A 40,455-nucleotide genomic window follows, 5' to 3' on the forward strand; every position below is an offset into this window, starting at 1 on the left:
GCGTCGCGGTCGTGCCGCGCTTCGTCTCCGGGCGCGCCGCGCGCGCCCGCGCCCACCCCCCCCGCGCCCCCGCGCCCCCGCCCCCCCGCGCGGGGCCCCCCCCCCCCCCCGCGTCAGGGTGTGCAGGACCGCGTTGCCGTGGCGGAGGGTCGCGATGAGCCCGGCCTCGCGCAGCACGCCCGCGTGCTGGCTGGCCGAGGCCAGGGACACCCCGGCCCTGCGGGCCAGTTCGCTGGTCGTCCCGCCGTCCCCGATGGCGTGCAGGACGGCCGAGCGGGTCTGGCCGACGAGCTTGGCCAGCGAGGAGCCGCCCGGCGCGCGGACGGTCGGCGTCTCGCCGTGCGTGACGGGGTAGACGAGGACCGGCGGCAGCGCGGGGTCGCGCAGCACCACCGGGGTCCCCCGGCAGAAGAACGAGGGCTGGAGCAGCAGCCCCCGCCCGTCGAGGTGGACGTCCCGGTCGACCGGGTAGTCGGCCTCCAGGACGGGCGCGCGCCAGCGCAGCATCGGCGGCAGTGAGGCGAGCAGCTCCTCGGCCCCGCCGTCCAGGAGGGCCCGGCCGCGGCGGGCCCGGTCGGCCTCGACGCGGGCCCGGATGTGCGGCCAGTAGGGCTCGACCGCGGCCCGGTGGTAGCTGCGCAGGGCGCCCGTGAGCCGGTCGAAGGGCTCCGCGCCGCCGTCCGCGAGGGCGCGCAGCGAGTGGGGCACGGTCCGGCCGCCGGAGCGGTCGGCGGCGAGCAGCGAGAGCTCGCCGCGCAGCCGTCCCCGCTCGGTGGCGCGGATGGCCTGGAGGCCCTCGTCGAGCCCGTGGACGCCTTCCGCGGGCGTCAGGAAGTCGGGAAAATAGCCACGGCTGGGAACGAGCGCGGCGAGCAGCCGGGTCTCACCGCCGAGCCGCATCCGGGCGTCGGCACGCCATTCTCCGTAGACGACGGGTCCGCGCCGGTCCCTTAAACGGTGAAAGCTCAGAATCGTTTCCCACAGAACGTCCGGCCGGGCGGCCGTCCGCACCCCCGCCAAGTCGGTTCCGGTGAAATGAATCCGCAGCATGAAGGTCCCCACCTGTGCACTCGCAACCACCCCCGACGTCGAGTATGCACAGCATCACAGCACGTTACCAGGGTGTTTCAGCCACAGTTGAAAGGCATCGCGGCAATCGGGGCGGAACCGAAAAGCTGTACGGGTCGGGCAGGAAACCTTCAGGACCGAGGTGACGTGGTGAAGACCGTGGGGGGCTTTGCCCGTCCGGCGGCGGTCGGCGAGGTTGCGGCTCACCTGCCCGGCATCGGTAAAGGGCGCGGCCTCCGGGTGGGGATCCGGGGGTCGCGCCCGCTCCGTTCTTTGCGGCGATGAATCCAACAAGTTCAATGCCCAATAATTCAATCGGCCGCAATTGAACATTGACTCACATCAGCTCGACCAACAAACGAACAAAGAACGGGACGGACACCTCCGCACAAAGGTGTCCGTCCCGTCTCTTTTTGTGAATCCGGAGCCGCCGCCCGCCGGTGAGGGTGAGAGGTGACCGACGGCGGCCCCGGTGGCCGTGCATCCGCTGCTGAACCGGGGTTCAGGAGGGCCCGACCGCCGCTCCTGACCCCCGGTTCAGCAGGCCCGGAGGCTGCTCCTGACCCGCCGTTCAGCAGGCCCGGAGGCCGCTGCCGAACCGGGGTCCAGCAGGCTCAGCGGCTGTCGCTGCCCTTGGCCTCGGCCGCCGCGCGGCCCGCCTCCAGGCGCGCCACCGGGATCCGGAAGGGCGAGCAGGAGACGTAGTCGAGGCCGACCTCGTGGAAGAAGTGCACCGACTCCGGGTCACCGCCGTGCTCGCCGCAGACACCCAGCTTGATGTCGGGGCGGGTGGCGCGGCCGGCCTGGACGGCGCTGCGCACGAGCGCGCCGACACCGTCCTTGTCGATGGTCTCGAAGGGGCTGACGCCGAAGATGCCCTTCTCCAGGTACGCGGTGAAGAACGAGGCCTCCACGTCGTCGCGGGAGAAGCCCCACACCGTCTGCGTCAGGTCGTTGGTGCCGAAGGAGAAGAACTCCGCGGCCTCGGCGATCTGACCGGCGGTCACGGCGGCGCGCGGCAGCTCGATCATGGTGCCGAGGGCCAGCTTGAGATCGACGCCGGTCTGCGCCCGGACCTCGGCGATGACCTGCTCGGCCTCCTCGCGGACGATCTCCAGCTCCTGGACGGTGCCGACGAGCGGGATCATGATCTCGGCGCGCGGGTCGCCCTTGGCGTCGATGCGGTGGGCCGCGGCCTCCGCGATCGCCCGGACCTGCATGGTGAACAGGCCGGGGATGACCAGGCCGAGACGGACACCGCGCAGACCCAGCATCGGGTTCTGCTCGTGCAGCCGGTGCACGGCCTGGAGCAGGCGCAGGTCGTTCTCGTGCGGCTCCTTGCGGGACTCGGCGAGGGCGACGCGGACCGACAGCTCGGTGATGTCGGGCAGGAACTCGTGCAGCGGCGGGTCGAGCAGGCGGACCGTGACGGGCAGCCCGTCCATGGCCTCGAAGAGCTCGATGAAGTCCTGCTTCTGGAGCGGGAGCAGCGCCTTCAGCGACTCCTCGCGCTCGGCGTCCGTGTCGGCCAGGATGAGCCGCTCGACGTACTGGCGGCGCTCGCCGAGGAACATGTGCTCGGTGCGGCACAGGCCGATGCCCTGGGCGCCGAAGCGGCGGGCGCGGGAGGCGTCCTCGGCGTTGTCGGCGTTGGCGCGGACCCGGAGGCGGCGGACGCGGTCGGCGTAGGCCATGATCCGGTGCACGGCGCCGACGAGCTCGTCGGCGTCGTCGGCGCCGGCGTGCATGCGGCCCTCGAAGTACTCGACGACCGGGGACGGTACGACGGGTACCTCACCGAGGTAGACCTTGCCGGTGGAGCCGTCGATGGAGACGACGTCGCCCTCCTCGACGACCTGGCCGCCGGCCGTGGTCATCCGGCGGCGCTTGGTGTCGACCTCCAGCTCCTCGGCGCCGCAGACACAGGTCTTGCCCATGCCGCGGGCGACGACGGCGGCGTGCGAGGTCTTGCCGCCCCGGGAGGTGAGGATGCCCTCGGCGGCGATCATGCCGTCCAGGTCGTCCGGGTTGGTCTCGCGGCGGATCAGGATGACCTTCTCGCCGGAGCGGGACCACTTGACGGCCGTGTACGAGTCGAAGACGGCCTTGCCGACGGCCGCGCCCGGGGAGGCGGCGATGCCGCGTCCGATCTGCTCGACCTTGGCGTCCTCGTCGAACTTGGGGAACATCAGCTGGGCGAGCTGGGCGCCGGTGACGCGCTGGAGCGCCTCGGCCTCGTCGATCAGGCCCTGGTCCACGAGCTGCGTGGCGATGCGGAAGGCGGCACCGGCGGTGCGCTTGCCGACCCGGGTCTGGAGCATCCAGAGCTGGCCGCGCTCGATGGTGAACTCGATGTCGCAGAGATCCTTGTAGTGGGTCTCCAGCGTGTTCATGATGTGCATGAGCTGGTCGTACGACGTCTTGTCGATCGACTCGAGGTCGGCCAGCGGCACGGTGTTGCGGATGCCGGCGACGACGTCCTCGCCCTGCGCGTTCTGCAGGTAGTCGCCGTAGACGCCGGCGTGACCGGAGGCGGGGTCGCGGGTGAAGGCGACGCCGGTGCCGGAGTCCGGGCCGAGGTTGCCGAAGACCATCGAGCAGACGTTGACGGCGGTGCCGAGGTCGCCCGGGATGCGCTCCTGGCGGCGGTACAGCTTGGCGCGGTCGGTGTTCCAGGAGTTGAAGACGGCCTCGATGGCGAGGTCCATCTGCTCGCGCGGGTCCTGCGGGAAGTCGCGGCCGGTCGCGGCCTTCACGATCTTCTTGAAGTGCTTGACGACCTTCTTGAGGTCGGCGGCGTCCAGGTCGGTGTCGCTGGCGACCTTCTTCGCGTCCTTGGCCTCGTCGAGGGCCTCCTCGAAGAGCTCGCCGTCGACGCCGAGGACGGTCTTGCCGAACATCTGGATGAGCCGGCGGTACGAGTCCCACGCGAAGCGCTCGTTGTCGGCCTGGCGGGCGAGGCCGGCCACCGACTCGTCGGAGAGGCCGATGTTGAGGACGGTGTCCATCATGCCCGGCATGGAGAACTTGGCGCCCGAGCGGACCGAGACGAGAAGCGGGTCGTCGGCCTGGCCGAGCTTCTTGCCCATCTGCTGCTCGAGGGCGTCGAGGTGCGCGCTGACCTCGTCGCGGAGCGCGACGGGCTCCGAGCCGCTCTCGAGGTAGACCTTGCACGCCTCGGTGGTGATCGTGAAGCCCGGAGGCACCGGGAGGCCGAGGTTGGTCATCTCGGCGAGGTTGGCGCCCTTGCCACCGAGCAGGTCCTTCAGGTCCCTGTTGCCCTCGGTGAAGTCGTAGACGAACTTCTGATCATTGTTTTCCGACACGGGTCCCGACTCCTCGATGACTCGGTTGGCTGCCCTGACGGCGAGGAACATACCCAGATCGAAGGCTTCTGGGGAGGTACGCCTACCGGTCACACGGTCTTAACCACCCGTCCGCCAGCACTTCGAAAGTTACCGAGCCGAAGATTCCGATTTCACGGCCCGAAGGCCGCTTGACCCAATCCAGCGCCAATCCGCTCACATGAGCGCCCAATCGAGCACTTGCGTTCAACTCTTGAACACAAAAGGGGTGGCACTCAGTGCCACCCCTTCAGGCTGTGCAGCCACCCGTAACATGCTCATCTGAGCACCACCCCCCTCAAGGGTGGCGAGGATCACTCCCCCGGAAGGGCTGAATCTCAGCCGCCGGACGTGTCCAGCTCGGCGTCCTCACTGACCCCGGAGCAGTCGTAGGGGTCCTTCAACCAGCCGTCCGGCAGGACAACTCGGTTGTTTCCGGACGTACGACCCCGGGGGCCGTCCGCGCCCACCGGCCACGGCTGGTCCAGGTCGAGCTCGCTCAACTGAGCGCGCAGCTCGTCCAGGGAGGAGGTGATGGCGAGCTTCTTGCGCATCTCCGAGCCCACCGCGAAGCCCTTCAGGTACCAGGCGACGTGCTTGCGGAAGTCGATGACACCGCGTGCCTCGTCGCCGAGCCACTCGCCGAGCAGCCGCGCGTGCCGCACCATCGCGTCCGCGACCACGCGCAGACCCGGCTGGGCGTACTCCCCGGTGCCCTCGAAGCCCGCCACGAGGTCCCCGAAGAGCCAGGGGCGGCCGAGGCAGCCACGGCCCACGACGACGCCGTCGCAGCCCGTCTCGCGCATCATCCGCAGCGCGTCGTCGGCCGACCAGATGTCGCCGTTGCCGAGCACCGGGATCTCCGGCACGTGCTCCTTGAGCCGCGCGATCGCGTCCCAGTCGGCCGTGCCGCCGTAGTGCTGGGCGGCGGTCCTGCCGTGCAGGGCGATGGCGGTGACACCCTCCTCCACGGCGATCCGGCCCGCGTCGAGGAAGGTGATGTGGTCGTCGTCGATGCCCTTGCGCATCTTCATCGTGACCGGCAGGTCGCCGGCGTTGCCCACGGCCTCGTTCAGGATCGCCCGCAGCAGCGGCCGCTTGTACGGCAGGGCGGAGCCGCCGCCCTTCCGGGTGACCTTGGGGACCGGGCAGCCGAAGTTCAGGTCGATGTGGTCGGCGAGGTCCTCGTCCACGATCATCCGCACGGCCTTGCCGACCGTCACGGGGTCCACGCCGTACAGCTGGATCGAGCGCGGCTGCTCCGTCGCGTCGAAGCGGATGAGCTGCATCGTCTTCTCGTTGCGCTCGACCAGGGCGCGCGTCGTGATCATCTCGCTCACGAACAGCCCCTTGCCGCCGCTGAACTCACGGCAGAGGGTACGGAAGGGGGCGTTGGTGATGCCGGCCATGGGGGCGAGCACCACCGGCGGCTGCACGATGTGCGGCCCGATGGCGAGTGGGGTGAACGCGGTCATTCGGCCATTGTCCCGCACTGCGGAGTTTCTTAGACAGCCATACGATCCGCACATGCCAGAGCTCACACGCGGCCGCCGCCTCGTCGTCCTCGCGATCTGCTGCATGAGCCTGCTGATCGTCAGTCTGGACAACACGGCGCTGAACGTCGCCCTGCCCGCCATGCGCGAGGACCTCGGCGCCACCGTCGCCGGCATGCAGTGGACGATCGACGCCTACACCCTGGTCCTCGCCTCCCTGCTGATGCTCGCGGGCTCCACCGCCGACCGGATCGGCCGCCGCAAGGTCTTCGTCACCGGCCTGGCCGTCTTCGCGCTGGGTTCGCTGCTCTGCTCCCTCGCGCCGAACCTGGAGACCCTGATCGCCTTCCGGGCGGTCCAGGCCGTGGGCGGGTCGATGCTGAACCCGGTCGCCATGTCGATCATCACCAACACCTTCACGGAGCCGGCCGCACGCGCGCGTGCCATCGGGGTCTGGGGCGGGGTCGTCGGCGTCTCCATGGCCGCGGGGCCGCTGGTGGGCGGTGTGCTGGTGCAGTCGGTCGGCTGGCGGTCGATCTTCTGGGTGAACCTCCCGGTCGCCCTCGTCGCCCTGCTCCTCACCCTGCGGTACGTCCCCGAGTCGCGGGCGCCCCGGCCCCGGCGCCCCGACCCGGTCGGGCAGCTCCTGGTGACGGCGCTCCTCGCCTCGCTCACGTACGCGATCATCGAGACCGACCCGCTCTTCGCCGGGTTCGCCGCCGTCGCGCTCGCCGGCCTCCTCTTCTACGAGCCCCGGCGCCGCGAGCCCCTCATCGACCTGCGGTTCTTCCGCAGCGCGCCGTTCAGCGGGGCCACCGTCATCGCGGTCTGCGCGTTCGCCTCGCTCGGCGGCTTCCTCTTCCTGAACACGCTCTACCTCCAGGACGTGCGCGGGCTCTCCCCGCTCGACGCCGGGCTCTGGATGCTGCCGATGGCCGGCATGACCTTCGTCTTCGCGCCGCTGTCGGGGCGCCTCACGGCGGCGCGCGGGCCGCGTCCCTCGCTGCTGCTCGCGGGGGCGGCGATGACGGCGGGGCCGCTGCTCTTCGCGGCCTTCTCGGCCGAGACGAGCGACGCCCTGCTCCTCACCGGGTACGTGGTCTTCGGCATCGGCTTCGGCCTGGTGAACGCCCCGATCACGAACACCGCCGTCTCCGGGATGCCCCGGGCGCAGGCCGGGGTGGCGGCGGCGGTGGCCTCGACGAGCCGCCAGGTGGGGCAGACGCTGGGCGTCGCGGTGATCGGCACGGTCCTGGCGGCGGGGGTCGGCGCCGTGCCGGACGCGGACGCGTTCGTGGCGGCGGCCCGGCCCGGCTACTGGATCATCACGGGCTGCGGGTTCGCCGTGCTGGTGGTCGGGGCGCTGACGAGCGGGGCGTGGGCGCGGCGCACGGCGGAGCGCACGGCGCGGTGCCTGACGCCGGAGGAGGACCGGGAGGGGCCTCAGGCCACGGCGAGGGCCGCCGCCTCCTGAGCCTCGCGCTCCCGGACCACCAGGTCGAGGAGGCGGGCGACGCCGGCCTGGGTGGCGTCGTCCACGGGGACGTACGTGACGAGGTGGGTCCCGGCGTTCGGGCCGAGCCAGAGGTTGGTGTGCTCGAAGCTCAGCAGCCCCACGCGCGCGTTGCGGATGACCTTCACGCGGCCGCCGGGGGCGACCACCTCGTGCCGGGCCCAGATCTCCCGGAACTCGGGCGAGGCCTCTTCGAGGCGCCGTACGAGCTCCTTCCAGGCGGGCTCGGCGAGGTGCTCGGCCATGGCGGCGCGGAGCTTCCCGGCGAGCGCGCGCGTGACCTCGGGCAGGTCGGTGACCGCGGCCCGGAAGTCCTCGTTCGTGAAGGCCAGCCAGAGGGAGTTGCGGTCCTCGCGGGGCAGCGCGTCGAGGTCGCAGAAGAGCTTCCCGAAGGTGCGGTTGTGGGCGAGGAAGTCGTACCGGCTGTTCTGGATCGCGGCGGGCACGGGCTCCAGCTGGTCGAGCAGCCGGCGCAGGGTGGGCGTGACGGCGGCGCAGGGCGCCTCGGGGTGCGGGTCGGCGGCCCCGGCGAGGGCGAAGAGGTGACTGCGCTCGGTCGGATCGAGCAGCAGGGCTGCGGCGAGGGCGTCGAGGACCTGCGGGGAGACCTGGATGTCGCGGGCCTGTTCGAGCCAGGTGTACCAGGTGACGCCCACGGCGGAGAGGTGCGCGACCTCCTCGCGGCGCAGTCCGGGGGTGCGGCGGCGCCTGCCCCTCGGCAGTCCGACCTGCTCGGGGGTGATGCGCTCGCGGCGGCTGCGCAGGAAGGCGGCGAGCTCGTGCCGCCGCACGTCCTGCTCGGTCCGCGCCTCGGTTCCGCTGATCGCCATGACGGTCATGCCTCCAGGGTGCCGGGGTGGTCAGCCCGTTTCCAGGTAGTGGTTGTACCAGGATAAGGACACTCTGGTACCAGGCTGAGCGGAGGCGGAGGCTCGGTCCCGTGACTACGACCTCCCCTTCCGTCCGTACGGCGGCCCCGGCCGGCCGCCGGGCCCCCGCGCTCGGCGCCCTCGGCCTGTTCACCGTCCTGCTCGGGGCCGCGCTGCCCCTCATCGACTTCTTCATCGTCAACGTCGCCCTGCCGTCCATCGACCACGACCTGGCCGCGGGCCCGGCGCTCCTGGAGCTGGTGGTCGCCGGGTACGGCCTGTCGTACTCGGTGCTGCTCGTCCTCGGCGGGCGGCTCGGCGACCTCTTCGGCCGCCGGCGGCTCTTCCTCGCGGGCATGGCCGCCTTCGGCGTGACCTCGCTCGCCTGCGGCCTCGCCCCGGACGCCTGGACCCTGGTGGCGGCCCGGGTGGCGCAGGGCGCCGCGGCGGCGCTGATGCTGCCGCAGGTCCTCGCGACCATCCACGCCTCGACCGAGGGGCCGCGCCGGGCGCGGGCACTCAGCCTGTACGGGGCGACCGCCGGTCTCGCGATGGCGGGCGGCCAGATCCTCGGCGGGGTCCTCGTGACCGCCGACATCGCGGGCACCGGCTGGCGCGCGGTGTTCCTGGTGAACGTGCCGGTGGCGGTGGCCGGTCTGGTCCTCGCCCGGCGGACCGTGCCGGAGACCCGTTCGGACCGGCCGGCGCCGGTGGACGTGCCGGGCACGGTGCTCCTCGGCCTGGCGCTGCTCACCCTGCTCGCCCCGCTGACGGAGGGCCGGGCGGCGGGCTGGCCGCTGTGGACCTGGGTGTCGCTCGCGGTGTTCCCGTTCGCGGCCGGGGCCTTCTGGTGGGTGGAGCGGCGGGCGGACCGCCGGGGCGCGACCCCGCTGGTCCCGCCGAGCCTGCTGGCCCTGGTGCCGCTGCGGCGCGGGCTCGTGGTGGTGCTGCCGCTGTCGCTGGGCTTCAGCGGCTTCATGTTCGTGATCGCGGTGGCGCTCCAGCAGGGCCTGTCGATGGGCGCGGTGGCCTCGGGCCTGGCGCTGGTGCCGATGGCGCTGGCGTTCTTCGGGGCCTCGCTGGCGGGGCCGCGTCTGGTGCGGCGCTGGGGCACCCGGGTGGTGCCGGTGGGGGCGCTGCTCCAGGGGCTCGGGATCGCCGCGATCGCCTGGTCGGTGGGGCACGACTGGCAGGGGCTCTCCGTCTGGGACCTGGTGCCGGGCATGGCGGTGGCGGGTCTCGGTCAGGGGCTCCAGCTGCCGGTGCTGTTCCGGGTGGTGCTCTCCGAGGTGCCGTCGGAGCGGGCGGGCGTGGGCAGCGGCGTCATGGTGACCACGCAGCAGTCGGCGCTGACGCTGGGCGTGGCGACGCTGGGCTCGCTGTTCCTGTCGCTGGCCGCCACCCCGGCCGACATGGGTGCGGCGCTGCGGACGACGCTGCTGGTCCAGCTGGGCGTGGTGGCGGTGACGCTGCTGCTGAGTCTGCGGCTCCCCCGCACGGTGAAGTGAACCCCGACCCCGAAAGCCCGAAACGAAAGATGGAGTGACAGATATTGAAATCTGTCATCGCACATGCCATGGTTGTTCCATGACCACCACAGCGAACACCCCCTTCCCCACCCGTCGCCTCGGCACCACCGGCCCCGCCGTCTCCGCGCTCGGCCTCGGCTGCATGGGCATGTCCGCGCTGTACGGCGAGAGCGACCGCGCCGAGTCGGTCGCGACGATCCACGCCGCCCTGGACGCCGGCGTCACCCTGCTCGACACCGGCGACTTCTACGGCATGGGCCACAACGAGCTGCTCATCAACGAGGCGCTGCGGACCGCCCCCGCCGCCGCCCGCGAGCGGGCGCTGACCAGCGTGAAGTTCGGCGCCCTGCGGACGGTGGAGGGCGGCTTCACCGGCTACGACGGCCGCCCGGCCGCCGTGAAGAACTTCGCGGCGTACTCGCTCCAGCGCCTGGGCACGGACCACATCGACATCTACCGGATCGCCCGCGTCGACCCGGACGTGCCGATCGAGGAGACCGTCGGCGCCATCGCCGAGCTGGTCGAGGCCGGGCATGTGCGGCACATCGGCCTGTCCGAGGTCGGCGCGGACACCCTGCGCCGGGCCGCCGCCGTCGCCCCGATCGCTGACCTCCAGATCGAGTACAGCCTCATCTCCCGGTCCATCGAGGAGAAGATCCTGCCGGCCGCACGCGAGCTGGGCATCGGCGTCACGGCGTACGGCGTGCTCTCCCGCGGCCTGATCAGCGGCCACTTCACCCGGGACCGGCAGCTCGGCCCCGGCGACTTCCGCGGGATGTCCCCGCGCTTCCAGGGCGAGAACCTCGGCCGGAACCTGGACCTGGTCGACCGGCTGCGCGAGGTCGCCGAGGCCAAGGGCGTGACGGTCGCCCAGACCGCGATCGCCTGGGTCCTCGGCCAGGGGGACGACATCGTCCCGCTGATCGGCGCCCGGCGCCGGGACCGCCTGACGGAGGCGCTCGGCGCCCTGGACGTCACGCTCGACGCCGCCGACCTGGCCGCGATCGAGGAGGCCGTCCCGGCGGGCGCGGCCTCCGGCGAGCGCTACCCGGCGGCACAGATGGCCCACCTGGACAGCGAGCACTGACCACGTCACGCTGCGTTGTCAGTGGCGTGCCCTAGGTTGATGGCACCAGCGGGAGAGGGTGTTTCATGCTGACGGGTCGTAGGTACCGGCTTGAGCTGACAGTCGAGCAGACCGCGCAATGCGAGGAGTTCGCAAACGTGTGCCGAGCGGTGTGGAACACCGGCCTGGAGCAGCGCCGTGAGTACCGGCGTCGCGGCGCGTGGATGAATTACGCCCCGCAGTGCAAGGAGCTGGCCGAGGCCAAACGCGAGCACGTGTGGCTCAGGGTGGCGCCGTCGCACATTCTCCAGCAGACGCTGAAAGATCTGGACCGGGCGTGCCGGGAGCATGGCACGTTCAAGGTGCGGTGGCGGTCGCGGGTCCGATGGTCGCCGTCATTCCGGTTCCCCGACGCCCAGCAGATCCAGGTGGAGCGGCAACGACATGCCATGCCGGGCAGCGCCGTGGGGATCGACCGTGGCGTGAAGTTCGCGGCCGTCACCAGCGACGGTGATTTCCACGACCGCGCGTTCATCCGGCCCGGCGAGGCCGAGCGGTACCGGCGCCTGCAGCAGCAGCTCTCACGCACTCACCGAGGGAGCGCCAACCGGGCCAAGACCCGCGCCCGCATGAACAAGATCATGGGCCGGGTCACCGATCGGCGCGGGGACTTCTGTGCACAGACCGCCGGCCGCATCGTGCGGAAGAACGCGCTCGTCGTCCTCGAAGACCTGCGGATCAAGAACATGTCCGCCTCCGCGTCAGGCACCCTCGCCGAGCCCGGCCGCCAGGTCCGACAGAAAGCCGGGCTGAACCGGGCCATTCTCGACAAGGGATGGCACCGCCTCGAACGCGCCCTCACCAGCGCCGCCCGGTACACCGGCACGTCGGTGGTGAAGGTCGATCCCGCCTACACGTCGCAGAGGTGCTCCGCCTGTGGCTTCGTCACCGAAGGCAACCGCGAGAGCCAGGCGGTCTTCGCGTGCAAGGCCCCGGGCTGCGGCCACCGCGAGCACGCCGACGTGAACGCGGGGAAGAACATCAAGGCCGCAGGACTTGCGGCCTCAGCCTGTGGAGACCTCGGCACTGGCCGGTCCGTGAAGCAGGAACCTGTAAGCCGGGCGACCGGCCGAACCCCCCAGAGGGGAATCCACGCCCTTCAGGGCATGGAGGACGTCAAAGGTACTGTCATTCCATGGCCGCCACCGAGACCCTGACCGCAGAGCGCATCCTCGAAGCCACCGAGGAGGTGCTGCGGCGCTACGGCCCGGCGAAGGCGACCGTGGTCGACGTGGCCCGGGTGCTCGGCGTCAGCCACGGCAGCGTGTACCGCCACTTCCGCACGAAGGCGGCGCTGCGCGAGGCGGTCACCGAGCGGTGGCTGGAGCGGACGATCGTCGCCCTCGTGCCGTACGTCGAGGCCGGGGGCCCGGCGGACGAGCGGCTGACCGGCTGGCTCACGGCCCTCTTCGGCCTGAAGCGGAAGAAGGCGGGCGGCGACCCGGAGCTGATGGCCACCTTCCAGGTGCTGATCGGCGAGAACAGCGCGGTGGTCGACCGGCACGAGGAGCATCTGGTCGAGCAGATCGAGAGCATCCTCGCGGACGGTCACCGCGAGGGCCTGTTCGCGGCGCCGGAGCGGGACTTCGCGACCACGGCCCGCGCGGTCTTCCACGCCACGGACCGCTTCCACAACCCGGCGCACGCCGCCGAGTGGGCGGCCCCGGACGCCGAGGAGGCGTTCACGGCGGTGGTCTCCCTGGTGCAGCGGGGGCTGCGGGCCTGAGCCGTCCGCCACTTGAAGATCATTTGGCTTGGAATTTCCCCTTCCCTGTCCGGTGCATGACTAGCGTGCTCCCGCACCGCGACCGTAAGCACCTCCAGGGGGAACCATGTCCACACCCGCCAGGCCCGCCCGTTCAGGCGGTTCCTCCGCCATCGGCTGGGTCCTCACCATCGGCCTCAACGTCGTCGCGCCGATCCTCACCTACAACACGCTGACGGACGACCACGGCTGGTCCGAGTTCTCCGCACTGCTCCTGAGCAGCGCGTGGCCGGTCCTCGACACCGCGATCATGGTCGCCTGGCGCCGCAAGATCGACGAGTTCGCGATGGTCACCCTGGTCTTCCTGGTGATCACGGCCGTGGTCTCGCTGGTCGGTCCGCACACCGCCCGCGCGCTCCTCGTCAAGGACTCGTCGGTGACGGGGCTCTTCGGCCTGCTCTGCCTGGGGACGCTGCTCGCGCCGCGCCCGCTGATGTTCTACTTCGGCCGGAAGTTCGCGACCGACGGCACCCCGGCCTCCACGGCCTGGTGGAACGGCATGTGGGAGTTCGAGGGCTTCCGCTCCACCATGCGCACGATGACGCTGGTGTGGGGCGTGGCGTACGTGACCGAGGCGCTGGTCCGCATCGCGCTCACGTACGCCCTCGACACCAGGACCATGGTCACGCTCAGCCCGGTCATGATCTACGGCGTCCTCGGCGCCCTCGGCGTGTGGACGGCCTGGTTCGGCAAGCGACGCGCGGCGGAGGGGGCCCGCCGCCAGGCCGAGGCGGAGGCCGCGGCCGCCGCGGGCGCCGCGACGGCCTGACGGCACGGGAAAGCCCCCGGCCCCTTCCGCACGGGAGGGACCGGGGGCTTTCGCGTGTCCGCGATCAGACGGTTCAGGCGCCGATGAGGCGGCTGGCCAGGTAGCCCTGGATCTGGTCGAGGGAGACGCGCTCCTGCTTCATGGTGTCGCGCTCGCGCACGGTCACGGCGTTGTCCTCGAGGGTGTCGAAGTCGACGGTGACGCAGTAAGGCGTGCCGATCTCGTCCTGACGGCGGTAGCGGCGGCCGATGGCGCCGGCGTCGTCGAACTCGATGTTCCAGTTCTGGCGCAGGTCCGCGGCGAGGCCCTTGGCCTTCGGGGAGAGCTGCGCGTTGCGGGAGAGCGGGAGGACCGCGACCTTGACCGGGGCCAGGCGGTGGTCGAGGCGCAGCACCGTGCGCTTCTCCATGACGCCCTTGGCGTTCGGGGCCTCGTCCTCGATGTACGCGTCGAGCAGGAAGGCCAGCATCGTACGGCCGACACCGGCGGCGGGCTCGATGACGTACGGCGTGTAGCGCTCGTTGGACTCCTGGTCCAGGAACGTGAGGCTGGCGCCGGAGGCCTTGGAGTGGGCCGTCAGGTCGTAGTCCGTGCGGTTGGCGACGCCCTCCAGCTCGCCCCACTCGCTGCCGCCGAAGGAGAAGCGGTACTCGATGTCGGCGGTGCGCTTCGAGTAGTGGGAGAGCTTCTCCTGCGGGTGCTCGAACCAGCGCATGTTCTCCTCACGGAGACCCAGGCCGGTGTACCAGTTCCAGCGCTGCTGCATCCAGTACTCCTGCCACTGCTCGTCCTCGCCCGGCTTGACGAAGAACTCCATCTCCATCTGCTCGAACTCGCGCGTGCGGAAGATGAAGTTGCCCGGAGTGATCTCGTTCCGGAAGGACTTGCCCATCTGCGCGATGCCGAACGGGGGCTTCTTGCGCGAGGTGGTCTGCACCTGGGCGAAGTTGGTGAAGATGCCCTGGGCGGTCTCGGGGCGCAGGTACGCGACGGAGCCGCTGTCCTGGGTCGGGCCGAGGTGGGTGGAGAGCAGGCCGGAGAAGTTCTTCGGCTCGGTGAAGGTGCCCTTGTTGCCACAGTTGGGGCAGTTGAGGTCGGCGAGGCCGTTCTCGGGGAGACGGCCGTGCTTCTCCTCGTACGCCTCCTCCAGGTGGTCGGCGCGGAAGCGCTTGTGGCAGGAGGTGCACTCGGTCAGCGGGTCGGTGAAGGTGGCGACGTGGCCGGAGGCCTCCCAGACCTCGGTGGCCAGGATGACCGACGAGTCGATGCCGACGACGTCCTCGCGCGAGGTGACCATGTAACGCCACCACTGGCGCTTGATGTTCTCCTTGAGCTCGACGCCCAGGTGCCCGTAGTCCCAGGCGGCGCGCTGGCCGCCGTAGATCTCACTGCAGGGGAAAACGAAGCCACGGCGCTTGCTCAGGCTGACGATGGTGTCGATCTTGTCGGCGGCCACGGTGCTCTCTTCATTACGACGACGAAGTGCGAATGCCTCAGGTTACCGGCGTGCCCGCCCCCGGTATCAAATCGGTTCCGCGGCAGGGGCCCGCGAGGGCCGCGTGGGGCGGGCCACACGGAGGGCAATTGACAACCGTTTCCAGTTTTGTTGAAAATGAGTGTCATGAACGTACGTCGCCTCATACCCAGCACCGCCCTCGCCGGAGCCGTCGCGCTCGGCATCGTCTCCCTCTCCGCCTGCTCCGGAACCTCCGACGCCGCGGACAAGGGCAGCGACGGCAAGCTGGACGTCGTGGCGTCGTTCTACCCCATGCAGTTCCTGGCCGAGCAGATAGGCGGCGGCCACGTCTCGGTCGACACGCTCACCAAGCCCGGCGTCGAACCCCACGACCTGGAGCTCAAGCCGAAGCAGATCGGCGAGCTCGGCGAGGCCGACGTCATCCTCTACCTCAAGGGGATCCAGCCCGCCGTCGACGAGGCCATCGCCCAGGCCGGAGTGAAGCACACGGTCGACGCCGGAACGCTCACGAAGCTGGAAGAGCACGGCGCCGAGGTCGGCCACGACCACGCGGGCGAGGAGGCCGGGCACGACCACGCGTCCGAGGCCGGCGCCGACCCGCACGTCTGGCTCGACCCCGTGAAGTACGCCGAGGTCGCCCAGGGCGTCGGCAGCGCCCTGCAGAAGGCGGACCCGGACCACGCCGCCGACTACCGGAAGAACACCGACGCCCTGGTGAAGAAGCTCGGCGACCTGAACACCGAGTTCGAGACGGGCCTGAAGAACACCGCCACGAAGACGTTCATCACCACCCACTCCGCCTTCGGCTACCTCGCCGAGCGCTACGGCCTGGAGCAGGAGGGCATCACCGGCATCGACCCCGAGTCCGAGCCGAGCCCCGCCCGCATCAAGGAGCTCCAGGACATCGCGGAGAAGGACAAGGTGTCCACCGTCTTCTTCGAGACCCTCGCGAGCGACAAGACCGCGAAGACCCTCGCGAAGGACACCGGCCTCAAGACCGACGTCCTGGACCCGCTGGAGGGAATCACGGACCAGTCCAAGGGCGATGACTACCTCGCGGTCATGCGGTCGAACCTCGCCGCCCTGAAGACCGCGCTCGGCGCCAAGTAGGAGGTACCCGTCGTGAGCGACGACCAGCCCGTCATCTCCGTCCGCGGAGCCACCGCGGCCCTCGGCGCGCGCCCCGTCCTCCGGGGCGTCGACCTCACCGTCCACCGCGGTGAGGTCGTCGCCCTGCTCGGTGCCAACGGCTCCGGCAAGTCCACCGCCGTCCGCGCGGTCATCGGCCAGGTGCCGCTGACCGGCGGCGCCATCGAGCTGTTCGGCACCGAGCGGAAGCGGTTCCGCGACTGGGCCCGCGTCGGCTACGTGCCGCAGCGCACCACCGCCGCCGCCGGCGTCCCCGCCACCATCCGCGAGGTCGTCTCCTCCGGCCGCCTCTCCCGCCGGAAATTCGGCTGGACGACGAAGGCCGACCGGGCCGCCGTCGAGCGGGCCATCGACCTCGTCGGCCTCGCCGACCGCGCCAGGGACTCCGTCTCGGCGCTCTCCGGCGGCCAGCACCAGCGGGTGCTGATCGCCCGCGCGCTCGCCTCCGAGCCCGAACTCCTGATCATGGACGAGCCGATGGCCGGCGTGGACCTCGCGAGCCAGGAGATCCTCGCCGCGACCCTCCGGGAGCAGGTCGCCGGCGGCACCTCCGTCCTCCTCGTCCTGCACGAGCTGGGCCCGCTGGAGCCCCTCATCGACCGCGCGGTCGTCCTGCGCGACGGCTGCGTCGTCCACGACGGGCCGCCGCCGGAGGCCGTCGGCCAGCACGCGCTGCCCGGCCACGACCACGTACATCCGCACGCGGCCGGCGAGCCGCTCCGCACGGGACTGCTGACCTGATCATGGACTTCCTCGAACCTGCCTTCATGCAGCGGGCGCTCCTCGCGGCCGTCCTCGTCGGCATCACCGCCCCCGCCGTCGGCATCTACCTCGTCCAGCGCCGCCAGGCCCTCATGGGCGACGGCATCGGCCACGTCGCCATGACCGGTGTCGGCCTCGGCTTCCTGCTGAACTCCAGCCCGGTCTGGATGGCGACCCTCGTCGCCGTCGCCGGCTCGGTCGCCATGGAGCTGATCCGCGCGTACGGGAAGACCCGCGGCGACCTCGCGCTCGCGCTGCTCTTCTACGGCGGCATGGCGGGCGGCGTCCTGCTGATCAACCTCTCGCCGACCGGCTCCAACGCCAACCTCAGCTCGTACCTCTTCGGCTCGCTGTCGACGGTCTCCACCGAGGACGTGACGGCGATCAGCGTCCTCGCCGCCTTCGTCGTCCTGGTCACGGTCGGCCTGCGCAAGCAGCTCTTCGCCGTCAGCCAGGACGAGGAGTTCGCCCGGGTCACCGGCCTGCCGGTGCGCGCCCTGAACCTGCTGATCGCGGTCACCGCCGCCGTGACCGTCACGGTCGCCATGCGCGTCGTCGGCCTGCTCCTGGTCAGCGCGCTCATGGTGGTCCCGGTCGCGGCGGCCCAGCAGCTGTCGAAGTCCTTCCGCGCGACCTTCGTCCTCGCGGTGGCGACCGGCGTCACCGTCACCCTGGCGGGCACGGTCACCTCGTACTACCAGGACGTGCCGCCCGGCGCGACGATCGTCCTGTACGCGATCGGGATCTTCATCGTCCTGACCCTGCTCGCCACTCCGCTCGCCAAGCGGCGCGCCAGGGCGGCCGAAGCCGCCACGCGGGACTGCGACGCACAGGTTCCGGCCACCCGGCGTCCGGCGGACGACGTGAAGGTCTGATCCGCGCCTGATCCCGGGGGCACGGGGGGCTGGCAGAATGGCGGGGGCAGACAAGCATCCAAGGAGGCCCCCGTGGTGACGGCAGGACCCCCCGTACGCGGCCGCTCGACCAAGCAGCGGGCCGCGGTGTCGGCGGCGCTGAGCGAGGTGGACGAGTTCCGCAGCGCCCAGGAGCTGCACGACATGCTCAAGCACCGCGGCGACTCCGTCGGCCTGACCACCGTCTACCGCACGCTCCAGTCCCTCGCGGACGCGGGCGAGGTCGACGCACTGCGCACCAGCGACGGCGAGACGGTCTACCGCCGCTGCTCGACCGGCGACCACCACCACCATCTGGTCTGCCGCGTCTGTGGCAAGGCCGTGGAGGTGGAGGGCCCCATGGTGGAGCAGTGGGCCGAGACCATCGCGTCGGAGCACGGCTTCGTGAACGTGGCGCACACGGTCGAGATCTTCGGCACGTGCGCGGAGTGCGCCGGGAAGTGACCTGACATACGAGGGGCCCGCACCGATGCGATTCGGTGCGGGCCCCTCGTGCGTCTCAGGCCCGGGTGGCGTTCCGGTCCAGGATGGCCCGCAGCCGGTCCTCGTCCGCCGGACCGGACAGCCCCCGCTTGGGCAGGTACGCGAAGCCGGTGCCGGAGCTGCGGTCCGTGAAGAGCACGAAGAGCCGGGGCGTCTCCGCGTACCGGGTCAGCAGCGCCCAGCGGATCGCCGTGTCGGTGTCCCGGGAGACCCACCGCCCGCCGTCCTCGTCCACCAGCGCCCGGGCCTCGCCCTGGGAGCCGATCAGCCGGAAGAGGCTCCGGGCGGTGGCCCACGGCACCAGCTCGGCGCAGGCCACGGCCACCGCGCCGAGGAACACGAGCTTGACGGTCACCAGGACGTCGCCCTGCCACAGGGCCGCGGCGGCGACCAGGACGGCCAGCGCGCAGACTCCGCGGGTGGTCCACCGGAACAGGGGCCACCAGCGGGTCGACCGCAGCCGGATCCGTACCGCTTCCCTCACCTCGGCGAGCTCGGCCGAGTAGACGAGCTCGAGCCGCTCCCCCACGGCCGGCTCAGGCCTTGTCGAGGACGGCGAGGTCGGCCGGGTCGACGCCGCCGAAGCGGCGGTCGCGCTGGGCGAACTCGACGCAGGCCCGCCAGAGGTCGCGGCGGTCGAAGTCGGGCCACAGCACGTCCTGGAAGACCAGCTCGGCGTAGGCGCTCTGCCAGATCAGGTAGTTGGAGGTGCGCTGCTCGCCGCTGGGCCGCAGGAACATGTCCACGTCCGGCATGTCCGGGTAGTACAGGTACTTCTGGATGGTCTTCTCGGTGATCTTCGCCGGGTCGAGCCGGCCCGCCTTCACGTCCTCGGCCATCGCCTGCGCCGCGTCCGTGAGCTCGGCGCGACCGCCGTAGTTCATGCAGAAGTAGAGCGTGAGCTTCGTGTTGTCCTTGGTCTGCTCCTGCGCGACCTGGAGCTCCTTGGCCACGGACTTCCACAGCTTGGGCATCCGGCCGACCCAGCGCACCCGGACGCCCAGCGAGTCGAGCTGGTCGCGGGACTTGCGGATGAAGTCGCGGTTGAAGTTCATGAGGAAGCGCACCTCCTCGGGCGAGCGCTTCCAGTTCTCGGTGGAGAAGGCGTACAGCGAGATCGACCCCACGCCCATCTCGATCGCGCCCTGGAGCACGTCGAGCACCTGCTCGGCGCCGACCTTGTGGCCCTCGGTGCGCGGCAGCCCGCGCTCCTTGGCCCAGCGGCCGTTGCCGTCCATGACGATCGCGACGTGCTCCGGCACCAGCTCGGACTGGAGCTTCGGCGGGCGGGCGCCGGACGGGTGCGGCTCGGGGGCGGTGTACTCCCGACGCTGGCGCCCGAGGAGTCGTGCGATGGCCATGGGTGGTCTCTCCTAGCTTTTCTCTACGTACCGCAGGGAGCGCAGGCCGCGCTCCAGGTGCCAGTGCAGATAGGCGGACACGAGCCCGCTGCCCTCCCGGACGTGACGCGGCTCGCACGCGTCCGCCGTCGCCCAGTCGCCGGTGAGCAGCGCGCTGAGCAGGCCGATGGCCTCCGCAGAGGGTACGACGCTTCCGGGCACGCGGCAGTCGCCGCATATGACCCCGCCCGCCGCGACCGAGAAGAACCGGTTGGGCCCGGGGAGGCCGCACTTCGCGCAGTCCTCGAAGCTCGGCGCGTAGCCGTTCACCGCGAGGGACCGGAGCAGGAAGGCGTCCAGGATGAGGTGCGGCGCGTGCTCGCCCCGGGCGAGCGTCCGCAGGCCCCCCACGAGCAGCAGGTACTGCTGCACGGCGGGCTCGCCCTCGTGGTCGGTGAACCGCTCGGCCGTCTCCAGCATGGCCGTGCCGGCGGTGTACCGGGCGTAGTCGGTGACGATCCCCCCGCCGTACGCGGCGATGGTCTCGCTCTGCGTGCAGAGCGGCAGGCCGCGTCCGACCAGCTCACTCCCCCGGGCGAAGAACTGCACGTCCACGTGCGAGAAGGGTTCGAGGCGCGCCCCGAACTTCGACTTCGTCCGGCGCACGCCGCGCGCGACGGCGCGCACGCGGCCGTGACCGCGCGTGAGGATCGTGATGATGCGGTCCGCTTCACCCAGCTTCTGGGTGCGCAGCACGATGCCGTCGTCGCGGAACAGACTCATGCGCCCATTCTCGCGTACGGCGACGGCGGACAGGACGCACGGCCCCAGAGAGACGCAGGTCACATCCACCCGTGTCACAGGGGCCCGGGCTGCCTCGTCCCAGGGGGTGTAGCCAGCGAGCGACACCCCGAAGGAGCACCCCATGGACGCGCGACTGAACCTCTTCGCCGGCCCCACCGCCGGCAAGGCCTTCAAGCACCTGATGGCGGCGGGCAGGGCGGTCAAGGAGTCGACGGTGCCGGCCGCGACCCAGGAACTGGTCGCGCTGCGCGTGAGCCAGATCAACGGCTGCGCCGTCTGCATCGACATGCACACCAAGGAGGCCGCCCACGCCGGCGAGACCCCCGTGCGGCTGAACCTGGTGGCAGCCTGGCGCGAGGCGACGGTCTACACCGAGGCCGAGCGCGCCGCCCTGGAGCTCGCCGAGGAGGGCACCCGGGTCGCCGACGGTGCGGGCGGCGTCAGCGACGAGGTGTGGGAGCGCGCCGCCCTCCACTACGGCGAGGAGGAGCTCACCGCCCTCGTCCTCCACATCGGCTTCATGAACCTGGCGAACCGGCTGAACGCCATCACCCGGCAGCCGGCGGGCTCCTACGAGGTCGGGCAGTTCCACTGAGGGACGCCCTCCTGGACGATCATGAAGCGTCCGCGCCGCGCGGACGTACGGGAACGGGGAGAGGACGTCGTCATGAGCAAGGTCGAGGAGTTCGAGGAGCTGCGCCCGCTGCTCTTCTCGATCGCCTACCGGATCCTCGGCAGCGTCGGCGAGGCCGAGGACGCCGTCCAGGAGACCTGGCTGCGCTTCGACGGCTCCTCGACCCGTCCCGACTCGACCAAGGCCTTCCTGTCGGCCACGGTCACCCGCCTGTCCATCGACGTCCTCCGCTCCGCGCGGGTCCGGCGCGAGGAGTACGTCGGCCCCTGGTTCCCCGAGCCGCTCCTCAGCGATCCCTACGAGGACCCGGCGCGTGCGGCAGAGCTGGCCGACTCGGTCTCCATGGCCTCGCTGCTCCTCCTCGAACGCCTCAGTCCCCTGGAGCGCGCGGTCTTCCTCCTCCGGGAGGTCTTCGCCTTCGGCTTCCCGGACATCGCCGAGGCCGTGGGCCGCTCGGAGGCCGCCTGCCGGCAGCTGCTCGTACGGGCCCGCCGCCACATGCACGACGGACGCCCCCGGTTCACGGCCGACCGCGGGGAACGGCGGGAACTCGCCACCCGATTCTTCGACGCCCTCCAGAACGGCGACATCGGCGGACTCCAGGACCTCCTGGCCGCCGACGTCCAGCTCGTCGGCGACGGCGGCGGCAAGGCCCCGAACTTCGCCCGGATCATCGCGGGCGCGGACAAGGTGGCCCGACTCCTCGGCACCGCCTTCCCCGTACTGACCGAACTCGACGTCACCTGCGAGCCGCGCGAGGTCAACGGCCAGCCCGGCGCGCTCTACCGCGACCGCGACGGCCGGATCCTCCAGGCCATCGTCCTCGACGTCCTCGACGGGCGGGTCCAGACCATCCGCGCGGTCCTCAACCCCGACAAGCTCGGCCACCTCGGGCCGGTCGCCGACGCGTGGGCCATCGACCGCGAGGTGCGGCAGGCCCGCCGCCGCGCCCACTGACCCGGCCCGCGCCCGCGCCCGCCGTCACGGCACCTCGCCGCGACTGCGGGCGTTCGCGTGCGCCGTGGCCGCGCTCAGCCGCTCCGCCGAGGTCGCCTCCCGCACCCCGTCCGGCTCCACGTCCCACTCGCGCCCGCCGCCGAGCGGACGCACCTGCACGTAGGGCCCCTCGTGCCCCATGACCCTCCCGACCCGTCCGGTCAGGATCTCGACGACGTACGACCCGATGGGCAGCGTCACGAACGACTCTCCTCCCTCGGCAGTACGGCGGCGGCGAGGAGCCGGGCCGTTTCCACCGTGCAGCATCCCAATTCCACGAGCGGGCGCGGGGGCTCCGCGGCGAGCGTGACGACGTCGAGTCCGAGCGAGGGGAGCGTGATTCCCGCCCTCGCGAGGGCCTCGCGCAATTCCGCCACTGCCTCTTGAGCGGTTCCGAGTGCGCTCGTGGTCGTCTTCATGATGTCTTCCTTCACCAACGTATGCCTTTCTGAATCCATTTCCCGCTTCGCCTCTCCAGGGTGGGGGCGTATCCGTAGAATCGGCAGATGTGCAGGTCGTACAACTGGTGGGTAGGGTGGGAGAGTTAGCCCATGGCCAAGGGCAGGCAGGACGAGAGGTGGCAGTTCTTCGGAGAGCTCCTCAAGGAGCGCCGGGAGACGGCGAAACTCTCGCAGACCGAGCTGGGCGGACTGGTGTTCGTGTCCGGTGCGTACATCGGACTGTTCGAGCAGGGAATCCGAAAACCTCAGCTGGATGTCGCAGAGCGAATCGACCGCGTCCTACAAACCGGCGGTATTTTCGAACGGACGGTACGCGATCTCATCAACAAGTCACCGTACGCCTCCTATTTCCACGAAGTGGCGGAGCTGGAGGTGGTGGCGACGAAGATCTGCGAGTTCGCGCCGCTGGTGGTGCCGGGGTTGTTGCAGACGAGGGCGTACGCGCAAGCGGTGACCTTGGCCGTGCACCCGTTCGCCACGGAGGAGTACGTCGAGGAGAAGGTCAGCTCTCGGCTGGACCGCGCCCGCATCCTCAAGGACACAACAAGGCCGGAGTATTGGGTGATCCTGCACGAGCACGTGCTCCTCACCCCTGTGGGCGGCCCCGCCGTGATGGCCGAGGCCCTGGAGCACATGGCAGCGCTCGTGCGAGCGCGCGTGGCGCTGGCGACAGTGCTACCGCGCGCGGTCGGCGGACACGCCCACATGACCGGAACACTCACGCTCATGGAGTTCGCGGACCAGCCCCCAACCGCCTATACGGAGACGGAGTTCACGGGAACACTCCTCGATGATCCGGCTGTGGTGAAGGATGCCCAGCGGGCCTACGATCTGCTCAGGGTCGCCACGCTGTCGCCGGCGGCGTCCCTGGCCCTGATCGAGTCGGCGGCGGAGGACTTCAGACGATGCGCGCATACGACCTGAACAACGCCCACTGGTTCAAGAGCTCCTACAGCAACGGGTCGGGCGGGGACTGCGTCGAGGTCTCCTACGACTTCACGGGTGCCGCCTGGCGCAAGAGCAGCTACAGCAACGGTGAAGGCGGCGACTGCGTCGAGGTCCTCGACGACGTCACCGGCGTCGTCCCCGTCCGCGACAGCAAGGTCGCCGACGGGCCCGTGCTCGTCGTGCCCGCCGCCGCCTGGTCCGTGTTCGTCGCCGGCATCGCGAGATGACCACCGCACCCTCCCTCGTCCTGCGCGGCAGCGGCGACGCCGTCCTCCGCTTCGAGGAAGGGGCCGTCACGCTCGGCCGCCCCGACGTGGGGCACCACATCCCCCTGGCAGCGATCGCGCGGGCCCGCGCCGAGGGGCGGACGGTCGAGATGGAGCTGAGAGCCCCGGAGGGGGCCGAACCCACCACGTACCGCGTCGAGGACGTGAGCGAGGCCGCCGCGACCGCCTTCGCCGAGGCCGTCAACGGCGCCCTGCCGGAGGCGGACGGCGACGGGGCCGCCCTCGTCACGACGTGGATCCCGTCGGCCCCGGCGCGACGGCTCGCCCCCTGGCAGGTGCGCGCGCTCGTCGCGGCCGTGCCGGTCGTCGCGCTGGACGTGTTCCTCGGGGTGGCGGGCCCGTTGCCGTACCTGTTCCTCTTCTGGCCCGCGGCCCTGGTCGTCGCCGTCGGCGTGTTCCTCGTGCACGTCACGGCACGGGGCCTGTACCGGATGTGGCACCTGCCGAGGCACGGCATCACCGTCGTCGCGGAGTTCTCCCACCACACGAACAGGACGAGGGTCTACCGGTACACGGACACGACCGGCACCGCCCACACCTACGACAACAGCGTGGGCGGGGAGCGGTTCGAGGTGGCCTACGACCCGCGTAACCCGAAGGTGGCCGTCCACCGCGAGGGGCTGTACGTGCGCGGCATGATGGCGCTCATGACGCTCGTCGGCTGCGGCCTCACGGGCGGCGGTCTCTCCGGGATGGGGTGGCTGGTCGTCGGCGCCGTCCGGTACTGAGCGGAGGACCAGGGGTTCAACCGGACGTGATCGACCCCTACGATCACGGCCATGCCGATCACTCCGTCCACACCCGTCGTCCAGGGCGCCAAGAAGTCCTCGCTCCAACTGGACGGCGACGCGCTGCTCCTGAGGCGCCCTCACGAGGAGGCGCTCATCCCGCTTGCGGCGGTCGAGCGGATCCGGGCGGAGGGGCGGTCGGTGAGCGTCGAGCTGACGGCCCCGGCGGGGAGCACGCGGTACGTGCACCGGATCGACGGGGCGAGCGAGGCGGGGGCGGCGATGTTCGCCGAGAGGGTGAACGCCGTCCTGCCCGGGACGCCCGGACGGGACACGGCGGCGGACGGGACCGCGCTCGTCGAGACGCGCGCCCTCCCCCTGACCCGGCGGGCGCGGAAGCTGCGCCGCATCGGGTGGCTGTCGGGCGGCGCCCTCGGCCTGATCGTCCTGGCGTGCGTGGCCGTCGCCGTCTCCGGGGACCCGGCCACACTGATCGCCCTCATACCGGGAGGCCTCGTCATGACGGCGGCCCTCGCCGTCGGGACGAACGCGCTGGCCAACTGGTACCGCGAGTGGCGCCTGACCCGGCACGGCATCACGGCCTTCGCCGCCGAGGTCCCGGAGCGGCCGGGGATGTACCTCTACACGGACCCGGCGGGCCGGATCCGCCATGTGTTCACCTGGGCGGGCGGCATCGCCGTCAAGGTGAGCTACGACCCCGCCGACCCGGGGAACGTCGTCCTCCCCCGGGCCGCCCTGTTCCGGCGCGGGGAGCTCGCGCTCGGAGCGTTCCTGGCGTTCGTCGCGCTGCTCGGCTTCGCCGGCCTGATCGCGCTGACCGTCCTCGCGTTCGTCGACCCCGGGGCGATCTCCGGCACCACCTAGGCCCACTTATGGAAGTCATAAGTTCGCCTTATGAGCTCATAGACCGGGGGCGGGTACCACTCCGCGCGAGGGGTTATTTAGGGTGGCCTAAGTGTCGGCGGCTTTCGCCGCCACGTCGCTTGCGAAGGGAACCCCGTCATGCCCCGCCCCCTCCGGGTCGCGATCGTCGGCGCCGGCCCCGCCGGAATCTACGCCGCCGATGCGCTGCTGAAGTCCGACGCCGCCGCCGAGCCGGGCGTGTCGATCGACCTCTTCGAGCGGATGCCCGCGCCCTTCGGCCTCATCCGCTACGGCGTCGCCCCCGACCACCCGCGGATCAAGGGCATCGTCAACGCCCTCCACCAGGTCCTCGACAAGCCGCAGGTCCGCCTCTTCGGCAACGTCGACTACGGCACCGACGTGCACCTCGACGACCTGCGCGCCTTCTACGACGCGGTGATCTTCTCGACCGGCGCCATGGCCGACCGCGAGCTGAGGATCCCCGGCGTGGAGCTGGACGGCTCGCTCGGCGCGGCCGACTTCGCGTCCTGGTACGACGGGCACCCGGACGTCCCGCGCGACTGGGAGCTCTCCGCCGAGAAGGTCGCCGTCCTCGGCGTCGGCAACGTGGCCCTCGACATCGCGCGCATCCTGGCCAAGACGGCGGACGAGCTGCTGCCGACCGAGATCCCGGCCAACGTGTACGACGGCCTCAAGGCGAACCGGGCCAAGGAGATCCACGTCTTCGGCCGCCGCGGCCCCGCGCAGGCGAAGTTCAGCCCGATGGAGCTGCGCGAGCTCGACCACTCGCCGAACATCGAGGTCATCGTCAACCCCGAGGACATCGACTACGACGAGGGCTCGATCGCCGAGCGCCGCAAGAACAAGCAGACCGACATGGTCGCGAAGACCCTGGAGAACTGGGCGATCCGCGACGTCGGCGACCGCCCGCACAAGCTCTTCCTGCACTTCTTCGAGTCGCCCGTCGAGATCCTCGGCGAGGACGGCAAGGTCGTCGGCCTGCGCACCGAGCGCACCGAGCTCGACGGCACGGGCAACGTGAAGGGCACCGGCGCCACCACCGACTGGGACGTCCAGGCCGTGTACCGGGCCGTCGGCTACCTCTCCGACGAGCTGCCCAAGCTGCCCTGGGACGCCGTCTCCGGCACCGTCCCGGACGAGGGCGGCCGTGTCCTCCAGGAGACCGGCGAGCACCTGGCCTCCACGTACTGCACCGGCTGGATCCGGCGCGGCCCGGTCGGCCTCATCGGCCACACCAAGGGCGACGCCAACGAGACCGTCGCGAACCTCCTGGACGACTTCGCGAACGGGCGCCTGCTCACGCCGTCCACCCCGGAGGCGGACGCGGTCGTGTCCTTCCTGGAGGGCAAGGGCCTCACGTACACGACGTGGGAGGGCTGGTACGCCCTCGACGCCGCCGAGAAGGCGCTCGGCGAGCCGCAAGGCCGCGAGCGCGTGAAGATCGTCGAGCGCGAGGACATGCTGCGCGCGAGCGGCGCGATCAAGTAGCGCCCGAGGGCCCTCTCCTCTTCCCGGTCCTACATTGGAAGGACCCGGAAGAGGTGGGGGCCCATGTCCGCACCCACGATCGACGCGCTCCCGCGCGCGCGGGACGCGGCGGCCCGTGACGCCTGGGCCGAGGCGTACGCGCTGCTGCGCGCCCAGGACGCGCGTCCCCGGCGCGCCCTGACCGCCGACGACCTCACGATCCTGGCCGAGGCGGCCTGGTGGTCGGGCCGCGTGGACGAGTCCGTCACGGCCCGGCTGCGGGCCCACGCGGCCTTCGTGGCGCGCGGTGACCACCGGGGCGCGGGACTCGCCTCCTGGTGGCTGGCGCACGCGTACGAGGCCCTCGGCCGGCCCGCGGCGGCCTCCGGCTGGCTGCACCGGGCCCACCACCATCTGGACGACGAGCCGCCCTGCCCCGAGCAGTGCTTCCCCGCGTGGACCGACGCCGAGACGGCTGCGGCCCGCGGCGACCGCGCGGCGGCCCTCGCCGCAGCCCGCCGCATGACCGCGCTCGCCGTCCGCTCGGGCAGCCCGGACCTGCTGGCCCTGAGCCGGCAGGCCGGGGCCTCGGTCCTCCTCGCCGACGGCCGCCGCACGGAGGCGATGGCCCTTCTCGACGAGGTGATGCGCGCGGTCCTCGCGGGCGAACTCGGCGGGATGGTCACGGGCCGGCTGTACGGCCTGGTCCTGACGCGGTGCCTGGAGGCGGCGGACCTCGGCCGTGCGGTGGAGTGGACGAACGCGGCGATGGAGTGGTGCGCGCCGCCGTGGACGGGCCGTCCCCCGGCCCCCGGGGCGCCCCTGACCGCGCCCTCCGGCGAGAACCCCTTCCGCGGGGTGTGCCGGGCGCACCGGGTCCAGGTGCTCGACCTCCTCGGGGCCTGGGCGCTCGCGGAGGCCGAGGCGCGCCAGGCGTGCCGGGAGGTGCCGGTGGACTGCCGGGAGTCGGCCGCCGCCGCGTACTGCACCGCGGGGGACGTCCAGCGCCGCCAGGGCCGCCTTCAGGAGGCCGCCGCCTCGTACGCGCGCGCCCACGAGCTGGGCAGGATCCCGCAGCCGGGCCTCGCGCTGCTGCGGCTCGCGCAGGGCCGGGCCGACGCGGCGGCGGCGGGCGTCGGCCTGGCGCTCGCCTGCCTCGGCGACCCCCGCCGCGACGCCTTCGGCAGGGCCCGGCTGCTCGCCGCCCGGACCGAGGTGGCCCTCGCCGTCGGTGACGTGCCCGGGGCGGCGGGCGCGGCGGCCGAGCTGGAGGTGCGGGCCGGGGACGTGCCGCTGCTGCGGGCGACGGCCGACACGGCGCGGGGCGCGGTGGCGCTGGCGGAGGCCCGGCCGGAGCCCGCGCTGCGGCTGCTGCGCCGGGCGCTCGCCGGGTGGCTGGGGCTGCGGGTGCCGTACGAGGCGGCCCGGGTCCGGGTGCTGCTCGCGGCGGCCCACCGGGCGGTGGGCGACGAGGGCGCGGCCCGGGGTGAGCTGGGGGCGGCGCGGGCGGTGTTCGAGCGGCTCGGGGCCGTGCCGGACGCCCGGCGGGCGGCGGCCCTGGCGGCGGGCGGGAGGCGGCGCACCCCGGCCGGGCGTTCCGGCTGAGGAGGACGGGCGCCGGGGTTACGGGACGGTGCGGGCCGAGGCGAGGAGGCGGACGGTGTCCTCGGGGGCGAGTGCGAGCGCGTTCCCGACGGTCCCGAGGACCTCGGTCTCGGCCGGGGTGTAGGCGCCGTCGGCGAGGGCGATCCGGGCGGCCTGGAGCAGGATCGACTCCCGCCCGGAGGGCGCCAGGTGCGGGGTGAGCGGCTCCAGCGCCTCGTGGAGCTCGATCGAGAGGAGCGTGCCCTCGGGGTTCACCTCGGGCATGAAGCGCCCGGTGTCGGCCTCCAGGGCCTCGACGAGGTCGACGAGCTGGACGGCCGTGCACTCGGCGAAGCCGGCGGACCGGACCGCGGTGACGGCCCGGTCCAGGACCTCGCGGGACTCGGTGCCGCCGGCGGCGAGGACGGCCAGGGCGACGGTGTGCACGGCGTCCCGCAGCATTCCGGAGAAGCGGCTGGTCGTCGGGTGGTCGAGCACCTCCGTGCCGAAGTGCGTGTGACAGGCCGCGCACTCGACGACGGGGCCGGTACAGCCCCGGGGGAGGACGGGGACGCCCAGGACGGCGAACCTGCGGCGGCCGGTGCGGCGCCGGTAGTTCCGGTCGCCCCCGCACTCCTCGCAGAAGAACTCGCCGTCCCCGACCGTGTTCCAGGAGGTGCGGATTCCGCAGACGCCCACTTTCCCACCACGTGAATTCCGGGCAGACCGCACACGCACCTCCTCAACGGCCCGGCTGCACTGCCGGCGTTGGCGTGATGTTAGCCACATCCTTGATGTGGCGTCAGCACCCCGTCGTCAGATCACCACCGACTTGGCCGAGACACGACATCCCTCGCGCGGGGTCAGGAAGCGCGGCGGCGGCGCTTCGCAAAGGCCAGGAAGCCTCCGCCGACGACGACGGCGGCCGCGGCGGCACCGATGACACCGGGGCCGATGGCCGAACCGGTCGTCGCGAGATCACCCTCCGGGGTGGCGGACGGAGCCGGGGTCGGGGCGGTGGCGGGCGCGGTGGTCGCCTCACCCGGGGTGGACGGGGTGGCGGGGGCGGACGGGGACGCGGAGCCCGAGGGGGTCTCGGAGGCGCCCGGGGTCGCGCCGCCCTCGCTCGGGGTGGGCGCGGGCGTGGTGGCCGGCGGGGTGGGGACGGGGGTGTCCGTCGGCTTCGGCGGCTGGGGGGTGACGACGGGTCCGGGCGTCGTCTCCTTCGGGAGGCAGCCGGTGAAGTTCATCTGGTGGGTCTCGGCACCGGGGACGGTGACGAGCTCCTCGGCTATGACGGAGCCGTTGACGTGGCCGGGGCCGACGTTCTTGCCGCCCATCTCGACCTTGGCGTTCGGGGCGAGGATGGTGCCGGGCCAGGAGGTGTAGTTCTTCTTCACGCTCGTGGCCTGCGGGAAGTTCCAGAGCAGCTGGGAGCGGATCTGCCGGTACGCGTCGGCGGGCACGTTGTAGTCGTCGATGACGGGCGCGCCGCCTGCGAGGTTCTTGTAGTAGACGCCGTAGGTGGCCGAGGTGCTCATGTCGTACGAGGCGCCGAGCACGTTCACGAGGGTCGAGGAGCCGACCGGGACGTCCAGGGTGATCGCGCGGAACTTCTCCAGGTCGGCGGCGTTCACGGCGAAGACGTTGAGGGTCTTGTCGGTGCCGGTGAGGAAGATGCCGTCGCCGGACGTGGAGACCGTGCCGTTGGCCGCGGTGGCGGCCCAGCCGGTGGACAGCGCCCGCAGGTTCGTGAACTCCTTGCCGAAGTCGACCGGCGAGGCGCCCTTGGTGCTCGGGCCGTCGACGCCGAAGCCGCCGCCCTTCTGGGAGCGGTCGTCGAGCTCGCCGTACACGCCGGTGCCCTTGGTGATCACGACCTGGTTGGCGTGGAGCGTGCCGGCGACGACGAGGCTGTGGCCGCCGGGCAGCTTCGCGAGGTCGGCGGGGGTCAGCTGGTAGCCCACGGAGAAGCCCTGGCCGAGCTTCGCGTCGCCGAAGTGGGCGTCGCCGCCGACGGCGACCGCACCCTCGGAGTCGGAATAGCGGACCGAGTCCTTCTCGACGAACTCGGCGTAGAGACCGGCCGTGCCCAGCGGAGAGGCGGCGCACTCGGTGGTGGCGGCGGAGGCGACGGGGGCCCAGCCGAGGGCGGCACCGGTAACGGCGAGGACGGCAGCCACGGCAGCGGTCGTGCGCATGCGAAACTCCAGGTCAGGGAGGTACGGGGAGGGCGCGTGGGGGGTGTGTCCGAGGGGACGTGCCGACCTTCCGCCATTCCCAGATGTGCCGTCAACTCACCTGATATGTCACTGAATCCGACATGCGGGGATGATCTTCCTTAAGTGAATCTGAAGCCCCACACAAGCGTGATGCGGCTCACATGCGCCGCTGCCCCGCACCCTCCGGGAGGAAGGGTGCGGGGCAGCGGACAGCGGGGTGACGGGGGTCAGCGGGCGGAGCGGTTCACCGCCGAGATGACCGCCTTCAGGGAGGCGCGGGTGGTGTTGGCGTCGATGCCGATGCCCCACAGGACCTTGCCGTCGATGGCGCACTCGATGTACGAGGCGGCCTGCGCGGAGGCGCCCTCGCTCATCGTGTGCTCCTGGTAGTCCAGCAGGCGGGCGTCGACGCCGATGGACTGCAGCGCGGCGAAGAACGCGGAGATCGGACCGTTGCCGGCGCCGGTCAGGACGGTGTCGACGCCGTCCACGACCGCCTCGACGGTCAGGGTGTCGGTGCCGTCGGTGTCGGAGGTCGACTGGCCGGAGCGCAGCTGGATGCGTCCCCAGGCGTTCTGCGGGTTGGGCAGGTACTCGTCCTGGAAGACGGCCCAGATCGCGGCCGGCGTGACCTCGCCGCCCTCGGTGTCGGTCTTCTGCTGGATGATCTTCGAGAACTCGATCTGCATCCGGCGCGGCAGGTCCAGCTTGTGGTCGTTCTTCAGGACGTACGCGATGCCGCCCTTGCCGGACTGCGAGTTGACCCGGATGACGGCCTCGTAGGAGCGGCCGACGTCCTTCGGGTCGATCGGCAGGTACGGGACGGCCCACTCGATCTCGTCGACGGTCCTGCCCTGGGCGGCCGCGTCGGCCTCCATGGCGTCGAAGCCCTTCTTGATGGCGTCCTGGTGGGAGCCGGAGAAGGCGGTGTAGACCAGGTCGCCCGCGTAGGGGTGGCGCGGGTGGACCTCCATCTGGTTGCAGTACTCGGAGGTACGGCGGATCTCGTCGATCTGGGAGAAGTCGATCTGCGGGTCGACGCCCTGCGAGAACAGGTTCATGCCCAGCGTCACCAGGTCGACGTTGCCGGTCCGCTCGCCCTGGCCGAACAGGCAGCCCTCGATGCGGTCGGCGCCGGCCATGACCGCCAGTTCGGCGGCGGCCACGGCCGTGCCGCGGTCGTTGTGCGGGTGGACGGAGATGCAGATGTGCTCGCGGCGGGTCAGGTTCCGGGCCATCCACTCGAAGCGGTCCGCGTGCGTGGACGGCGTCGAACGCTCCACGGTGGCGGGCAGGTTCAGGATGATCTCGCGGCCCGGGCCGGGCTGCCAGACGTCACAGACCGCCTCGCAGACCTCCAGGGCGAAGTCCAGCTCGGTGTCGGTGAAGATCTCGGGGCTGTACTGGTAGCCGAAGGCGGTCTCCGGGCCCAGCAGCTTCTCCGCGTACTCCATCACCAGACGGGTGCCGTCCACGGCGATCTGCTTGATCTGCTCCTTCGAGCCGCGGAAGACGACCCGGCGGAAGGTGGGTGCGGTGGCGTTGTACAGGTGGACGGTGGCGCGCTTGGCGCCGACCAGGGACTCCACGGTCCGCTCGATCAGGTCCTCGCGGGCCTGGGTCAGGACGGAGATGGTGACGTCGTCCGGGATCGCGCCCTCTTCGATGATGGAGCGCACGAACGCGAAGTCGGTCTCGCCGGAGGACGGGAAGCCGACCTCGATCTCCTTGTAGCCCATGCGTACGAGCAGGTCGAACATCTCGCGCTTGCGGGCCGGGGACATCGGGTCGATCAGCGCCTGGTTGCCGTCGCGCAGATCGGTGGACAGCCAGCGGGGCGCCTTGGTGATGCGCTGCTCGGGCCAGGTCCGGTCGGGGATGACGACGGCCTCGTACCGGCCGTACTTGTGGATCGGCATCCCGGACGGCTGCTGCGTGTGGGTCGCGTTGGTGACGGGCGTCGGGCGGCTGACGAAGGGCGACTGGGACATTGCGTAGGGCTCCTCGGGGTCCTGCGGGAAGGACGGCCGACTGTCGAACGCAACACCAGGTCCCGCGGGGAGGGGGTCGGCCTACGACTACAGGCCCTCGCCGCGGCAGCTAAGGAGAAGCAGCCCGAAACGCATGATGTGCGTCACCTTAGCCCAGGTCCGTGAAAGCCGGACGCCGTGTTTCAGTATGCGGGACGGCGGCGGCGTCAAGCCCGAAAGGTGACCCATCACTCCATTTCGCCAATCATCGTCGCAACCCGTGACACCGGCGGTACGCAGTGCCACATTGCTGACATGACCTCCCACACGCCTGTCTTCTGCTCGATCGTCCCGCCGCACGTCCTGGAGCGGCTGGCCGAGCACGCCGACCCGGCCGTCGCCGAGGCCGCCCGCCGCACCCTCGCGGGGGACCTGGCCCAGCGCACCGCCCGGACCGAGCGGGCCGTGCCCGCCCCGGCGGAGGCCGCCGACGGCAAGCCCCGGCGCACCATCCACGACGCCAAGAACGGCACCCGGCTGCCCGGCCACCAGGTGCGCGCCGAGGGCGAGCCGCCGACCACCGACGACACGGCCAACCGCGCCTACGCCGGCCTCGGGGCGACCTTCGACCTCTTCCTGAACGCCTTCGGCCACGACTCGATCGACGGCGCCGGGCTGCCGCTCACGGCGACCGTCCACTACGACGAGAAGTACGACAACGCCTTCTGGAACGGCGAGCAGATGGTGTTCGGCGACGGCGACGGCGAGCTGTTCCTCGACTTCACGCTCCCGGTCGACGTCATCGGCCACGAGCTGGCCCACGGCTTCACGCAGTACTCGGCGAACCTCGCGTACTACGGCCAGTCCGGGGCGCTCAACGAGCACGTGTCGGACGTCTTCGGCACGCTCGTGAAGCAGTACGCGCTCGGCCAGAGCGTCGAGCAGGCCGACTGGCTCATCGGGGCCGGGCTGCTCGGCCCCGCCGTCGACAAGGGCACGGCGCTGCGGTCCATGAAGGATCCCGGCACCGCGTACGACGACGACGTCCTCGGCAAGGACCCGCAGCCCGGCCACATGGACCACTACGTCCGCACCGGCTCCGACAACGGCGGGGTGCACATCAACTCCGGCATCCCCAACCGCGCCTTCTACCTGCTGGCCACCGAACTCGGCGGCAGCGCCTGGGAGAAGCCCGGCCGGATCTGGTACGCGACGATGACCGGCGGGACGCTGACCGAGGAGGCCCGGTTCACCGAGTTCGCGCGGGCGACGGTGGCGACGGCGCGGGACCTCTACGGCGAGGTGACGGCCGAGGCCGTGGCGCGCGCCTGGTCCGGCGTCGGAGTACCGACGGCCTGAGCCGGCTGGTAGACAGGGCCCATGCGGATTCGAGTGCGGCGCACGGGCGGTTTCGCGGGCATCGAGCGGTCGGCGGAGGTGGAGGTCTCGGGACCCGAGTGGGAGTCCCTGTCCTCCGCCGTCCTCGCGCAGGACGACGGCGGCGCCCGGGGCGTGCCGGACGGCTTCTCGTACGAGATCACCGTCGACGGCCGCACGGTCCGCTGCCGCGACCCGCACCTCACGGACGCCCAGAGGACCCTCGTGACGAGGGTCCTCAAGGAAGGCGCCTAGGCGGTTCTCAGACCGGCGGCGGGTCGCACTTGAGGATGCACTCGCCGTGCCACCACCCGCAGCACGTGCCGCTGCGGGTGCGGGTGGCGGCGTCCCGGTCGACGTACTCCGTGACGAGGCGGCCGTCCTCGACGCGGGACACGCCCACCTGCCTGCGGAAGTCGATCTTCAGGACGTCGAGTTGCATCGTCATGCACGTGATCGCGTACTTGTCGGCGGCCTCGGGATACCGGGCGAACAGATCGTCGAGTGCGGCGAAGAACTCGGGGTCGCTCTGCGGCCCGCAGCCGGCCTTGGCGTCCATGGCGGTGCTCCCCAGCGTCGCGTGCTCCGAACCCCCGGGCGAGTCCCCGACCCCCTCGGCTCTCATCGTCTCGCGGGCTTCGGACCGGTGCCACTCGGCTCGGCGCGGCCCCGACCCGGCCCGCTAGGAGGCGTCCCGGCGCCAGAACCTGCTCTGGCGGGGCGGGCGGACCTCCAGGGACCAGTCGCCGTCGGCACTCTCGACCTGCACGAGCAGGGGCCCCTCGGGCAGCGGGCTGCCGTCCCGGGGGAGCCTGCTCGCCACATTGGCGAGCAGGTGCTCGCGGCCGTCCGGCTCGTGGCCCTGGACGAGGAAGTACGCGTGGTCGAACCCCGTGCGGAGCCGGGAGGAGAGGTGGCCGGCCGGACCCGTGTACAGCAGCACGTCGCCGCCCCTCCCCCGGGCACGGCGGCCGAGCTGCTCCACGGTGGCGACCGGACGGACGGCGAGCGTCCACGCTCGGGCGCCGGTGCTCACGCGCAGCCGCAGCGGGCTCCGGCCGTCGTGGCGCAGCAGCGCCCGGCCCTCGTAGTCCTCCAGGAGCGTGTTCGCCAGCAGACCGTTGGACCTGTCCTTCTCGTCGAGGCTCTCCACGGAGAAGTGGCCCGTGCCGGCGCGGGTGGAGTCGACCACGACGTAACCGGCCGGGATCGGCACGTCGACGGTGAGGGTCGTCCTTCCCTTGCCGCTGCGGACGAACTCCGGGAAGTCCCCTCCGAAGAGCTCGATGTCCGACCGCGGGCCGACGCGGGCGGGCCGCTGGACGGGGACCTGCGCCGGCGCCTGGACGGCGGCCTCGGCTGCCCGGACCTTGGCCAGGAGCTCCTCGGGGATGGTCTCGGGCGGGGCGGGTTCCCCGGCGGGGGCGGGCTCGTCCCCGGGCTCCGGCTCCGGGTCCCTGCCCTCGATGCCGAAGTCCTCGGCGAGGCCGACGAGACCGGAGTCGTACCCCTGGCCCACGGCACGGAACTTCCACGCCCCGTCGCGCCGGTAGAACTCGCCGAGGACGAAGGCCGTCTCGGTGGTCGCGTCGTCGACCTCGTACAGCGCCAGCTGCTCGCCGGTGGCGGCGCTCATCGTCCGGATGTGCAGGTCGGGCACCCGGCCGAAGGTCCCGTCCTCGCTGGAGGCGGTGATCACGATGCGCCGGACGCCCGGCTCCACGCGCGCGGTGTCGATCTCCAGCCAGTCGGCGACGCGCTGCTCCTCGTCCCGTACCTGCCCGAGCAGGCGCACCGCGCCGGACGCGTGCGCGGGCTGGTTGTAGAAGACCAGGTCGCCGTCGCCCCTGACCCGGCCCTCGGCGTCGAGCAGCAGCGCCGAGGCGTCGACCTCCGGCACTCCGTCGCCGGCGGCCCGCCGGACGACCGCGATCCGCCACACCTGCCCGGGGACCGGCAGGTTTCCCCCCTTGACGATCTCTGTCACGGCGCCATGCTGACACGCGCCCCCGGGGTCCGCCCAGAAGACGGCCCGGAAGACCGCCGAGAAGCGGGCTTCCGCGGCGGGAAGCCCGGCTTCCAGCCCCTGGAAGCCCAGCTTCCGCAGCTGCTTCGGGACCCCTCCCCATCGCCGTCCTCCGACCGGACGGGGGCGGGTCGCCACCGGACGGGGGCGGGTCGCCCTAGAAGCCCAGCTTCCGCAGCTGCTTCGGGTCCCGCTGCCAGTCCTTCGCGACCTTCACGTGCAGGTCGAGGAAGACCGGCGTGCCGAGGAGCGCCTCGATGTGCTTGCGGGACTTCATGCCGACCTCCTTCAGGCGGCTGCCCTTGGGGCCGATGATGATGCCCTTCTGGCTGGGGCGCTCGATGTACACGTTCGCGTGGATGTCGAGCAGCGGCCGGTCCGCCGGGCGGTTCTCGCGCGGGATCATCTCCTCGACGACGACCGCGATGGAGTGCGGCAGCTCATCCCGTACGCCTTCGAGCGCGGCCTCGCGGATCAGCTCCGCGACCATGACCTGCTCCGGCTCGTCCGTGAGGTCGCCCTCCGGGTAGAGCGGCGGGGACTCCGGCAGGAGCGGGATGAGCAGGTCGGCGACGAGCTGGACCTGCTTGTTGCCGACGGCCGAGACGGGGACGATCTGCGCCCACTCGAAGCCGAGCTCCTTGCCGAGCTGGTCGATCGCGATCAGCTGCTCGGCGAGGGTCTTGGAGTCGACCAGGTCGGTCTTGGTGATGATCGCGACCTTGGGGGTCTTCTTGATCCCGGCGAGTTCCTTGGCGATGAACTTGTCGCCGGGGCCGAGCTTCTGGTCGGCGGGCAGGCAGAAGCCGATCACGTCGACCTCGGCCCAGGTGGTGCGCACGACGTCGTTGAGCCGCTCGCCCAGGAGGGTGCGCGGCTTGTGGAGGCCGGGGGTGTCCACCAGGATCAGCTGCGCCTCGGGGCGGTGCACGATGCCGCGGACGGTGTGCCGGGTGGTCTGCGGCCGGTTCGAGGTGATGGCCACCTTCTGGCCGACCAGAGCGTTCGTGAGGGTGGACTTGCCCGCGTTGGGGCGGCCGACGAAGCAGGCGAAGCCGGCCCGGTGGACGGCTTCGGTTTCTTGGTTGCGAGCGCTCATGGGGGCCATTGTCCCCGATGAGCGCCCGCCTCACGCACTCAGTGCCCGGCGGCGCCGTATCCGCAGGCCGAAGAGCCCGGCCGCGCCGCCCACGACGAGGACCGCGGCGGCGAGCCATGGCAGGGCCAGGAAGGACACGGTGCCGCTCTCCTTCACGTCCTTCGCGGTCGCGGTGAGGGTGATGTCGCCCCAGTCGAGCTGTGGGGAACCGGTCCAGCGCTCGGTGAGCCGGATCTTCTGCCGGGGCAGCAGCTCGGCGGGGACCGTGGCCAGGTCGCGGTCGAGGAGGGTGCGGCCGAAGAGCCCCCGGGCCTTCAGGACGACCTTGGGGTTGAGGGTGACGTTGCCGCGGTTGTACAGGGTGTACGAGACGAGGGCGCTGCTCGTGCGCGTGCCGGGGACCATCGGCCGGTCCTGGTCGAGGGTGACGTCCTCGACGGCGAGGGCGGGGACCGTCGGCCCGTTGACGCGCAGGTACACGCGGGCGCCGACCGCGCGCTGGACGCCCATGGCGACGGCCCCCCTGCCGCCCGGGGCGATCCGCTCGTCGAGGGCGACGAGAGCCCCGGGGTGGTCGCCGGGGTCGGCGTCGGCGGGGACGGTCAGGGTGTACGGGACGGTGACGGCCGACCGGGCGGGGACGGTGATCCGGGTCCGCTCGGGCTTGATCCAGGCACCGGCGCCGGTCTGCTTCTCCTTCTGGGTGCGGACGGCGAAGCCGCCGTCCCGGTCGGTGTTGTAGGCGTCGGCGCCGTACAGCCGGAAGGTCAGCGGTGCGGCGGTCTTGTTGGCGACGGTGACCCGGTCGGTGAGCGTCGTGCCGGGGTCGGCCGAGAGGTAGAAGTACGGGCGGCCGCCGAGCCGCGAGGCGGCCGGGTAGACGGCCCACTCGCCGTTCTCGGCGGCCCGGGCGCCCGGCGCGAGGCCGAGCAGCACGGCGAGGGCGCTCAGGGTGCTCAGCATGCTCAGGAGGAGGACGTACGGCTTCGTGCGCACGGGTGCGGACCCCCGGGGTGCGGATCGGGGCGGGCCGGCCGGGTGCGCGCCCGGCCCGCGGGGCGGTCAGGACAGGGTCAGCGTGAGCACGCCCGCGTACGAGCCGGGCGCGGTGAACGCCGGGACGTCGAGGGAGAGCTGCGCGTCGACGGTGAACTCGCCGCCCGTGAGGGTGCCGTTCGGCGTGGAGGCGAGGGTCGCGCCGCCGCTGCCGACCGGGCCGGCCGAGCCGGCGGCGCAGGTGCTGGGGCTGCCGGCCTTGGCGGTGCAGGCGGGGGTCCAGGAGAGGCTCCCGGCCCCGATGGCGCCGCCGGGGCCGGTGAAGTCGGTGACCTTGCCGGTCAGGGACCAGCCGGCGGGGCCGCCGCGGAAGTCCTTGACGGTCACCGTCTGGAGCGCGCCGGTGGCCGCGCCGCCCGCGCCGAAGTCGACGGAGGACAGCTGGACGGCGTCCCCGGCCTGGGTCATGGACAGCTCGCCCGGCGTGACGGCCGCGGTGATCGTCTGGCTGTTCGGCGGAGCCGGGACGATGACCTTGTAGGCGGCGGGTCCCGCGCCCTTCTCGGGATCCCAGGCCGCGCCCTCGTACGCCACGATCCCGGTGGTCGCCACGTCGTTGACCTTCAGGCGCGCGGCGAAACCGCCCTCGCTGTCGGTCGTGACGATCATCCGGTCGGCGGTCTCCGCGGCCCCGGCGCGGCCGACGACGGTGACCTCGGTCAGCGGGGTGAACTTCGACCCGGTGACGGTCACCCGGACGCCGGGGTCTCCGGAGGCGTTGTCGAGCTGCAGCGCGCGGGTGTTGGGGCTGGTGACGGGGCTCGCGACGACCGTCTCGGAGACCGGGGCGGGCGGGTCGAGCACCGTACAGGGGGTGTCCAGCTCCATCAGGTACGAGGTGTGGATGTTGTAGTCGCCGGGCGAGAGCGTGATCGATCCGGCCTCGGTGGCGGTGAAGGTGCCCGTCATGGAGAAGGCCGGGAAGGAGCCCTTGCCGGGGACCGGCGGGTTCTTCTTGGGGCCGGTGACGGTGACCGTGCCGGTCTGGGCGCCGCCGAGGACCACCTTGCCGGTGGGCGTCATGATGTCGGCCGGGAGCGCGAGGTCGACCGGGTTGGACGCGGCGGGCTTGGTGATCGTGTAGGTCACGGTCACGGTCTCGCCGACCTTGGGGCTGGCCTTGTCGACCGTGATCGCGGCGGTGGTGGTGCCCGTGATGGGCGGGATGCCGGCGATCGGCGGCGGGACGCAGCGGGTCTGGAATTCCACCGGCTGCGACGTGGTCGTCGCGCCGGCCGGGGCGGCGAGCGCGCCGGCGCCGGCGACCGCGAGGGCGGTGACGCCGAGGACGGCGGTCCAGCGCCGTCTTCGGGCCGCCGCCCGGGATCGGGTGAGTGCCATGGGAGTGCCCCCTCCTGAGGATGAGTGGGCGCCATTGACGGCCGCGGGCGGAGAGAAGTCAATGGAATCCGATCCCAGTGACTGATGACCCATCAGATCGTGTCAAGATCAGGACATGGGGGACATATACGCAGGTCACGACAGAGACCGGTGCCGCCCAGGGCGACACCGGTCCGGTTGGGGCGGGCTCAGCTGAAGACGAACGGACCCGGCGACTGCGAGGTCACCGCGTCACAGTTCACCGTGACCCCGAAGATCACCATCTTGAGGGCGACCCCCGCGAAGTACGAGTTGAGACTGTCGCCCGAGGCCACGGTCCCGCTGAGCGGGCCCATGATCACGGACTGCCCGGCGGAGCGGGCGGGGTTCTTCTTCCCGGTGAAGACCCGGGTGCCGCCGCCGGCCTTGGCCAGCGTCAGGGTCGAGCTGATCGTGTCGGTGCCGACCGCGACCGGCGTGGTGACGGCGGAGCTGATGGTGATCGTCGCGGCGGTGCCGCTCTGCGTGGCCGTGAGGGTGGCGCCGCCACCGCCCCAGCTGCCGCAGTCGTACGTCGCCGTGGCCGAGCCCGGCGAGACCGCGCCGGCCGTCGGAGCGAAGGCGAGTCCGGCGGCGGCGAGCGCCCCGGTGAGTACCGCGACGGTCCCTAAGGTGCTTCTGCTTCTCATGGCGAGTTCGAACCCCTTCCGATACCGAACGCAGGGGTGCGGACACTGCGTGAATGATGGAGATCTGACGGTCCGTCGGACGAACCGCTGTCATTGACGCGCAGACCGCATGGGAAGGCAAGAGAAGATGCGGTGATCCTTCACAAGGACACAAAGAAGCGGGGGGCCCGCGCGCCCCCCCGCCCCCCCGGGGCGGGGGCGGGCGCGCGCGGGAGCCCCCCGGGGACCCCCAGCCCCCCGTCCCCGCCGGGCCCCCCGCGGTCCACCGGGGGGGGGGGCC

39 protein-coding genes are annotated in these 40,455 nt (G+C 71.8%); 20 read left to right on the forward strand and 19 right to left on the reverse strand.

Annotated features, from left to right (window positions below):
- From ACFV2S_RS03060 to dusB, 3 genes are all read right to left on the reverse strand, one after another.
- Nucleotides 1–1,050 (reverse strand): helix-turn-helix domain-containing protein (locus ACFV2S_RS03060; RefSeq protein WP_385553723.1); only part of this gene is annotated, 1,050 nt, incomplete at its 3' end.
- A gap of 632 nt (nt 1,051–1,682) precedes the next feature.
- Complete coding sequence (ppdK, locus tag ACFV2S_RS03065) at nt 1,683–4,394, reverse strand: pyruvate, phosphate dikinase (protein ID WP_385553725.1); 2,712 nt, start codon at nt 4,392–4,394, stop codon at nt 1,683–1,685.
- A 356-nt stretch (nt 4,395–4,750) separates the two neighbouring features.
- On the reverse strand, nt 4,751–5,887 hold the full coding sequence (gene dusB, locus ACFV2S_RS03070) for a tRNA dihydrouridine synthase DusB (RefSeq protein ID WP_383788229.1): 1,137 nt from the start codon (nt 5,885–5,887) through the stop codon (nt 4,751–4,753).
- Nucleotides 5,888–5,939: 52 nt separating this feature from the next.
- Between dusB and ACFV2S_RS03075 the strand changes: the two genes are divergently transcribed.
- Nucleotides 5,940–7,379: an MFS transporter gene (locus ACFV2S_RS03075; protein WP_385553727.1), complete on the forward strand. Its 1,440-nt coding sequence runs from the start codon at nt 5,940–5,942 to the stop codon at nt 7,377–7,379.
- Here the strand turns inward: ACFV2S_RS03075 and ACFV2S_RS03080 are convergent.
- Nucleotides 7,349–8,257: a helix-turn-helix domain-containing protein gene (locus tag ACFV2S_RS03080; RefSeq protein WP_383788236.1), complete on the reverse strand. Its 909-nt coding sequence runs from the start codon at nt 8,255–8,257 to the stop codon at nt 7,349–7,351. The two genes, ACFV2S_RS03075 and ACFV2S_RS03080, sit on opposite strands and share 31 nt — an antisense overlap.
- A 101-nt stretch (nt 8,258–8,358) precedes the next feature.
- Between ACFV2S_RS03080 and ACFV2S_RS03085 the strand changes: the two genes are divergently transcribed.
- The 5 genes from ACFV2S_RS03085 to ACFV2S_RS03105 all read left to right on the forward strand — a co-directional run bounded on the left by ACFV2S_RS03085 (nt 8,359) and on the right by ACFV2S_RS03105 (nt 13,476).
- Entirely contained in the window at nt 8,359–9,795 is a 1,437-nt protein-coding gene (locus tag ACFV2S_RS03085; RefSeq protein WP_385553730.1) for an MFS transporter, read from the forward strand.
- A 79-nt stretch (nt 9,796–9,874) separates the two neighbouring features.
- On the forward strand, nt 9,875–10,903 hold the full coding sequence (locus ACFV2S_RS03090) for an aldo/keto reductase (protein ID WP_385553732.1): 1,029 nt from the start codon (nt 9,875–9,877) through the stop codon (nt 10,901–10,903).
- A 65-nt stretch (nt 10,904–10,968) separates the two neighbouring features.
- Complete coding sequence (locus ACFV2S_RS03095; RefSeq protein ID WP_385553734.1) at nt 10,969–12,099, forward strand: RNA-guided endonuclease InsQ/TnpB family protein; 1,131 nt, start codon at nt 10,969–10,971, stop codon at nt 12,097–12,099.
- Nucleotides 12,078–12,668, forward strand: coding sequence for a TetR family transcriptional regulator (locus tag ACFV2S_RS03100; RefSeq protein WP_385553736.1), 591 nt, complete (start codon nt 12,078–12,080; stop codon nt 12,666–12,668). Before ACFV2S_RS03095 ends, ACFV2S_RS03100 begins: the two co-directional genes overlap by 22 nt.
- 106 nt (nt 12,669–12,774) lie before the next feature.
- Nucleotides 12,775–13,476 carry a VC0807 family protein gene (locus ACFV2S_RS03105; RefSeq protein WP_385553738.1) on the forward strand — a complete coding sequence of 234 codons (702 nt, stop codon included), beginning with the start codon at nt 12,775–12,777 and terminating at the stop codon, nt 13,474–13,476.
- Nucleotides 13,477–13,549: 73 nt separating this feature from the next.
- On the opposite strand, the gene ACFV2S_RS03110 is transcribed toward ACFV2S_RS03105, so the two are convergent.
- A complete protein-coding gene (locus tag ACFV2S_RS03110; protein ID WP_383788251.1) occupies nt 13,550–14,932 on the reverse strand; it encodes a glycine--tRNA ligase in 1,383 nt (460 codons plus the stop codon).
- Nucleotides 14,933–15,097: 165 nt separating this feature from the next.
- Between ACFV2S_RS03110 and ACFV2S_RS03115 the strand changes: the two genes are divergently transcribed.
- The 4 genes from ACFV2S_RS03115 (at nt 15,098) to ACFV2S_RS03130 (ending at nt 18,222) form a co-directional block, all read left to right on the forward strand.
- Nucleotides 15,098–16,063: a metal ABC transporter substrate-binding protein gene (locus ACFV2S_RS03115; protein ID WP_385553741.1), complete on the forward strand. Its 966-nt coding sequence runs from the start codon at nt 15,098–15,100 to the stop codon at nt 16,061–16,063.
- A gap of 12 nt (nt 16,064–16,075) precedes the next feature.
- Nucleotides 16,076–16,843: a metal ABC transporter ATP-binding protein gene (locus ACFV2S_RS03120; RefSeq protein ID WP_383788257.1), complete on the forward strand. Its 768-nt coding sequence runs from the start codon at nt 16,076–16,078 to the stop codon at nt 16,841–16,843.
- Nucleotides 16,844–16,845: 2 nt separating this feature from the next.
- The gene (locus ACFV2S_RS03125; RefSeq protein WP_383788260.1) at nt 16,846–17,739 is read left to right on the forward strand and encodes a metal ABC transporter permease; all 894 of its coding nucleotides are present in this window, start codon (nt 16,846–16,848) and stop codon (nt 17,737–17,739) included.
- A 72-nt stretch (nt 17,740–17,811) separates the two neighbouring features.
- Entirely contained in the window at nt 17,812–18,222 is a 411-nt protein-coding gene (locus ACFV2S_RS03130) for a Fur family transcriptional regulator (RefSeq protein ID WP_383788262.1), read from the forward strand.
- Nucleotides 18,223–18,277: 55 nt separating this feature from the next.
- Here the strand turns inward: ACFV2S_RS03130 and ACFV2S_RS03135 are convergent, their stop codons facing one another.
- The 3 genes from ACFV2S_RS03135 to recO are packed head-to-tail and all read right to left on the reverse strand — an operon-like array spanning nt 18,278 to nt 20,384.
- On the reverse strand, nt 18,278–18,790 hold the full coding sequence (locus tag ACFV2S_RS03135; RefSeq protein ID WP_385553744.1) for a YcxB family protein: 513 nt from the start codon (nt 18,788–18,790) through the stop codon (nt 18,278–18,280).
- 7 nt (nt 18,791–18,797) lie between these two features.
- Complete coding sequence (locus ACFV2S_RS03140) at nt 18,798–19,622, reverse strand: isoprenyl transferase (RefSeq protein WP_385553745.1); 825 nt, start codon at nt 19,620–19,622, stop codon at nt 18,798–18,800.
- A gap of 12 nt (nt 19,623–19,634) precedes the next feature.
- Complete coding sequence (gene recO / locus ACFV2S_RS03145) at nt 19,635–20,384, reverse strand: DNA repair protein RecO (protein WP_123452137.1); 750 nt, start codon at nt 20,382–20,384, stop codon at nt 19,635–19,637.
- A 142-nt stretch (nt 20,385–20,526) separates the two neighbouring features.
- Between recO and ACFV2S_RS03150 the strand changes: the two genes are divergently transcribed.
- The gene (locus ACFV2S_RS03150) at nt 20,527–21,000 is read left to right on the forward strand and encodes a carboxymuconolactone decarboxylase family protein (RefSeq protein ID WP_385553747.1); all 474 of its coding nucleotides are present in this window, start codon (nt 20,527–20,529) and stop codon (nt 20,998–21,000) included.
- Between the two features lie 72 nt (nt 21,001–21,072).
- A complete protein-coding gene (locus ACFV2S_RS03155; RefSeq protein WP_385553749.1) occupies nt 21,073–21,996 on the forward strand; it encodes an RNA polymerase sigma-70 factor in 924 nt (307 codons plus the stop codon).
- A 24-nt stretch (nt 21,997–22,020) separates the two neighbouring features.
- Here the strand turns inward: ACFV2S_RS03155 and ACFV2S_RS03160 are convergent, their stop codons facing one another.
- Both ACFV2S_RS03160 and ACFV2S_RS03165 read right to left on the reverse strand, forming a co-directional pair.
- Entirely contained in the window at nt 22,021–22,236 is a 216-nt protein-coding gene (locus ACFV2S_RS03160; RefSeq protein ID WP_383788278.1) for a hypothetical protein, read from the reverse strand.
- Nucleotides 22,233–22,454 (reverse strand): hypothetical protein, encoded by a 222-nt coding sequence (locus ACFV2S_RS03165; protein ID WP_383788280.1) that lies wholly within the window; start codon nt 22,452–22,454, stop codon nt 22,233–22,235. The genes ACFV2S_RS03160 and ACFV2S_RS03165 overlap by 4 nt, the downstream gene beginning before the upstream one ends.
- A 132-nt stretch (nt 22,455–22,586) precedes the next feature.
- Between ACFV2S_RS03165 and ACFV2S_RS03170 the strand changes: the two genes are divergently transcribed.
- From ACFV2S_RS03170 to ACFV2S_RS03195, 6 genes are all read left to right on the forward strand, one after another.
- A complete protein-coding gene (locus ACFV2S_RS03170; RefSeq protein ID WP_385553752.1) occupies nt 22,587–23,420 on the forward strand; it encodes a Scr1 family TA system antitoxin-like transcriptional regulator in 834 nt (277 codons plus the stop codon).
- Nucleotides 23,402–23,671, forward strand: coding sequence for a DUF397 domain-containing protein (locus tag ACFV2S_RS03175; RefSeq protein ID WP_385553753.1), 270 nt, complete (start codon nt 23,402–23,404; stop codon nt 23,669–23,671). Before ACFV2S_RS03170 ends, ACFV2S_RS03175 begins: the two co-directional genes overlap by 19 nt.
- Nucleotides 23,668–24,459, forward strand: a complete 792-nt coding sequence (locus ACFV2S_RS03180) for a DUF3592 domain-containing protein (RefSeq protein ID WP_385553755.1) — start codon at nt 23,668–23,670, stop codon at nt 24,457–24,459. Before ACFV2S_RS03175 ends, ACFV2S_RS03180 begins: the two co-directional genes overlap by 4 nt.
- A 51-nt stretch (nt 24,460–24,510) precedes the next feature.
- Nucleotides 24,511–25,344, forward strand: a complete 834-nt coding sequence (locus tag ACFV2S_RS03185; RefSeq protein WP_385553757.1) for a hypothetical protein — start codon at nt 24,511–24,513, stop codon at nt 25,342–25,344.
- 138 nt (nt 25,345–25,482) lie between these two features.
- Nucleotides 25,483–26,853 carry an FAD-dependent oxidoreductase gene (locus ACFV2S_RS03190; protein WP_385553759.1) on the forward strand — a complete coding sequence of 457 codons (1,371 nt, stop codon included), beginning with the start codon at nt 25,483–25,485 and terminating at the stop codon, nt 26,851–26,853.
- Nucleotides 26,854–26,916: 63 nt separating this feature from the next.
- Nucleotides 26,917–28,437, forward strand: coding sequence for a LuxR family transcriptional regulator (locus ACFV2S_RS03195; protein WP_385553761.1), 1,521 nt, complete (start codon nt 26,917–26,919; stop codon nt 28,435–28,437).
- Nucleotides 28,438–28,455: 18 nt separating this feature from the next.
- Here the strand turns inward: ACFV2S_RS03195 and ACFV2S_RS03200 are convergent, their stop codons facing one another.
- The 3 genes from ACFV2S_RS03200 to leuA form a co-directional block, all read right to left on the reverse strand.
- A complete protein-coding gene (locus tag ACFV2S_RS03200) occupies nt 28,456–29,148 on the reverse strand; it encodes a TerB family tellurite resistance protein (RefSeq protein WP_385553763.1) in 693 nt (230 codons plus the stop codon).
- 131 nt (nt 29,149–29,279) lie between these two features.
- Nucleotides 29,280–30,617 carry a choice-of-anchor A family protein gene (locus ACFV2S_RS03205; RefSeq protein WP_385553765.1) on the reverse strand — a complete coding sequence of 446 codons (1,338 nt, stop codon included), beginning with the start codon at nt 30,615–30,617 and terminating at the stop codon, nt 29,280–29,282.
- A gap of 248 nt (nt 30,618–30,865) precedes the next feature.
- Nucleotides 30,866–32,629, reverse strand: a complete 1,764-nt coding sequence (gene leuA, locus ACFV2S_RS03210; protein WP_385553767.1) for a 2-isopropylmalate synthase — start codon at nt 32,627–32,629, stop codon at nt 30,866–30,868.
- Between the two features lie 294 nt (nt 32,630–32,923).
- On the opposite strand from leuA, the gene ACFV2S_RS03215 reads away from it, so the two are divergent.
- Entirely contained in the window at nt 32,924–33,967 is a 1,044-nt protein-coding gene (locus tag ACFV2S_RS03215; RefSeq protein WP_385553769.1) for a M4 family metallopeptidase, read from the forward strand.
- A 21-nt stretch (nt 33,968–33,988) separates the two neighbouring features.
- Complete coding sequence (locus tag ACFV2S_RS03220; protein ID WP_383788311.1) at nt 33,989–34,240, forward strand: protealysin inhibitor emfourin; 252 nt, start codon at nt 33,989–33,991, stop codon at nt 34,238–34,240.
- A gap of 7 nt (nt 34,241–34,247) precedes the next feature.
- Here ACFV2S_RS03220 and ACFV2S_RS03225 read toward each other — a convergent pair whose 3' ends face one another.
- The 6 genes from ACFV2S_RS03225 to ACFV2S_RS03250 all read right to left on the reverse strand — a co-directional run bounded on the left by ACFV2S_RS03225 (nt 34,248) and on the right by ACFV2S_RS03250 (nt 40,175).
- Nucleotides 34,248–34,544: a hypothetical protein gene (locus ACFV2S_RS03225; RefSeq protein WP_385553772.1), complete on the reverse strand. Its 297-nt coding sequence runs from the start codon at nt 34,542–34,544 to the stop codon at nt 34,248–34,250.
- A 123-nt stretch (nt 34,545–34,667) separates the two neighbouring features.
- Nucleotides 34,668–35,972 (reverse strand): TerD family protein, encoded by a 1,305-nt coding sequence (locus tag ACFV2S_RS03230; RefSeq protein ID WP_385553774.1) that lies wholly within the window; start codon nt 35,970–35,972, stop codon nt 34,668–34,670.
- A 196-nt stretch (nt 35,973–36,168) separates the two neighbouring features.
- The gene (gene era, locus ACFV2S_RS03235; RefSeq protein WP_373313716.1) at nt 36,169–37,119 is read right to left on the reverse strand and encodes a GTPase Era; all 951 of its coding nucleotides are present in this window, start codon (nt 37,117–37,119) and stop codon (nt 36,169–36,171) included.
- A 21-nt stretch (nt 37,120–37,140) separates the two neighbouring features.
- Nucleotides 37,141–38,073, reverse strand: a complete 933-nt coding sequence (locus ACFV2S_RS03240) for a WxL protein peptidoglycan domain-containing protein (protein WP_385554362.1) — start codon at nt 38,071–38,073, stop codon at nt 37,141–37,143.
- A 99-nt stretch (nt 38,074–38,172) separates the two neighbouring features.
- Nucleotides 38,173–39,507, reverse strand: coding sequence for a beta-xylosidase (locus tag ACFV2S_RS03245; protein WP_385553776.1), 1,335 nt, complete (start codon nt 39,505–39,507; stop codon nt 38,173–38,175).
- Between the two features lie 188 nt (nt 39,508–39,695).
- Entirely contained in the window at nt 39,696–40,175 is a 480-nt protein-coding gene (locus ACFV2S_RS03250) for a hypothetical protein (protein WP_385553778.1), read from the reverse strand.
- Nucleotides 40,176–40,455 lie beyond the last annotated feature (280 nt).

This window comes from Streptomyces sp. NPDC059695 (assembly GCF_042733785.1).
Lineage (GTDB): Bacteria > Actinomycetota > Actinomycetes > Streptomycetales > Streptomycetaceae > Streptomyces.

Bases quoted from the DNA above. Each gene is read 5' to 3' on its own strand.
- ACFV2S_RS03215 (WP_385553769.1), top strand. From the start codon at position 32,924: ATGACCTCCCACACGCCTGTCTTCTGCTCGATCGTCCCGCCGCACGTC.
- ACFV2S_RS03105 (WP_385553738.1), top strand. From the start codon at position 12,775: ATGTCCACACCCGCCAGGCCCGCCCGTTCAGGCGGTTCCTCCGCCATC.
- ACFV2S_RS03220 (WP_383788311.1), top strand. From the start codon at position 33,989: ATGCGGATTCGAGTGCGGCGCACGGGCGGTTTCGCGGGCATCGAGCGG.
- ACFV2S_RS03165 (WP_383788280.1), bottom strand. From the start codon at position 22,454: ATGAAGACGACCACGAGCGCACTCGGAACCGCTCAAGAGGCAGTGGCG.
- ACFV2S_RS03150 (WP_385553747.1), top strand. From the start codon at position 20,527: ATGGACGCGCGACTGAACCTCTTCGCCGGCCCCACCGCCGGCAAGGCC.
- ACFV2S_RS03075 (WP_385553727.1), top strand. From the start codon at position 5,940: ATGCCAGAGCTCACACGCGGCCGCCGCCTCGTCGTCCTCGCGATCTGC.
- ACFV2S_RS03090 (WP_385553732.1), top strand. From the start codon at position 9,875: ATGACCACCACAGCGAACACCCCCTTCCCCACCCGTCGCCTCGGCACC.
- ACFV2S_RS03190 (WP_385553759.1), top strand. From the start codon at position 25,483: ATGCCCCGCCCCCTCCGGGTCGCGATCGTCGGCGCCGGCCCCGCCGGA.
- ACFV2S_RS03080 (WP_383788236.1), bottom strand. From the start codon at position 8,257: ATGACCGTCATGGCGATCAGCGGAACCGAGGCGCGGACCGAGCAGGAC.
- era (WP_373313716.1), bottom strand. From the start codon at position 37,119: ATGGCCCCCATGAGCGCTCGCAACCAAGAAACCGAAGCCGTCCACCGG.
- ACFV2S_RS03185 (WP_385553757.1), top strand. From the start codon at position 24,511: ATGCCGATCACTCCGTCCACACCCGTCGTCCAGGGCGCCAAGAAGTCC.
- ACFV2S_RS03175 (WP_385553753.1), top strand. From the start codon at position 23,402: ATGCGCGCATACGACCTGAACAACGCCCACTGGTTCAAGAGCTCCTAC.
- ACFV2S_RS03250 (WP_385553778.1), bottom strand. From the start codon at position 40,175: ATGAGAAGCAGAAGCACCTTAGGGACCGTCGCGGTACTCACCGGGGCG.
- ACFV2S_RS03245 (WP_385553776.1), bottom strand. From the start codon at position 39,507: ATGGCACTCACCCGATCCCGGGCGGCGGCCCGAAGACGGCGCTGGACC.
- ACFV2S_RS03225 (WP_385553772.1), bottom strand. From the start codon at position 34,544: ATGGACGCCAAGGCCGGCTGCGGGCCGCAGAGCGACCCCGAGTTCTTC.
- ACFV2S_RS03155 (WP_385553749.1), top strand. From the start codon at position 21,073: ATGAGCAAGGTCGAGGAGTTCGAGGAGCTGCGCCCGCTGCTCTTCTCG.
- ACFV2S_RS03125 (WP_383788260.1), top strand. From the start codon at position 16,846: ATGGACTTCCTCGAACCTGCCTTCATGCAGCGGGCGCTCCTCGCGGCC.
- leuA (WP_385553767.1), bottom strand. From the start codon at position 32,629: ATGTCCCAGTCGCCCTTCGTCAGCCGCCCGACGCCCGTCACCAACGCG.
- ACFV2S_RS03140 (WP_385553745.1), bottom strand. From the start codon at position 19,622: ATGGCCATCGCACGACTCCTCGGGCGCCAGCGTCGGGAGTACACCGCC.
- recO (WP_123452137.1), bottom strand. From the start codon at position 20,384: ATGAGTCTGTTCCGCGACGACGGCATCGTGCTGCGCACCCAGAAGCTG.
- ACFV2S_RS03195 (WP_385553761.1), top strand. From the start codon at position 26,917: ATGTCCGCACCCACGATCGACGCGCTCCCGCGCGCGCGGGACGCGGCG.
- ACFV2S_RS03115 (WP_385553741.1), top strand. From the start codon at position 15,098: ATGAACGTACGTCGCCTCATACCCAGCACCGCCCTCGCCGGAGCCGTC.
- ACFV2S_RS03180 (WP_385553755.1), top strand. From the start codon at position 23,668: ATGACCACCGCACCCTCCCTCGTCCTGCGCGGCAGCGGCGACGCCGTC.
- dusB (WP_383788229.1), bottom strand. From the start codon at position 5,887: ATGACCGCGTTCACCCCACTCGCCATCGGGCCGCACATCGTGCAGCCG.
- ACFV2S_RS03095 (WP_385553734.1), top strand. From the start codon at position 10,969: ATGCTGACGGGTCGTAGGTACCGGCTTGAGCTGACAGTCGAGCAGACC.
- ACFV2S_RS03240 (WP_385554362.1), bottom strand. From the start codon at position 38,073: ATGCTGAGCACCCTGAGCGCCCTCGCCGTGCTGCTCGGCCTCGCGCCG.
- ACFV2S_RS03205 (WP_385553765.1), bottom strand. From the start codon at position 30,617: ATGCGCACGACCGCTGCCGTGGCTGCCGTCCTCGCCGTTACCGGTGCC.
- ACFV2S_RS03100 (WP_385553736.1), top strand. From the start codon at position 12,078: ATGGCCGCCACCGAGACCCTGACCGCAGAGCGCATCCTCGAAGCCACC.
- ACFV2S_RS03170 (WP_385553752.1), top strand. From the start codon at position 22,587: ATGGCCAAGGGCAGGCAGGACGAGAGGTGGCAGTTCTTCGGAGAGCTC.